Genomic DNA, 54,621 nt, shown 5'->3' with positions numbered 1-54,621 from the left:
CGGCGATGACGGCGTTCGCCAGCTCCGTCTCCCGCCGATACAGGCCGAACACCGCCTCGGCCGTCACGTCAGGGGCGACCCGCCAGGCGGCGTCCCCGGTTTCGAGATCGACCGATTCGCCGCCGACGACGGCGCGGAACCAGAATCGCTCGACGTCGAGGGCGAGGTGCCGGACCAACCCCAGACACGTCCAGCCCGACGGCAGCACCGGCCGTCGCAGCGCGTCCTCCGGAAGGCCGTCCAGGATCCCGAGCACGTGATCGCGCTGGCTGTTCAGGGCTGCGAGGAGCGTCTCAGTCTCCATGATCATTACCGGTCCCTCCACCGTTGAGGTGGCGCCGATCCTAGCGACAGCACGCGAGATCCGGCCGCCTCATTCGGACGCTCGGGGGCGCGGCGGGCCGCCGATCATATGAGGCCCGGTGGTCTCGGGGCCGGATACGGGGGAAAGCCCCGCCGCGATGAGCTGGCCGCGCAGCGCTGCCACGGTGCGTTCGAGGGCGCGGATCTGGGCCTGGAACTGGCGGATCTGCTCGCGCATCGCGGCGGAGCCGGTCTGCTCGCTGGCCAGGTCGGCGCTGACCCGGGTGGCTTGATCCTGCAAGCGGCCCACCTGCCGCTCCATCTGGGTCAGCGCGTCTTCGTAGATCGTTTTGGCGCGGAGGAAGGCGTCGGCGTCGACCTTGGAGCGTTCGAGCTCGGCATGGCGTTCGGCCTGCAGCAGCGCGGTCTGTTGCGTCTTCTTGTTCGCGTCGGTGGCGGAGCGGAAGGCGAGGTAGGCCACGCCCAGCGGGACGATGCCGACGGAGAACTGGATGAGGAGGTTACTCAGGCTGGACACTGCCACCTCCGATGGGCCGGATCACGCCGGTATAGGTGACTCCGTCATCGCTGTGCCAGGCGTTGACGGTCAGGGCGATGGCGAACTCGGTGCCGTCGCGGTGCAGGCCGACCAGCGGGATGATCCGCCCGGCCAGGTCCGAGCGACCGGTGGAGCGCACCCGGGCGAGTCCGGCGGAGTGCTGGGCGCGGAAGCGGGACGGCATCAGCATCGTCAGCGATCGTCCGACCGCCTCGTCAATGGTCCAGCCGAACAGGTTCGCGGCTTGCGGGTTCCACGACTGGATGACCCCGGCTTCGTCGGCGACGATCACGGCCTCCGGCTCGGCCTCGCCACCCGGGAAGCGGCTCACCTCGACGGCCTCGGGCCAGGTGGCGATCAGCGCGATCCAGCCGCCGAAGGCCAGCCAGACCGCGCCGCCGACCCACCCCCGCGGGTTGACGCCGGTGAAGGTGGAGAACAGGTACACCAGGCCATACAACAGGAGCAGGGCGGTGGCGACGGCGAAGGCCACGCGATCTGAGCGCATGAACATCTGCACCAGGCACAGAGCGCCGGTGGCACACCAGACCAGGGCCCACACGCTCAGGGGAGCGATGGAGGCCAGCATGGCGTATCCGGGGGCCACCCGCTGGTCGGCCGGTACATACGCCAGGGAAGCGCCGATGGCCAGGCTCAGCAGCCCGACGAACGCCAGAGAGGCGCCGCGCCGCCCAATGCGGTGCAGCACGCGGATGATCGTACGGCGAAAAGGAGGGGCGCCGACATCGACTCTGTTACTCACGGTTGCTAGATTAATACATATAGTGATGGATCGAGGGGTTATCCTGGCGATCCCCTGACCCCGGATACGCTCTCCGCTACCCCGGCATCCGGGCGCGCAGGGCCCGGACGAACCAGTCGAGCACCGGCGCCAGGCTCTCCGGGGCCGGCCAACCGTTGATCACCGCGAGCAGCCGGAGATATCTCTCCCGGCGAGGATCGTTCACGCTCTCCAACCGCGCCAACAGCCGCCGCCGGAGATCGGCATCGTCGGGGCAGCCGAAAACGTCCGCGTATCGAGCCGTGACCGCCGCGACGACCGCGTCGGCCTGGGTCGAGGCCGGGTCGAGGCCGGCCGCCACGGCCGGGCCGGCCTCCTCGCGGACCATCGCGGCGGAGTCGCGGCGCAGGACCGTGGTGTCGCCCTGGGCCCGCTCGGCCGCGTACTGCTCGGCCATGCGCCGCAGGCCGGCCCGGAAGTCCGGGTCCTGGGACAGTTCGGCCAGCTCCACCCATGCCTCGACCTGCTCGGCCTCGGGATTGTCGGGCAACTCGGGGGTCATCGAGCGCATGGCCCCGGCGAACGCGGGGTTGTCCGCCAGGCCACCGAAGGCGGTGTCGAGGAAATCGCCGATCAGCCGCCGGCGTTCGTCCTCGGAGAGTTTGGCCAGTTGGTGCATGAGATCCATCTCCTCAGGTGTGGACCCGCGCCTGGCCACCGCCGTCAGCACCGCGCGCCGCAGCCGAAGGGTGCGGATCTGCACATCCAGCGCGTCGGCGTGCGCCGCGGCGACCTCGGTGAGCGAGACCTCCCGGTCCACGACCTTCCGGATCGTGGGCAGGTCCAGCCCCAGGTCGCGCAGCGTCCGTACGAGCTCCAGGCGGGCGAGGGCGTCGATGCCGTAGCGGCGGTAGCCGGCCGGGCTGCGGTCGGCAGGCGGCACGATCCCCTGATCGGAGTAGAACCGGATGGTCTTGACCGTCAGCCCGGTCCGCCGGGCCAACTCGCCGATCGAGTAGAGCGTGTCGCCGTCCATGCCCTCACCTTCGCGTCTCCCCTTACTGGAGACTCAAGCCCGGCGGCTACTCCCAGACGACGACGTTGCGGCGCACCGGGGCCGATCCCGAATCCGTCGCGAACAGCTCGGGCGAGTGCTCCCGGATGCGTTCGACGTCGTTGAAGACGGCTCTCAGGTGGGTGCGCATGGCCGTGCGGGCCAGCGCGACGTCGCCGGCGAGCACCGCGTCGAGGATCTGGACGTGCTGGGCGGCGAAGTCCGTCGCCGGAGTCTCGTGGAGGCCGAGCCGGCGGGCGCGGTCGAGATGCCCCTTGGCCGAGGCCACGGTCGTCCAGGCGCTGCCATGCCCGCTCAGCCGCAGCAGGCCTTGGTGGAACGCCTCATCGAGCTCGAAGAACCCCTCGAGATCGAGGCCCGGCCGCTGCTGCTCCCTGAGGTTGCGCCGGAGTGCGTCGACCAGTTGGGAGTCGAGCTCGGCCGGCAGATCCTCGAGGGAGGCCATCTCCACGGCCTCGCGGAGGAACTGCGCGTCGGCCACCCTGGCCGGGTCGACACGCGAGACGAACGACCCGACCTGGGGAAAAATCTGGACCAGGCCCTCTTCGGACAGCAGGATCAGACTCTCCCGGACCGGTGTGCGGCTCACCTTGAGCGAGGCCGCCAGCTCGTTCTCGGACAGGGCCGTCCCCGGCGGGAGCTCGAGGGTCAGGACCTTGCGGCGCAGGGCCTCGTAGACAGTGCGTCGGCTGGTCCGCCGCTGATTCGATCCGGCCACACGCTCACCCTACCGGGGCAGGATGCCTGAGCGAGCAGACCTTCGGCGGGCGCACAACCGCTATTGCGCATCTGTGCGACAGATGCTTGTATATCAGTACTGCTCGACTAGTGGCCGCCTCCTGACGCAGCCTGCCGACCACGATGAAGACTGTCCGAAGGAGTGGGACCTGTGAGCAAGATCGAGCGTGCCGAGGTGTTCGTCGCCTCCCCGGGGCGGACCTTCGTCACCTTGCGCATCACGACGTCTGACGGCGTGACCGGCCTCGGCGACGCCACCCTGAACGGTCGTGAGCTCGCCGTCGCGAGCTACCTGCAGGAGCACCTCGTGCCCCTGCTGATCGGCAAGGATCCGGCGCGCATCGAGGACATGTGGCAGTACCTCTACCGTGGCGCGTACTGGCGCCGCGGCCCCGTCACGATGACGGCGATCTCCGCCGTGGACACGGCCCTGTGGGACATCAAGGGCAAGGTCGCCGGCCTGCCGGTCTACCAACTGCTCGGCGGCCGATCCCGCGACGGCGTCATGGTCTACTCGCACGCCAGCGGCGCGGACGTCCCCGCCCTGCTCGACGATGTCGAGCGGTTTCTCGATCTCGGCTACAAGGCCGTACGCGCCCAGGCCGCCGTCCCGAACGTCGGCGGCACCTACGGAGTCCGCAAGGGCAAGGTGTACGAGCCGGCCGCGACCTCGCTGCCCGACGAGCAGCCCTGGGACACCGAGGCCTACCTCGGGTTCGCGCCGACCTACCTCGAAGCCGTCCGCGAGCGCTTCGGTTTCGGCTTCCACCTCCTGCACGACATCCACCACCGGCTCACTCCCATCGAGGCGGCCCGCTTCGGCAAGCGGGTCGAGGACTGCCGGCTGTTCTGGATGGAGGACCCGACCCCGGCCGAGAACCAGGAGTCGTTCCGGCTCATCCGGCAGCACACGACGACGCCGATCGCGGTGGGCGAAGCGCTGACCTCCATCTGGGACGTCCAGCACCTCATCACCGAGCAGCTCATCGACTACGTACGCACCACGGTCGTCCACGCCGGCGGGATCACGCACCTGCGCCGGATCTTCGACCTGGCCGCGCTCTACCAGGTCCGCACCGGTTCACACGGGGCGACGGACCTCTCGCCGATCACCCTCGCCGCCGCGGTGCACGTCGACATCTCGGTGCCGAACTTCGGCATCCAGGAGTACATGGGCCACGCGGACGAGACCGCGGAGGTCTTCCGCAGCGGAGTGACGCTGTCCGACGGCATGCTGTACCCGTCAGAGGAGCCCGGCCTCGACGTCGAGTACGACGAGAAGGCGGCCGCGCGCTTCCCCTACGAGGCTCGCTACCTGCCTGTCGCCCGGCGCCTCGACGGTTCGGTGCATGACTGGTGAAGACCTTCACGACGCCCTCGCTGAGCCTCGCCACGCTCGACCGGATCGCTCCTGAGCTGCGCCCGGCCGTCGATCCCCGGCAGTTGCGCCCGCGGATCCTGCACTTCGGCCTCGGCGCGTTCCACCGGGCCCACCAGGCGGTCTACACCGAGAACGCGGCAGCCCGCGGCGGCGAGCCGTGGGGCATCGTCGCCGTGGCCCCGAACTCGACGCGGGTGGTCAAGGCGATGCGCGCCCAGGACTGCCTGTACTCGGTGACCGAACGCCACCCGGCGGCCACCACCACCCGCGCGGTCGGGTCGATCATCGACGCCCTGGGGATGCGCCCGGACGCCGGGCGGGTCGACGACCTGCTCACCGACCCCGACGTCACCGTGCTGACCCTGACGATCACCGAGAGCGGCTACTACCGCCGCCCCGGCACCGGCGAGCTCGACACCGGAGCACCGGAGATCGCCGCGGACCTCGCGGCGAGGGAGGCGGCGGACATCACCACGGTCGTCGGCCGGCTCGCCGCGGGGCTCGCCGCGCGGATGCGGGTCAACGGCGCCCCGATCAGCGTCGTGTCCTGCGACAACATGGCCGCCAACGGCGCCGCGCTCGGCACGGTGGTACGCGGCTTCGTCGAAGCCTCGTCGTGGCCGGACCGGCAGGCCGTGCTCGACCGGCTGGCCACGGCGGTCGCCTTCCCCGCCACGATCGTCGACCGCATCGTGCCCGCGACGACCGATGCGGACCGGGAGGCGGCGCGTATCGCGCTCGGCGTGCGTGACGAGGTGCCGGTCGTCGGCGAGCCGTACCGGCAGTGGGTGCTGGAGGACTCCTTCGCCGGCCCGCGTCCGCCGTGGGAGCTCGACGGCGCCCTGTTCGTTCCCGACGTCGGGCCGTACCAGCTCACGAAGCTGCGGCTGCTCAACGGGTCCCACTCGGCCATGGCCTACCTCGGAGCGGCGGCCGGCTGCGCGACGATCGCCGACGTCATGGCGACCGGCTGGGGTGAACGGCTGGTCCGGGCCCTGGGCGCGGAGATCGCACCGACACTGCCCGCCGACGGGCCGGACTCGGCCACGTACACTGACGACCTGGTCGAGCGGTTCCGCAACCCCGGGATGCGGCACCTGCTCCGGCAGATCGGCTCCGACGGCTCCCGGAAGATCCCGGAACGCTGGTTCGGCGCCCTCCGCTCGCTGCGCGCCGCCTCCGCCGGCACTCCGACGCTCGAGCTCGCGCTCGCCGCCTGGGCGAACGCGACCCGGCCCGCCGACGGCGGGCAGCCGTTCGGCACGACGGACCCCGCCGCCGCGGAACTGGCGGCCTGCTGGCACGAGACGTCCGACCACGAAGACACCATCCGCCGGCTGCTCAGCGTGCTGGGCGCGGCGGACCTGGCCGGGGACGGCGCGCTCGTCTCCGGCACCGCCGCCCGGCTCCCCGCACTGCGGGCCGGCCGCGTCGAGATCTGACCTACCTCGGAGTTCGCGATGAAAGACAGCACACAGACGGAGCCCGCGGGCCCCGTGACAAGAACAACCCGTGACCTCGTCAGGGCGGCCATGTCCGGCTGGCTCGGCACGGCGATGGAGTTCATGGACTTCCAGCTGTACTCGCTGGCGGCCGCCATCGTCTTCAACAAGATCTTCTTCCCGGACGTCAGCCCGGCGATCGGGCTGATCGCCGCCATGGCCACCTACGGCGTCGGATACGTCGCCCGGCTGGCCGGCGCCATCTACTTCGGCCGGATGGGCGACCGGATCGGCCGCAAGAAGGTCCTGATCATCACCATCCTGCTGATGGGCGCGTCGACCACGCTGATCGGCGTACTGCCGACCTACGCGGTGATCGGCATCCTGGCCCCGATCCTGCTGGTCGTCCTGCGGCTCGTCCAGGGCTTCGGGGCCGGCGCCGAGATCGCCGGAGCCACGGTCATGCTCGCCGAGTACGCCCCCGTGAAGCGGCGCGGCCTGGTCGCGTCGCTGGTGTCGCTCGGCACCAACACCGGCACGCTGGCGGCGTCGGGCCTGTGGGCGATCCTGCTCGCCGTCCTCAGTGAGGAGCAACTGCTCTCGTGGGGGTGGCGGCTGCCGTTCCTGCTGAGCTTCGTGCTCATGGTCTTCGCGGTCTGGGTACGCCGGAATCTCAAGGAGAGCCCGGTCTTCGAGGAGCGGCCCGACGTCGTGGACGGCGTCGCGATGTCCCGTACCCAGGCCGAGGCCGTCTTCCAGGAGGAGAACAAGAGCGTTCTCGAGGCCGGGCTCCGGCAGCGCAAGGGCAAGGCGTTCTTCCTGGCCCTGGGGCTGAGGTTCGGCCAGGCCGGCAACTCGGGCCTGGTCCAGACCTTCCTCGTCGGCTATCTCGCCACCACGCTGCTCGTCGACCGGTCGATCCCGACCAGCGCCATCGTCTACGGCTCCTTGCTGGGGTTCGTCACCGTGCCGCTGGTCGGCCTGCTCGGCGACCGGTTCGGCCGCCGCCCCATGTACATCGCGGTGACCCTGCTGACCGCCGCCTTCGCGTTCCCGATGATGCTGCTGATCACCTCCGGCAGCACGGCCGCGCTGATGCTGGGCATGATCTTCGGGCTGAACATCGGCGTCCTGAGCCTGTTCTCGCTGGAGAGCGTCACGATGGCCGAGCTGTTCGGCTCCCGGACCCGCTTCACCCAGCTCGCCCTCGCCAAGGAGATCGGCGGCATCCTGGCCACCGCCATCGGCCCGGTCGTCGCGGCGACCCTCACCGCCGTCACCGGTAGCTGGTGGCCCATCGCGGCGATGCTCGTCGTCTACTCGCTCATCACCCTGCTGTCCACGATCCTCGCCCCGGAGACCCGCAGGCGCGACCTGGTCCTTCTGGAGGACGCGGTATGAAGTCCGTCGTCGTGCACGGCCCCGGCGACCTCCGGATCGACGAACGCCCCGATCCGGCACCGGGGGAGGGAGAGGTCCTCCTCACCATGGAATGGGGCGGGATCTGCGGCTCCGACATCACGTACTGGAAGCACGGGGCCTCCGGGACCGCAGTACTCAAGCACCCGCTGGTGCTCGGGCACGAGGTCGCCGGCCGGATCGCCGGCGTCGGCACGGGTGTCAGCGGTCTCGCGGTGGGCCAGCCGGTCACCGTGCACCCGGCGGAGCTGATCGGTGACGGCCGCCTGCCCGACCGGCTCGCCGGCCGCACGAACCTCTACCCCCGCGTCCGCTACTTCGGGTCGGCCGCCTTCGACCCCCACACCGACGGCGGTTTCAGCGAATACCGCGTGGTCCGCGCGGCCCAGATCCGGCCACTGCCCGAAGGCATCAGCACCGAGCACGGCGCCCTCGCCGAGCCCCTGGCCGTGGCGATGCACGCCGTGTCCCGCGCCGGGGACCTGCGCGGGAAGACGGTGCTGGTCAACGGCACCGGCTCGATCGGCTCACTGGTCGTGGCCGCCGCGAAACACCACGGGGCGGCCACGGTCATCGCCTCGGACATCGCCAAGACGTCACTCGCCGTCGCCCGCGCCATGGGCGCGGACGAGACCCTCGACATCAGCGGGGACGCGACACTCCCCCAGGATGTCGAGCTGGTCTTTGAGGCCACGGGCATCCCGGCCGTGCTCGGCTCCGTCCTGCGGGCGACGGCCCGCGGCGGCACCCTGGTCCAGGTCGGCAGCCTGCCCGGCACGCCCGCCCTCTCAGCCCTCGGCGACCTCGTGACCAGGGAGATCACCTGGATCGGCTCGTACCGCTTCGCCGAGGAGATCGACGACGCCCTGGACGCGATGCGGGACGGCCTCGACGTCTCCCCGATCATCAGCCACCGCTTCGCCCTCGACCAGGCCGCCGAGGCACTCGCCGTCGCCGCCGATCCGGCGAGCGGCAGCAGCAAGGTGATGCTGCGGCTGGGCGGATAAGGAAGCCGGTCATGGCTCGCCGGATCGGCGGTGGCGGCGCGCTGGTCGCCGTGGCCGCACCGGCGTCGACCAGCCGCCGGCGAGCTCATCGGCGATTCAGGCCGGACAGCTGCCAGGCCAGACGGTGCCGAACGGCGGGGATCTTACCCGCCAGCCTCAGGACCAGATTGCGCAGCAGCCGCTTCCCGGACGCGGCCGTGGCCAGCGCGGTGAGCGTGCCGGCCAGGGCGACCACCTTCTCGGCCTGCGGCCGCTGACCGGTGGCGTAGCCGTCGAGCAGGTCGGGCGAGGCGCCCCGCAGCACGCGGGAGAGGGCCTCGCCCAGGGTGACGGCGTCGTCGATGCCGAGGTTCATGCCCTGGCCGCCGGCGGGAGAGTGGACGTGCGCGGCATCGCCGGCCAGCAGGATGCGGTCCTTGCGGTAGCTGACGGCGATGCGGTGGTGCACGCGGAAGCGAGATCCCCAGATGACCTCGTGCACGACGGCGGGTTCGGCCTCGGGCCCGCGTTCGTCCAGCAACTGCTGGACGAACGCGACATCGGGCCGCTGGGGCGCCTCCTCCACCGTGGCGACGATCCGGTAGGACCCGCCGGGCAGCGGCGCGACGACCACCAGCCCCGCGGGCGAGAAGTAGAGGATGACCTCGTTCTGCGGAACACCACCGGAAAGGCGCACGTCGGCGAGCGCGAACGACTCCGCATAGGCGCCGCCGTCGAAGGCGATCCCGGCGCTCTCCCTGACCATGCTGTGCATCCCGTCGGCGCCGATCAGGTAGGCGGCACGGATCCGCCGCCCGTCGTCGAGGGTGGCGGTGACGCCTTCGGCGTCCTGCTCGATGCCGGTCACCGTGGCGGGGCGCAGCACCTTGCCGCCGAGCTCCTCCAGCCTGGCCAGGAGGAACGCCTCGGTGTCCGCCTGGGAGATCATCAAGGTGTAGGGGAAGGGCGTGTCCAGGCCGTCGAAGGGCACCGGGACGAGCACGCGGTCCCGGTCGCGGATGGTGAAGCGCGGGGTGTGGACTCCGTGCGCGGTCATCGCCGACGCCACGCCGTACGGCTTGAGCAGTTCCAGGGTACGCGGGTGCACGACGGCGGCTCTGGACGTGTTGAGGCTCTCGGCCTGCGCGTCCACGATCGTGACCGTGTGACCCTGCTGCGTCAGGACGATCGCCGCGGTCAGCCCGACGGGCCCGGCCCCAACGATCAGTACGTCCGAATCCATCGCTCCTCCTTGGTCAACGCTTGTTGGCATCAAGCTAACCCCGGGCGGATTGGATGTCAACAAGCGTTGGCCTACACTTGTTGACATGAGGAGATCTTCGGAGCAGACCAAGGCGCTCATCCTGGCCGCGGCCCGCGAGCGCTTCGCCGCGGACGGCTATGAGCGGGCGACGATCCGGGCCATCGCCACCGACGCGCGGATCGACCCCGCGATGGTCATGCGGTACTTCGGCAGCAAGGAGAAGCTGTTCGCCGTGGCGGCCGAATTCGACCTGCGCCTGCCCGACCTGACCGGCATCGACCGTGAGCAGGTGGGCTCCGCCCTGGTGCGCCACTTCCTCGACCGCTGGGAGGCCGACGACGCGCTGCAGGCGCTCCTGCGTACCGCCGTCACCAACGAGGCCGTGGCCGAACGCATGCGCGCCATCTTCGCCGAGCAGCTCGCCCCGCTGGTCGTCAGGCTGACCGGCGATCCCGAGCAGACGCCGACCCGCGCCGCGCTGGTCGGCGCCCAGATTCTGGGCATCGCGCTGGTGCGGTACATCCTCGCCTTCCCGCCCGCGCGGCTGATGTCCAACGAGGAGACGGTCGCCTGGCTCGGCCCGACGATCCAGCGCTATCTCACCGGCCCCGCCCCGGCGTACCAGCAGGGATGACTCCGGCCGGACTCGACGGCCGGCGGGCTTTCACAGGTGGGCTTTCACAGACGGGCTTTCACAGGTGGGTGACGAACCAGTCCGTGGCCAGGCGGGCCACCTGCTCCAGCGTGCCGGGCTCCACGAACAGGTGTGACGCGCCCGGCACGATCTCCAGCCGGACCTCGCCGGGCAATCGCTGCCGCGCCCAGCGGTTGAGGTCGATGACCACCGAGTCGTCGCCGCCGACGATGAGCAGGGTGGGTTGGCGCACCCCGGCGAGGAGGTCACCGGCCAGATCGGGCCGCCCTCCGCGGGAGACGACGGTACGCACCGCATCGGGCCGCTCCACCGCGGCGACCAGGGCCGCGGCGGCGCCGGTGCTCGCGCCGAAGAGCCCGATGCCGAGGCCCGCGGTCCTGGAGTCGGCCCCGGCCCAGTCGGTCAGCGCGGCCACGCGGCCGGCGAGCAGGCCGATGTCGAACCTGAGCTCACCGGTCACGGCATCGCGCCGTTCCTCCGCCGCGGTCAGCAGGTCGGCCAGCACGGTGACCAGGCCCGCGGCCTGAAGCTGCGCCGCGACGTAGCGGTTGCGCGGGCTGTGCCGGCCGCTGCCGCTGCCATGCGCGAACAGCACCACCCCACGCAGCTCACCGGGCACGGCGACGTCGGCGTCCAGCGCCACGTCACCGACCGGGATCCGCACCCCGACTTCCGCGACGTCCATGGTCTCCCTTTCCCGCGGACGACCTCCTCCCCCTCCCCTTCCCTCCCTTGGACAATCAGTCGCGGCGCCAACCGGAGGCGGAAATGTCAGTGGCCCTCGCTACGGTGCCGACATGGCAGCGAGCACCATCGATTACCGCCGTCCGGGTGTCTTCACGCGTCTTGATGCCGATCAGTCACCACTCACCGAACGCCTCCCGACCACCCCAGTGGACATCTGCAAGATCACACAAGGCCTCATCGTCCACCCGAACGATGCCGCCTCCCTGCCGATCCCCCCGGAACGCCTGGCCGAGAAGAACCTCCGCGGCACAAGCGACATCATCCGATCGCTCACCAGCCTCGACCCCGCCCCGCTGGATGTCCCACGTCCCGCACACCTGCGAGTGGTGGGCACGTGCCGTCACTTCGCTCTTGTCAGCTGCGCTCTTCTCCGCCTCCAGGGCATCCCCGCTCGCGCCCGGTGCGGCTTCGCCACATACTTCATTCCCGGCAAGAGCGTCGACCATTGGATCACGGAATACTGGCGCACCGACGAACGGCGTTGGGTGCGCATCGACAGCGAGATCCTCGGCCAGAACCTGGTCGCCGCCCCCGAAGACCTGGCCACCGGAGAGTTCCTGACCGGTGGCGAAGCTTGGCGCCTCTATCGCGAAGGCTCCGTTGATCCTGACTCGTTCGGCGTCGCGGGAGTCGCGCACGCGTGGGGAGCGGCCGAAATCCGGGGCAACGCGATCCGCGACCTGGCCGCCCTTCAGAAGATCGAAATGCTGCCCTGGGACGAATGGGGCCGCATGGAGGCTTCCTACCAAGGCGCCACCGGTCCCGATTACGACTCGCTCATGGACATGATCGCCACGACCTGCGCCGACGACAACCCCGAGGCCATAGCCAAGCTCTACGAGAGCGAAGACCTCGAGGTCCCGACGCACATGATCTTCACAAGCTGACCATGCTGCATGCCGACGCCGACTTCGAGACCATCTCCCGCCGGGTCAGCGGTGGCCGGAGGCGCAGCTGACGCAGGTCTTGGTGGCCGGGAGGATCGTCAGGCGCTCGATGGCGATGCGTTGCCCGCATCTCGCGCAGATCCCGTAGGTGCCATCGCGTAGCCGTTCGAAGGCGAGGTCCAGTTCGGCGAGGTGGCTCACGGCCTGGTCGAGGAGGGCTTGGACGTGGGCCCGTTCGAAGGCGGTGGACGTTCCTTCGGGGTCGTGCTCGTCGTCGGAGGCGGTCAGCGCCGACGATTTGACGATCTCCTCCCGGTCGCGGCCCAGGATGGCGACGCGGGCCGTGGTCCTCTGACGGTCGGCGTCGAGCAGTTCTCGTATGGTCGCCTGCTCTGAGGGGGAAAGCGCGGCGCGTTCGGTCATCACACTTCCTCACCTTCCCCTCAGCCCGCGCTCATGCCTCTCGGGAAACTTCGTCTCCGTTGTTGACGATATTTCTCGCTCGGTCTATCGTCGTCTCTGCCGGAGACAAGGTTCCAAGGCTTACGGCTCGGCCGTGGTAGGCATGGGGTCCCCAGGAGGCCGTACCGACAAGTTGGTGCATCATGATCGAGCACTACCTCGGCGGAGTCGGCATCGCCGAGGCGCTGGGGGTGAGCCGGCACGCGGTGCACAAGTGGCGCTCCCGCTATCCGAGCGATTCGAGTCACCCGTTTCCCGAGCCCGACGTCGAGATCGACGGAGTTCCCGGCTGGCGGGCCGACCGGCTGGACGAGATCGTGCAGTGGCGCAACGGCCTGCCTGGCCGCGGCGCGGGCGGAGGCCGTCCTTCCGCCGCACGTCAGGAGTACCTCAAGCACGCCGGGCTGCGTGGCCTGGAGCGGGGCGAGGCGCTGCGCGCGCTCCGCACGTTCACCGAAGAGTTTCCCGAGATGACCGAGCCGGAAGTCTGCGCCTGGCTCATCGAGAAATGGCGCAGCTAGCACTTCCCGGCAAACCACCACAAGACCGGAAGGCGATGACGCATGCCCGAAATCAGCGGGGACACCGCACCAGGCTTCGAAGGAGTGCGTACGGCATTCGCCGCCAATCTGGCCGGTGACCAGGAAGTGGGCGCGGCGGTCAGCGTCTACCTCCACGGTCGCAAGGTCGTCGACCTGTGGGGCGGAATCGCCGATCCCGAGACCGGCCGCCGCTGGGAGCGCGACACCCTGCAGGTCGTCTATTCCACCACCAAGGGCGTCACCGCCGCCTGCGCGCACCTGCTGGCCCAGCGCGGCGAACTCGACCTCGACGCGCCCGTAGCCGAGTACTGGCCGGAGTTCGCGGCGAACGGAAAAGACCGCATCCCCGTCCGCTGGCTGCTCACCCACCAGGCCGGACTGCCCACGATCGACCACCCGATCACCCCGGCTCAGGCAATCGCCTGGGAGCCGATGGTGACCGCACTGGCCGCCCAGCGCCCGTCCTGGGAGCCGGGCACCGAACATGGCTACCACGGGATTACCTACGGCTGGCTGGTCGGAGAGGTCGTTCGCCGGGTGACCGGCCGCAGCATCGGCACGTTCCTCGCCGAAGAGATCGCCGCGCCGATAGACCTGGACCTGTGGATCGGGCTGCCGGAAGCCGAGCGGCATCGGGTCAGCCGGATCATCGCCGACGCGCCCGACTTGGCGTCCATGGCCGCCCTCGACCTGGACGCCCTTCCCGAATCCGTGCGCGAGGTGATGAGAGCCTTCGCCGACCCGACGTCGTTGACCGTGCGGTCATTGTTGACCGTCATCACGCCGCCGCTGGACCACAACAACCCCGACGAGCAGTCCGCTGAGATGCCCTCCAGCAACGGCATCTGCACGGCCCGCGCACTGGCCCGCTTCTACGCCGCGCTCATCGGCGAGGTCGACGGGCATCGCATTCTCTCCGCCGAGACCTTGGCCGCGGCGACCGCGGAGCAGGTCAGTGGTATCGACCGCATCCTGCGGGTGCCCGTCCGGATCGGCACCGGTTTCGGGCTGCCGACACCCGACGTCTTCTGGTACAGCCCGACCGCCTTCGGGTTCCCCGGCTACGGCGGATCGCTCGGCTTCGCCGACCCGGCGAGCGGCCTGGCGTTCGGATATGTCATGAACCACGTTCAAGAAGGCGTACCGGACCGGAGAGCCGCATCCCTCCTCGAGGCGGTCCACCGCGCCATGACCCAGCCCTCCCTCTAGGCTTGCGGGCGTTCCGCATCACTTCTCGCTGGTTCTGGAGGCCGCTGTGGCGATGCCCAAGAAGGGGTCACGGCTCATCACCGTCGACGGCACTGCCTTCCGCTGGCGGGTCAGTCACAAGCCCACGTACCGCGAAGGCACCGGCTCCAGTCCTCTCACCTTCGCCGTTGAGCGAGCCCAGGAACCGGGCAGCGTTCTCATGGTGACCCTCTCCTGCGCCCGGCCGGACAACTGGAACGGAGAGCGAACGATCGCGGTCCGTCCTGTCCTCGTCGCGGGATGCGTCCGGCGAGCCGTCGAACAAGGATGGAACTCCGGCCGGCCAGGCTCGACATTCACCCTCACCGTCACCGAGGACGAGCTGGCCGTGCTCCTGGGCGAACCGCCTCAGTATCTGATCCCCTTCCTCTGGGGCATGATCCCGGAAGGTGGCGGCATCAGAGATCTGCCTCGAGGCAGGCAGATCTGGCCCCGCGACGAACCGAGCACCGACCAGCAGTCTGCTGAGCCGACGGCTAGTCGACGCAGCCCGGAATAGTGTTCAGCGGATTGCAGTTGTCGGGGATGTTGTCACGGATAGTCGAGTTCTGGATGACGACATTGGTGTTGCCGGTGGAGATTCCACCGCCTGCTGATCCCTTGTTCCGCGTGACCAGGACGCGATCGAGCGTGGTGGTTCCCAGGTTGGAGATGCCTCCGCCCAGGCTGCCGGATACGTTGTTGTCCAAGGTGCTGTTGATGAGGTGCGACACGCCGGTCGCCTGGGTGTTCAGCCCACCGCCGTTGACCGGTGCGCTGTTCCCGGCCAGGACGCTCTTGGAGAGCGTCAGCGTCCCCGAGTTGATTATCGCGCCGCCTCCGACGCCCATTGTCGAGTTCGCGTTGAGCCGGCTGAGGAAGATCGTCGCTGTGGCGTCCGCATTATTAGCGAACGCGCCGCCGTTTCCTGCGCGGTTGCCGGCAAGGGTGGTCCGGTCCAGAACCACGGTGCCCGCGTTGAGGATTCCACCGCCGAGGCCCGTCGTCCTTCCGCCCAGGATGGAGATCCTCTGGACATGGAGCGTCGCCCCGGATGCGACCTCCAGGACACGGAAGAGGCCAGGTGCGGTCGGATCCCGCCTGATCTTCGTGCTCGGCCCGCCCACCAGGGTGATGTCGCCCGTGATGACCGGCAACGCGTCCCCGGGGTCGTTCGCGGTGGCGTAGTTGTAGTCGCAGTACGGCGCGAGAAGGAGCCTGGCGGCTCCGATCCCGTTGACTGTGCGGATCGCCGTGACGAGCGCGTCCGGGTCGCACGCGACGGTCACGTCCTTCACCGGGGCAGACCTCGCGTGTGCCGGCAGCGGCATCGCACCCAGCGCGAGCACAGCGGCCCCCGTGCCACCGATGAATTTAGCAAGAAAGCCCATCGGGCCGCCCCTATATGAAAATGGACATTTGTCCTGTCGGTAACGACTGACCTGTCGGCATCGCCGCCAACAGGGAAACATGCCTGGGCCTGGTGAATGTTCGGGGCGCATCTCTGTTCGGAACAGTTGACCAAGATTTGCGGGCGCCTTTTCATGGCGCTCCGGGCGCTACCAGGCCCGCGTGAAGTGCACTTCCCAGGAGCCCTTGTCGCCGGTTTCGAGTTCGGCCAGTCTCCGGACCGGCCGGCCCGCCCCGTCGAGTACGTCGACCGTCCCGTCCCCGTACACCAGGAGATGGTCCTCGTTGAACCAGCCCCACAGCGTGGTGCCCGTGGGCAGCGGCACCCGGGTCTGGCGCTCGCCGGTGGCGGTGTCGAGCAGGCAGGCGGCGGCGGGCTTGCCCGGACAGATCGCGGCGAGCCGGCGGCCCGAAGGGGAGAACCACTCGTCGGTGTTGACGGCCGCGGCGGCGTCCGGATACGTGCGCAGGACGGTGCCGTTGAGGGAGTAAGCACGGAGCTGTGTCTTGCCGGCGATCCGGACGACCCCGGAGCCGTCCGGGAGCCACAGGTAGGGCTGGGTGCCGGTGCCCGGCGTGTCGATCCGGGTAAGCGTGCCACGCCGCGCGGCGACGTCCACGACGACCGGCCCCACGGCCTCCTTGTCCGAGTACGCCGTCAGCAGCAGCCGCCTGCCGTCCCCGGACCATTGCGGAGACTTGACGTGGAGCGAGGGAGCCACGGTGGGCACGGAGAACCGCCGTCCCGTCGTACGTTCGGTGAACTGCGCCTCATTGGCGTCCTCCCCCGCGAACCGCGGAAAGGCGTAGACGCCGGCGAACATGGTGCCATCCGGTGACAGGACCGTGTTCCGGTACTCGGCGAGTTGCTGGAACCTGTTGGTGCCGCGTTCGCGAACATATGCCGGACTGCCGAGCTTCCCCTTCTCTTGGTAGAGGTACGAGGTCAGCCGAATCGGTCCGCTCCAGCGTGTCGCCGTCCACGAACTCCATCACGATGTACGGCAGGCCGTCCGCCACACCGCTGTCGATGATCTGTACGGTGTGGTAGGCGTCGGGCAGCCGTACCTTCTGGATCTCCTGGACCTGCGCCAAGACCGCCGCGGATCGAGCCCGGAACATCTTGATCGTGACACGCTCTCCCGTGTCGCTTCTGGCCAGGTAGACGCTGTCGTCGGCCAGCAGTCCGTCGATGCTGTACTCGCCCCGTCTTCGGGGGTCCCCCGGGCGCAGCGAAGCCACCTCAGGCATGCACACCTCCGGTCGAGACAACCGTAGATCAATCATGACGCGGCTGCGGCATTTCCTCTTCTCGGTCGAGGTGGATGGGGTGCTAACGAGCTCCGTATCATTCATGATCGTGGTTCTCTTGGTGGTCCTGGGCATCCCGACGGCAGTCGTATGCGGCTCGATATTCTTCGCGATGCTGTCGGCCCCCCGTGGCCGGCGGACTCGTATGAGCCTGTATCCCCTGGTCTGGGGAGCGGTCGTGGCGACGTTCGGCATCGCGGTGATGGCGCTTACCGCGTGGTCCACGCAAGAGGACAAGCACTATGACGACTTCGATTCGGCGATGACCGCCCTGGCAGGCATATTCGGTGGAGCACTGCTGATTTTCGGCTTGGGTCCCTTCGTCCCATGGCTGCTGGAAGTGCTCCGGCGCCACGCCGTATTTCTGCCGCGAGCGCTTCGGACGGCCGTCCGTCATGTGTGTGGCGCACCCGCCCGAACCGCCGCGGGAGTGGCGACGACAATGGCCGCGGCCGCCGTCGCGACAGCGCTGATGATCATCGCACCTGCCATGACGGCGCAGGGCGGGGCGAACTACTATCCCGATGCCCGGCCAGGCGCACTCGTCGTGGAGGGCTTCTCCGCAGATCAGACGGCCACCGTGCGGGCGGCCATCCAGCACGAGTTACCCGGCGTATCCATCGCAGAGAATAGTTCTGCTCGCGGACCGGGCACTTTCGATGTGGCGACCGGCTACAGCAGCTGGTCTGCTCCCTACGTTGGCGACCAGGCGTTGCTGCGCTACCTCACGGGCAATCCTTCGACGCCTTATGACAAGGGCACAGCCGTGGTGGTCTCGACAGACGACGAAGAAACCGCCTCAGCGGAGATCCGATACTCCTTCTCCCTGACCGAGGGCTCTACCGCCATCAAGGCCATTCCGATGATCACTGTCAGACCCCCTGATCCCCGTTTCGGAAGGCTCTTTGTGCCCCGCGAGGTGGTGCAAGACCTTGGTGTCCAGCTACAGCTCCATCAGTTCATCATCGACCCTTCGCATTATCGCGTTTCGACGACCGAGCAGGAGCGACTCGACCGCCGACTGGGCGAAATCGCCGTCACTTACGTCGAGCGGGGATATCAGGCACCGACTTACTGGCTGTACGTCGTTGCGGTAATGATTCTCATCGCCCTCGCCGGCGCACTGGCCGCAACCCGTTCGGCCGGCGCGGCGCGCATTCTGCTACGGATCAGCGGCGGCTCAGTCGCAGCGCTGCGGTTCCTCGCCGCCTGCCGAGCGGCCGTCAGTGCGGCATGTGGCACGGCGATCGGCGCGACCGCCGGGTGCGTCATCGGCCTGTTCCTGGTGTGGCCCATGACCACCTCGATCGACTGGGATCCGCCCCCGCGAGTACCTTTCGAAACCCCATGGACGGCGATCGCCATGCTGATCGCCTGCCTGCCCGTACTCGCCGCCGTGATCGCGGCCCTCGTCTCCCCCACCTGGCTCATTCGGCCGGCTCACGGTCCCCTGGCTTCTCCCGAGCCGCAGAAGGTCATTCCCATTTAGCAGGGTGTCCGATCGGTGGGGACGTTGCTCATGCGAGTCCGGCTTTGAGATTCTCGGTCATGGGACGACGGCCGCCGAGGCAGGCGGGGACGGAAGTGAGCGCCGCCACCACGAGCACGGTTGCCGCCACCAGGGCGAGCTGCTACCAGATCGAGTGGCGCTCCACGATGGCTAAATCTGGATAGACCCGGGCATGGCTGACGGGCTCCTCCTAAGATCGCGCCCATGAGGAAGGACGACACCGCCGACATCGCCAGATGGCTGTGGCACGAGGTGGATCCCGGCGACTGGTCCGGCGAGGCGCTGCGGCCGCTGGGCGAGGGGCGTGGCCGGTTGGTGCCGGTACAGGAGCATGAGCGGCGGTACGCCGGCGACCGCGAGTTCCGCGGTCTCGTCGTCCCCATTTCTTTGGTGGGAGAACCGTTCGCCGCGTTCCGGCGGCACGCCGAGGCAGTGGAGAACGCGATCGGCGCTGCTAACAGCGTTGGCAGCCATGGCCCGATAGGTCCCTGGTACGAGCGGTCACCGGATTGGGGAGCCCCTTTCCTGCGCTGGCGGCGGTCAGGCACCGAATCCCTTGAATTACGCGCCACTGAGACCGGCGCGGAGCTCTCCCTGCAGCCGACGGAGCCGTATGAGGAATGGCGGGAGGCCGCGTTCGAGTGGGGAGAGCCGTCGCATTTGCCGGGTGGTTTCGTCATCGAGTATCTGGACGCCGCCAATGAGGGGCTCAGCACGCCGGGTGGGTGGCGGGTGCCTCGGTGGGCGGTGCTGCCACCTTTGCTGTCGGCGTTCGTCCGCACGCTGCCCGCCGAGACGTGCGCGATCGGCAGGAACGTGAGCGTCACCGTGTTCGGGGGAAATCGCCAGGTTCTCGCCATCCATTCCGCCGAGCGACTGACCATCGTGGGCTGGTTCAAGTACTTCTCGCCGGGCGAGGAACTGGGCTGGTCGCAGCGGGTCGAACGGACCGTGCGATCGTGGACGTTGGACGCGGGCGGTCCTGGCGAAGTGGATGGCGACTGGCTGGCACGGCACCTCGTCGAGATTCTCAAGACGGAGAAAGTGTCCTCTATGGCGAAGCTGGGAAAGCACGTCCACAGCCTGGAGAACGCCCACACGGTGCTCCTCGGCCTGGGGTTCTAGCGCGCCCTTCATGGTGGGCGCCAGCGTCGAGATCAACCCCGTCGACGGCGCGCACCAATCCTTCCCCCTTGCCGTACTCCTTTCGCAACCCGCAGGCGCTCACTATGGGCGTGTCGGCGGCGCTGCTCACGACCCACCCCTTCGGTGAGTCCAGTTCCTCTCACATGCCTCGAGCCAGCGCAGGTCCGCCTGAAGCCGGAGCACGATGCCCTCCAGCAACAGCGCCGCGTTCGAGCGGTCCGGCTCGGCCATGGCGGCGCGCTGGGCGTCACGCAGTCGGCGCAGCAGTTCGCGGCGCTGGGTGTCGACGATGGTGATCGGGTCGGCCAGCCCGGCCGACGCGGCCGCGATCAGCTTGAGATGGAACTCCGCGAGATCACCTCTTGGCCAGTCCACCTCGGCGATCCACTCGGCGACTCGCTGTTGACCGCTGGGGGTGAGCGCGTACACCTTGCGATCCGACCGGTCGGCGCCCTCGGCGGACTTCTCGACCGCTAGCAGCCCGGCCTTTTCCAGCCGGGTCAGCGTGACGTAGACGTGCCCGGCGTTCATCGCGTCACCGAGAGGGCCGAGCGCGTCGCGCAGCCGCGCGCGCAGCTGGTAGCCGTGCGAGGGCTCCTTGGCCAACATCGCCAGCACCACTTCTTGCTGCATTGGGCCCTCCTCTAACCGTTAACTATTATATTTAACGGTTATCCCCGTCGCGGGCAAGCCAGCGCGGGACGGCATGACCGCCATCCTTGCCGTCAACAGGTACGAGAACGCCCTGAAGCGATCAGCGCTTCAGGGCGTTTGTGCGGGAGCATCACTTTAAGCGAGGGAAAGACGCGGCGAAGTACGGCTGGTAGACGCGGGCGCGGATCATCTCACATGACTGCTTGATCCGCCCCGGGAGACCGCGGCGAGGAAACCGCCGACGAACGCATCGCCGAGCCCGATGGTCGTGGGCGCGGCAACGTCAAGGTCGAAGCCGGGCAGGCAACGGACAACCCCGCCCATTCGGCCTTCCAGAGCCGCCGCGAACTCCACCGCCTCCGTTCGCCTCGGCCGGTTCCGCATGAGTTCGTAGTGGTGGTCTGTGTACTCATCGCCGTGGCAGTAGCGGGTGCTGGCGATCAGGATGCCCTCGTTCAGTGGCTCCGCGTACTCGCCGGCCCTCTCGCCGAATGCCGCCGACCAATACTTGGTGTGCACAACCAGGGTCGTCACGGGGATGAGAGCTTGCTGCGCTTCGAGGGCGTGTGCCACCTCCGTCACGGAGAGCAGGTTGACGGGGTAGCCCAGGTGCGACTGCATCTCGTCTTCGTTCAGTCCGTAAATGTCGATGACTTCCAGAAGAGCGTCGCGGACCCGTTGGCTGAGGCCCGGCTCGTGGAATCCGGCATCCTCGTAGTAGACGACTGCCTCGGCTGGAAGTTGTCGCATGTGGCTTCTCAGCGTGGACAGACGCCGGTCAAGCGTCTGCTGGTCCCGTACCGCGTTGAATCCCGAGATCAGAAACACCCGTGCGTCGCGGAACAACGAGCCCAGTTCGTTACTCAGCAGCATGGACTCGTTCGCCGGGTCGTTGACGTAGATCAATCTGTTCGGAAATGGCGCACGGATGTCGATGTCACCTGCTCGAACCCGCATGCCCTGGTCGTACTGCACGATCAGGTGCGGATAAAGGGTGTCCTGGTCGCCGCTGCAGATGTAGTCGCAGCTTGCCGGCAGCAGGCGGCGGACGATGTCGTTGAGACTGACCAGGTGCAGGGTGGATGGTACGCCGAGCCGGCTCATCTCCATCGCCGCGCGAACGGAGGTTCCACCCAGAGTCGTTCGCGTGGGGAACCGCCCTGCGAATGTGCTCAGGCATTCGGAGGAGGCGACGAAGTGCTCGCCTCCTCCGCCCTTTTTGAGATAAGTGAGAATGGAAATGACAAGCTCGCGCTCGTTGGTCACGGTGACCGATGAAGTCAGCTCGGCATTGTGGATCTGGTACTCGTCGACAAGCCGCTCCAGGATCGACGAGGACAGCTTGAGTTCGTAGTCGACGCATCCCCCCAAGCCCAGGACTACCTGACTGGTCATATCAGTACAGAGATGCCTTGCCGGCCGCTTCGAAGAGGTCGATCTTCTGCGCGGCCACCACCTTCATCGCATCGATGCACGGCGGCTGGATGGAGTTCGGCTCACGCAGGCTCTCATCGGCCAGGACTTCGCGCATCTTCATGTGGTAGGCCAGCTTGATGTCACTGGAGATATTAATCTTGTTGATACCGAGCTTGACCGATTCGGCGATCTCGTCATCAGGATTGCCCGAGCCGCCGTGTAGCACGAGAGGGATCTTGACCCGGTCCTTGATCTCCTTCAGCAGGTCGAGCTTGAGCTCCGGCTTCAGGGTCTTCGGGTAGATGCCGTGATAGGTGCCGATGGCCACGGCGAGACTGTCCACCCCCGTTGCCTGCACGAAGGTCACGGCGTCCGCCGGGTCGGTGTAGATGATCGCGTCGCTACCGTCTTCGGCCTCGTTGTCGGTCTTGCCGATCGTCCCCAGCTCCGCCTCGACCGACAGGCCGACCGCGTGCGCGGTGTCAGCGACCTTCTTGGAGATCGCGATGTTGTCCTCGAAGGACTTCATCGAGGCATCGATCATCACCGAGGTGAAGCCGATTTGGATCGCGGTCAGCATCTCCCGATAGGTCGCGCCGTGGTCCCAGTGAATCGCGATCGGCACGGACGAGCGGTGGGCTCGCTGGGCCATCGCGACGATCACGTCCGGCCCGATGTGCCGTACCTCGTCGGGATGGATCCCGATGATAAGCGGCGCGTTCTTCTCTTCGCTGATGTCCACGATGCCGTTGAACATGGCGTAGTCGCTGATGTTGAAGGCGGGCACGGCGAAGTATTTTTCGTTCGCGACGGCCAAGAGCACCTTGCCGGTCGTAAGCATTGCTGTATTTCTCCTTCTGAGTAATAGATTATCGCTCGGGACGGGGATGAGGTGTCAGGCCTTGACCGCGCCGGAGGTGAGGCCGCCGATGAATCGGCGCTGGAAGAGGAGGAACAACACGAGCACCGGGATGGACCCCAGGATGCTCATGGCCATCATCTGATTCCACTCGTAGGAGTGCTGGCCCATCAGGAGCTGGATGCCGATGGGAACGGTTCGCATGTCGTCGGTACGAGTGAGGGTCAGCGCGAACAGGTATTCGTTCCACGAGATCATGAAGGTGTAGACACCGACGGCGACCAGCCCAGGAACCGAAATGGGCACCAGGATCCGCCAGAGAGCCGTCCAGCTCGACGCCCCGTCCACCTTGACGGATTCATCCAATTCCCGGGGCAGGGTGTTGAAGTACGCGGTCATCATGATGATCGCATAGGGCAAGGTGAACACCATGTGCGTGAGAATCAACCCCGCATAAGTATTATACAGGCCGAGCGCCACCACGAGGCCGAAGTAGGGAATGACGAGTGTGATTGGCGGCACAGCCTGAACAGTGACGATCACGGCATTGATGGATCTCTTCATCGGGAAGTTGTAGCGGCTGAATCCATATGCCGCGAGGATCGCCACGAACAATGTCAGTACCGTCACCGACAGCGCGACGATGTAACTGTTGATGAAAAACCTCAACTGGGCACTGTCGCCCAGGATCTTCGCGTAGGCGTCGAACGAGAAGGTCTCGGTGATCAGCCGCGGCGGAACCTGGAAGACTTCCCCATTGGTCTTGAATGACGTCGACAGCATCCACACGACCGGCAGGCCGGCGAAGGCCGCGCCGATGCACAAGCCTGCGAGCACGGCGATCTTCGCGCCGAGGCGCCGCCTTTTGCGGGTGAGCACGGGTGATCACCTCTCCTTTTGCAGGCGAACGTAGAAGAAGGCCAGAATCATCGTGAGCAGCAGCACTATGACGGCGGCGGCGGACGCGGTGGCGAACTCGTAACTGCTGAAGGCTTGCTTGTAGGTGTACGTGCTGAGCATCTCGGTGACATTCAGCGGGCCACCACCGGTGGTCATCCAGATGAGGGCGAACTGCTGAGAGGTCCAGATGAGATCGAGCACGGCCATGCTGAGGAGTACCGGTTTCAGCTGTGGAATCGTCACATTGCGAAACCGGCGGTAAGCGGTCGCGCCGTCCACGGAGGCCGCCTCGTACAGAACGGGCGAGATTCCCTGCAACCCGGCGAGGATGCTGATCATGAAGAAGGGGAAGCCGGCCCAGATGTTGATGAAGGTCAATGCCCAGAGCGCCGTGTTCGGGTCGGAGAGCCAGCTCACCTCCTCGCGCATCACGCCGATCGTGGTCAGGATGTAGTTGACCACCCCGGACGGGTCCAGCATGAGCCGCCAGATGACCGCGATCACGGCGACCGTGAACAGCCAGGGCAGGATGTAGACAATGCGGAAGATGGCTTTCGTCACTCCGCCCAACAACGGCGTGTTGAGCATCGTCGCGAAGGCCAGCCCGAGGCCGAGGTGAGCGACAGTGCTCACGGTGATGAAAATGAACGTGTTCTTCAGCGCGGCCAGGAAGTTGGGATCGGTAAGCACCGTGGTGTAGTTGGCGAGGCCGGCGAAGACCGGATTCTGCTCGACGATCACGTTGTCCTTGAACGAATAGCTGACCACCATCGCGATGGGGATGATCATCAGCACAAAGATCAAGATCAGCGTCGGCGAGAGATAGCCGAACGGGACAACACGCTGCCCGGGGAAAGGCCGCGTCCTTCTCCTCCGGACCGCAGAGGATTCGGGTGCCGATTTTGCGGCTCCCGGGGAGGCCGCGGGATCGAGTTTCGCGGTTTCCATCGATGTCTCCTTGGTTCGGGGCCGCGCCGCACGGTCGGCGCGGCCCACGAAGTACGGAAGGTCAGAGCACCGGCGCCCAGGCCTGTTGCGCCTTGTTGAGGGCGTCGTCGACGCTCTGCTTGCCGGTGAGCACGAGCTGTAGCTGCTCATCAAAGCTGCGCATCAGGTCTTCGGACTTCGGCAAGCCCACGAACTCGTTGGCGGGATAGCCCGCCTTGTAGATGTCGAAGGCCGTCTTGAACAGCGCGTCGCTCTTGCTGAAGTCCGGCTCGGCCGTCTTGTTGCCGGGGAAGCCGTTCGCCAACGTGCTCAGCTCCGCATTCGCCTGCTTGTTCATCAAGAACTGGACCAGCTTGAACGCCTCGGCCTTGTGCTCCGAGGACTCGGCGACGCCGATGCCCCAGGATGCGTACGGGATGCCGCGCTTGCCGGTGTAGCTGTCCTCGGCCGGGATCGGCACCACCGTGAAGTTCAGCTTGGGATCGTTCTTCTTGATCAGCGTGATGTGAGCCAAGGAGTCGATCATCATGCCGACCTGACCGGTGGAGAACTTCTCGACCTTGTCCTGCTCTTTCATGGTCAGCGCTCCGGGCGCGATGACGCCCGCGTCGTTCAGGCTCTTGACGTACTCCACGGTGCTCTTGACGCCCTGGCCGGTCAGGTCGGGCTTCCCGTCCTTGGTGAGCATGCTGCCGCCCGATGCCCACAGCCATGACATCACGTCATTCTGGATGCCGTTGGGAACGGCGGTGTCGAGGGGCAGGGCCCAGCCCTTGACGTTGCCGCCAAGAGCGCTGATCTTCTTGGCCGCGTCCAAGAACTCCGTGCGCGTGCTCGGAGGCGTCTTGACCCCCGCCTTCGAGAGCAGATCCTTGTTGACGAACAGGGGGTAGACGAAGTTGACCACGGGGATCATGTAAGTCTTCCCCTTGATCTGGATCTGGCTCGCGAGCTGGCTGGAGTCGTACTTCGCGGCCGCCATGAGCTCGGACAGGTCAGCGATGGCACCCTGCTTGGCGAAGTCGCTCACCCATGCGCCGTCGAGGCCCACAACATCGGGCAGCGTCCTCGACGCCGCTCCGGACACCAACTGCTGCTTCGTGGAGGCGTACGGACCACTCAACAGCTTGACCTTGATCTTCGGGTTCTGTGCCGTGAATTCCGACATCAGCTTGTCGAACGATCCCGCCGGAAGCTCCGGCGCCCACCACTGCGCGAACTCCAGCGTGACGGTCCCGTCCGCGCTTGTTCCCGCGCTGGATCCCGAGTTGGAACCACACCCCACGGCGGTGGCGCTGAGCACCGCCACCGCCATCACCCCGAGTAGTCGCCTCGTCCGGCCCTGCAACCGGGTGCTGCCTCCGGTCATCGCGACCTCCTTGCTGTACAGGTGTTACCGCTCTTTGCTGGTTTCCGCCACATTAACAACGCATGACGCCACACCACAAGACCTAATAATGCAAAACACAGCTAGAAACCGCACAGTCCGGCACGCAACCGGAAGAGGTGCACTGACAGGGGAGGCTTCCCATGCCAGACTCCCGGAGTAAGCAGCATCTTGCCCGAAAGAGGCAAGGTTATGCGGTAGTCTGCAGTTCTAGGCCTGTATCACTCCTCTGTTGCGCTGATCTTCAGCGCGACTACCGCAGAGATGGGAGGGTCAGTGACCCTTGACGAAGACGACCGGCAGCGCCGTCTACCTGCAGGACGTAAGGCCCAACTGGCGGCATACGTCGCAGAGACCGGGCAGGTCACGGTCAGCGCACTCGCAGAGCGCTTCGGCGTCTCCATCGACACGATCCGGCGGGACTTGGACCAGCTCAGCGCCGACGGCGTCTTGGTCCGCACCTATGGCGGAGCGGTCAGCCAGTCGACCCTTTCCCGGGTCGACCGGGCCGTGGACGTGCGGCTCAAGATGGAAGAACGCGAGAAGGAGAAGATTGCGGTACTTGCCGCGTCGCTGGTCAAAGATGGGTCAATCGTCATGATCAACGGCGGTACGACCACTCTCGCCACGGCCCGGAACCTGCGCAACCATCGGGACCTGACAGTGGTGACGAACAGCCTGCTCGTACCCCCGGCACTGCCGCCCTCAGCCGTCCGCGACGTGTACGTCTTCGGCGGCGCGGTCCGCACTCTCACGCTGGCCACCATCGGCCCCGTCAGCTTCCGGGCGTCCGACGGAGGCGAGCTGGACATCAGCTGCGATCTGGCGTTGATCGGGGTCGGCGCCGTTTCCGCGACCGCCGGATACACGACGAGCAACCTCGCCGAGGCGGCGATGATGCGAGAGATGATCTCTCGGGCGGCGCGCGTGGCGATCCTGGCCGACTCCTCCAAGTTCGGCCGCCGGCTCTTCGCCCAGGTGTCCGAGCTCGGGGGCGCCGACTACCTCGTCACAGACTCCACCCCGCCGCCCGATCTTTTGGACGCGCTGAAGGAGAACGAGGTAGAGCTGATCACGCCGGAAACTCTCGACGGCTCCCCTGACGCCAGTCGTGATCTCCAGTAGTTCGGGTGGTTCGGGTGACGAGCAGGTGGCGGCCTGTCCGGGTGCAGATTCGTGCCATGGCCGGTCATTTCGCGACGGCCGAGAACACCGCCCGCCTAGGTTCTGACCACCGCCTGGAGCTCCAGAAATGACCGGATGACTCGCGCGTGACCCACAACATCACTGGCCGTTCCCCATGGCAGGAGAGCGGCCAGTTAAAGATAGTCGCCGCCCGTTCTGGTTCAAGGCGAGCTGCTCGGCAACCAGCACCGGAGTCCCGCCCTCGGTCTCCAGCAGATCCCGCTCCTGAGCCTCGGGCGGTCGTGCCTCTGCCGGGTAGTCCGCGACTCAGGGGAGCTGCGCCGGATCGGCGCTTCGCAGGGTCGCGTAGAGCGACGCGGCGGTGAAGTCGGTGGCGGCCAGCGCGGGACCGAGCGCCAGCGACACCCGGTTGTGCTCCGGTACGACGACGAGGCCGCCGAGGTGACACCCGCCGAAGCGAACGGCCGCAGAGCCGACTGCTGATATACCAATCCTGATTCGTATATACAGGCGAGGTGGCATCATGACCAAGACCCTGATCGACCTCGACGACGAAGCCCTGGCCGAGGCCGCGAAGTTGCTCGGCACCTCGTCCAAGAAAGACACGGTCAACGCCGCCCTCCGAGAGATCGTTGACCGACGCAGACGGGCAGCGGCCGTGGCTCGCATGCGTGAGATGGTGGCCGAAGGAGAGATCGACTGGGAATGATCTAGGCCCCTCAGGCCCGAATGCAAGATCACAAGACAAAGCTGCCAGCGAGACGCCTCATCTAATACAGCTGGACACGGGTGATGACGCAGTGCGGTTCGGCCGCATCGGCCACGACGACATACTCGGCGACGCCCAAGTGCCCATCCTTACCAAGCGGGACCCTGCGCTGTTGCGGCCACTGAGCAGAAGCGGTATGTCCGGATACATTGCCTCTCGTCTCGTGGCTGATCTGTGAATCCGCCAGGAGTTCCGCGACCCCTCAGAGAAATGACAGGGCTACCCCTTCTCTTCGAGCTCACTCAAGGGGCAGGCCCTGCTGCTCACGGCGAGCAAAGACCTCCGCGAAAGTGACGACAGGCAAGGTGCCCTCCAGCGCTGCACTGCGCATCTGATCGGCCTCGGGATCAGTGTCGAGCATCGCCTCACACCACCAACGGCGCAAAATCGCCTCGGCCTGGCCTAGAGGTGCCATACCGAGTTCGCGGTAGAACTCCATCCGCCGACCACCTTGAAGGGCTGTGGCGATCCCATCGACGGTACGCGGCACCCGGGGCTCCCCAGGAACGTGCGGGTGGACAGGCTGAGCGCCCATACCGCCAGGATAACCGCAGGGGCGACGTCGCATCAGGAAGAGACAGGATGCGTCTGAGTCCCCAACGAGGCCCTTGATAGCGGATCGCCCGTTCACAGGCCTCACCGTTGTTCCCCACAGGTCGGCCAAGGTCTGAAGGCAGTTGGTGGTGTCGCTGTCATCGCGTCGTCGGAGACGCTGCTCAAAGATCTCGCATGGGCTCCAGAACATGATGACGAGCCAAGTGGCGGTCAAGGGCAGCGACGAACTGCCGACCTCCGGTTTCTGTAGCCGACGGTCCACGCCCGGGGAGCGCGAGGGGCCGGGGCCCCCTCGCCGGGGTTTGGGGCGGGAGCCCCAATAGACACAGTCTGAGCGCGGCGAAGACCATGCTTGTAAGCCATGTGCGCGCAGTGCATGGCTCACCCCAGGCGGCTCCTTCCATATCCTGGCGACGAACGTCCGGGTTCATGCGCTGAGCTGCGGTCTCGGCGACTTCGACGACCGGCCGTATAGTTCCCGGTAGACCTCGCGCAGTTCGACGGCTTCGGCTAGGCCGTGCTCCTCGACACCCGCGATGACCTCCTTGGCCCGCCAGTAGTTGGAGGGCACAAGCAGGCCGCTCATGACCGCCTGGAGGGTGATGTGGCCGGCCTCTCCCGGCTCGTCCGTGGCGAGCAAGGCCAAGGCCAGATCCAGACGCGCTGACGCAGCTCGACGGGGGCGCGGACCACCGTCCTCGACGGACTCCAATCGTGCGAGGACCTGCCTCGCGTAGTCCACCGCCGCCGGATCGCCCAGCCATGAGAGCGTCGTCGCGGTGTAGGCCTCGCTCTTGGCGGGGTCGTAGCGAAAGTGATGCTCTGGCCGGTCCGGTATGGGCATGGGCGAGACCATCCGCTGAATCCGGGTGAGCGCTGCCCTGGTCTCGGTTCCCTTCCCCATCCGGGCCCAAGCCCGGCCTTCCTGCCCGGTCGCCTGGATGTAGGCCGAGCTCCCGCGGGGGGCGACGTCTTGCGCTCCCTGGGCGAGGATCATGGCGTGCTGGTACTCGCTCTCGGTGAGGGCCTGCCACGCCTCTGTTTCCAGGCACCACGCCTTGATCTCGGGGTGCTCGGCGTGGTCGGCCAACTGGCCCGCGGTTCGCAGGCGTGCCGCGGCGGCTGGGTATTGGCGCAGGTCGATGTGGCAGGTTGCCGCGAGCAGTGACAGCCAGCCGCCGGCCACGAGCAGACGTCGATGCTCGGCGAGGGTCTTCTTGCCGTCGACGAGCCGCACAACGTACTCCAGGTGCCGCCTCACACGCCCGAGTAGCTGGGCCGGCGGTGTGCGAGGGTAGGCCGACGCCAGATCATCCACGGCGAGCTCCAGTCGTTCCAGGGTTTCCCGGCCGACGTCGCTGGCCCCTCCCTGGCAGGCGAGCTCGATCGCGTCGATCTCGTCGCCAAGGTACGTTTCTTCATCCTCGTCGTTGAAGAGGGCGTGTTCGCTCAACCCGTACACGCGGCAGTACAGCTCGGCGTACTCGTCGTCCGGCCGGTGCTTGCCGCACTCATGATCCCGGATCCTGCGCACCATGCTCTCGGGCTCGGGCAGAACCCTGTCGGCGACCCTGGACAGTCGCACCGCGAGATCCCGTTGAGACCATCCTCGCGTGGTCCGCTCGGTGCGAAGCCGACCGGCCCAGCCCGGAACCTTGCTCATCGCGCACACCTCCGGGAGACGGGCGGACACAGGCGGATAGCCGGGTGCGCCTCCGGTGTCCTCTCCCGGAGTCTTACCACGGGCGACTGTGATGGAAGCGTGCACCAGGACACGAACAACCACCACGCGATGAGCGACGTCGAACCGCACGCGCTCATCCAGACCTCAGAACCGAACGTCCGCCAGGTCATCGCCGAAGCCGCACTCGTACTGAACCTGCGCGGCCGCCAACTCTCGGTGCTCCGCAACACCTATCCGGGCTGGGACATCTACTACGAGAGCAATGCGTCCGGGCAGATGTGGTGGACGGCCGAGCTGCGCCGGACGCTCACCCTGGAGATGGCAACGGCAGGCATCATGCGAACCGTCAGGCAGGAGAACGCCATCGCGCTCGCGTCCACACTGGCCTGGCAATCAGCTCTTCTGCATAACACGCGGTCCAGCACGAGGCCACCGCACACCCCACCCACCGGCGACATCGCATGACCACCGGACCCGAGCGCTGCAACGACTGCGGCCAGGACGTGTTCGAGGTCTACCTGCTCGATCACGGACGCCTCAAAATCGACCTCGACCCCGAACCGGTCGTCGGCGGCGACTACACCTACTGGAACCCCACCTACGGGAACGGCCAGCACTGGCTTGCCACCTACCGGCCGGCCAAGGTATCTCCGCCGCTGAACATGCCCAAGCAGGACGCCAAGCAGTGGGACGGAAAGCATGCCGCGAACGAACGCCCGTGGTTCGTACAGCACGTGTGTGGGCTAACGGCCGCACAAATCGTCCAAGAGCGGCGCCATCGGAAGGGCGCATAGACCGCCCCAGTCGGCGTCGCAGGGAGTGGAGGGCGTCGGGCGGGGATGCCGTCATGAGTAGGCGCGGCGGCGTCCCAGGTTCCACGCGCTCGTCTACTTCAGCAAGGCGCGTTTCAGGCGGGACATGATCGAGTACTGCAGCGCGGTGGACAGCGCCTCCAGGGACCTAAGAGATACCAGTCATCAATAGGGAACTAGTTCGACCTTGCGTTTGGGGCTACAGTTCAGCTCCGAACGCGCGGTCCTACGTTTGGAGCAACGTGGAGAAACATATGGCGGAGGTTGTGAACTGGATTGCACTACCAATGATGGTTGTTGCAATAACCGGTTGTTCTATGGGCGCAAATGAGACACAGTCTGATCGCGTAACATTAGAAGGACGCGATCCTCGGATCTTGGTGCATCATCACTCCGATTTTGGAATGGAAGCACTTCTCACCGGTCGGCTGGTCTTCAACGCAACGAACAAATGCCTTGCCGTGCAGAATACGGCTGAGCCGCCATCACGGAAAACTGTCATTCTTCTCTGGCCACAAGATACCCGGCCTCTTATCCAGAACAACAAGCGAGGCGTGCAATTGGGCAACGGCCTCATTCTTCTCGAAGGCGCCGAGGTGAAAATCGCCGGAGGATACGTCGATTGGAACAACTCGACACCCCCGGGCCTGAAGGTACCGAGTGAGTGTGTCGGTGATGCCGCCGACTCTGCAATCTTCGAAGTAAATCCATTTACACCCGGTGGCTAGGCAGATCTTCATCCTGTTGCAGAAGTCGTGTATTCCAGAGCTTGTCGTGAGCTGGATAGATGAAGTGAATGCGTCGCGCATTCGTGTGGACAGCATGTGTGTCGGTGCTGGCGATTGATTTGAGGTTCGTGTGGGCTGGACCACACGCCGGAGCGCCAGAACAGCTCCTCGGGTACCGATCGCTTAAGGCAGAGCCTTGAAGGATCTGACGACGATCCGCCCAAATGAGTTACGACATTAGGGACGACGTCCGCACGTACGCCATCCCGGACACGACATCCGAGGACGTTGATTCATAGATTTGAAGCATCGCGAAAATGCGATGGAGCGAGGCGGCGCCGGCCTCGACCGGCCGAAGAGCCGCAGCGCGGCCAGCGCCCGCCCGACGCGGCAGGCCGTCGCAAGAGGGTTGCCCTTGTCCACGCGGGAGTCTCTGCGGTAGATGTCCGTTTACATCCCCAACTGGAGATATGAAGGTGATGTGATCGCAGGCGAACTATCTGCCCGGTGATGCACTGATCAAGGTTGGCGGGATGATGGGATACCAGGGTTCGGCGTGTTGTTGGCGCGGTTATCCGATCATCGAGGGCTGAGCCCTGGTGACCTGTCCCGCCTGGCGGAGGTCTCTGAAGCCGAGGTGCAGGAGGTGCGTGACGGCCCTGAGCCCAGTTCTTTGCTGGTCCTGCGGCTTGCCCCGGCGCTTGACTGACACGATGTGGACCTTTTCACGTTTTGCCAGGATGCCTGTACCTGACGAACTCACTCCCTTGCGCAGGGTCGCACTGCCGATCTTCGCTTTTCAGCCAGACGGTCAACTTCCCGGGGAGCGCGAGGGGCCGGGGCCCCTCGCCGGGGTTTGGGGCGGGAGCCCCAATAGACACAGTCTGAGCGCAGCGAAGCCGATGCTTGTAAGCCGGGGGAACTGCCTGAGCGCGGCGAAGACCATGCTTGTGGGCTTGAGCGTGGTGAAGAGTCTGCTTGGGGGATGATTGGCTGTGTTGAGGACCGAATGAGGAGGGCACCGGTGACCCGTCAGATCGTCTCCGTTGTGGGTGGTAAGGATGCCGCCGGCACCGACACCTACGAATCGACCAATCCCGCACGCATCGCCGAGGTCGTCGCCCGGGTTGGCCTGGCCGACGCTCAGACCTTCGCCGACGCCTGCCGCACCGCCAAAGAGGCCCAGCGGGAGTGGGCCAAGGTCCCGGCTCCGGTGAGAGGGCGGGTGATCGCGTCGATCGGGCGGCTGGTCGAGGCCAATGCCGAGGCCTTGGCCCACCTCGTCACCCAGGAGATCGGCAAGCCGTACGCCGAAGCCCTGGGTGAGGTGCGGGAGATCGTTGACACGTGTGACTTCTTCCTCGGCGAGGGGCGCCGCCTCTACGGGCAGACCGTGCCGTCGGAGATGCCGGACAAGAAGCTGTTCACGTTCCGCAACCCGGTCGGGGTGGCGGCGGTGATCACCGCCGGTAACTTCCCGGTCGCGGTGCCGTCCTGGTATCTGGTTCCGGCGCTGCTCTGCGGCAATGCCGTGGTGTGGAAGCCGGCCGAGTACGCGGCGGCGTCCGCCCATGCGATGTACCAGCTGTTCGCCGCCGCGGGGCTGCCCGACGGGGTGCTGAACATCGTGTTCGCCGACGGCGTCCAGACCTTCCGGGGGCTGGAGCAGGCGCTGGAGGAAGGCACGGTGCACAAGGTCGGGTTCACCGGGTCCAGCGAGGTGGGCAGGAAGATCGGGGAGCTCACCGGGCGGCATCTGCAGGCGGCCTGCCTGGAGCTGGGCGGGAAGAACCCGATGGTGATCATGCCGGACGCCGATCTCGATCTGGCCGTCGAGGGGGCGTTGTTCTCCGGGTTCGGTACGGCCGGTCAGCGCTGCACCAGCCTCGGTACGGTCATCGTGCATGAGAGCGTGCACGATGAGTTCGTCGAGCGGTTCGCCCAGGCCGTACAGAACGCCAAGATCGGCGACCCGGAGCAGGACGTGCTGGCGGGCCCGCTGCTCGACCAGAAGTTCGCGGAGAGGTACGAGGAGTACCTGACCTGGATCCAGCCCCACCACCGGGTGGTGTCCGGAAATATCGGAAAAATCACCAGCCAAAGCCCGCGCCGCGACTTCACCGGCGACGACGGACTCTTCTACCACCCTGTCGTGGTCGATGGGGTCAAGGCCACCGACCAGCTGTTCCTGGAGGAGACGTTCGGGCCCATCGTGGGCGTGACGACGTTCGAGACGCTCGACGAGGCCATCGAGCTGGCCAACCTGCCCGGCTACGGCCTTTCCAGCTCGATCTACACCACCGACGCCAGGCACGCGTGGAGGTTCCGCGAGGGGATCTCCGCCGGCATGGTCAGCGTCAACAACTCGACCTCCGGCGCCGAGGCGCACCTGCCCTTCGGCGGCAACGGCAAGTCCGGCAACGGCAGCCGCCAGTCCGGCATCTGGGTGCTCGACCAGTTCACCCGCTGGCAGGCGATGAACTGGGACCACTCCGGCCACCTGCAGAAAGCCCAGATGGACGTCGTGGACATCGCACCGGATATGAGTTTCCGGCTCTAGATCTTTCTACCTTGGAGGAAGAAAGCCACCCTGCCGGGAAGCGCGGGCTTCCCGGCGAGTGATGGTCGTGTCACGATATCGGCGCCTTCGATTACAGGGAGAAGCCGATGTGTGACGATCCGACACCGTTAACCACGGCACGGATAGCCAATACCCAGCGGACGCTCCGGCTGCGGGCCGGCTTCCCCTGCCGCTGGAGTGTGTGGAGCGCCAACGGCAAGGGCTGGTTCCCGCGCGACACCTCACCGGCGCGCGACCTCGACGGCGTGCCGTACTTCCACGGCGACGACCTGGTGCTCGACGTCCCGCGCGAACGGCTGACGATCAGGGCGGCCAGGGGCATGGAGTACGGCTCGGCGGAGACCACGCTCGTGCCCGGCGACGGTGAGACGCTGGTCGAGCTGGCGCCGCAGCGCATCTACGACGCGGCGGCCCGCGGCTGGTACGGCGGTGACCTGCACGTCCACCTCAACCGGCCGCCGCGGTGGGTGGCCGACTCGCAGCACGGCGAGGACCTGCACGTGATCAACCTGCTGCCGGGCGACGAAGGCGACAAGGAGGCCGTCGAGCGCTGGTCGGGCCGCGATCTGCCATGGTCCGACGAGACGCACGTGGCCAGGGTGGACCTCGCCCACCACGCGCTCGGCCCCGAAAAGTGCCACGACACGGTGCGGAAGCTGCGCGAGCGCGGCGCGCTCATCGGCTACGCCAACGCCTTCCACGGCCCGGTCGAGACGCCCGAGCAGCTCATCGGCGCGGGCGATCCGGAGTACGACGCCCGGTTGTCGGTGGTCGACGCGGCGCTCGGCCTGGTCGACAGCTTCTGTTCGGCGATCGGCTCGGACCGCGCCTACCGCCGGCTGATCGGCGCGGGCAACCGCGTCGCCGCCGTCGCCGGTACGGCCCAGCGGCTCGGGCCGATCGGCCGCGAACGCACATACGCGCACGTGAACGGACGGCTGACCGCCGAGTCCTACGCCGACGCGGTACGGCACGGCCGCACGTTCGCCACGACCGGCCCGTTCCTCGAGCTGGCGGTCGAGGGCCACGGCCCCGGCGCCACGCTCGACCTGACTCCCGGCAGCAGGGTGCGGGTCACCGGGCGGGTGATCGGGCCACTGGTGGAGAACGTACGCCTGCTCACCGCCGACGGCGAGCTGGCCGCGGGGCCGCCCGGCGAGGTGACGGCGGAGCTGACGGTGAACTGGCCGACCTACGTGGTGGCGGTCGCCGAGGGCGGCGGCCAGGTACGGGCGCACACGAGCCCGGTCTATCTGGACGTCGAGAGCCGGCGGGTGGCCAGGGAGGAGGACGTGACCTTCTGCCTGCGCTGGCTGGAGCTGCTGGAAGAGCTCGTCAGGGACCGGGTGAGCGCCGACTACCTGGCGGTCATGCAGGAGGCCCGCAGGGTCTACCAGTCCCGCCTGGCGTGAAAACGGAAGAACGCGGGCCCGCATCGGGGGTGCCCGCGTTCCTCCGTTCACTTCATGGCAGGTGTCAGACCTGGCCGGCCTTCTCCAGGGCCGCGCAGCAGGTGTTCACCAGCAGGCGGGTGACCACGTACGGGTCGACGTTGGCGTTGGGGCGGCGGTCCTCGATGTAGCCCTTCTGGTCCACCTCGACCTGCCACGGGATGCGTACGGAGGCGCCGCGGTTGGAGACGCCGTAGCTGTACTTGTTCCACGGGGCGGTCTCGTGGGCGCCGGTCAGGCGGCTCTCGATGCCCACGCCGTACTGGGTGATGTGCTCCATCGGCTTGTCACCCTCGCCGAGGGCCTCACAGGCGGTGATGATGGGCTCGTAACCCTCACGCATGGCCTTGGTGGAGAAGTTGGTGTGCGCGCCGGCGCCGTTCCAGTCGCCACGGGCGGGCTTGGCGTCGAGCGTGGCCTCCACGCCGAACTCCTCGGCCGTGCGGTAGAGCAGCCAGCGGGCGATCCACATGTGGTCGGAGACGTCCAGCGGGCTGGCGGGGCCTACCTGGAACTCCCACTGGCCCGGCATGACCTCGGCGTTGATGCCGGAGATCGCGAGGCCGGCGGCGAGGCAGCGGTCGAGGTGGAGCTCGACGATCTCGCGGCCGAAGATGGCGTCGGCGCCGACACCGCAGTAGTAGGGGCCCTGCGGAGCGGGGAAGCCGCCCTCGGGGAAGCCCAGCGGGCGGCTGCCCTTGAAGAAGGTGTACTCCTGCTCGATGCCGAACCACGACTCCTGGTCGGCGAACTGCTCGGCGATCGGGCGGAGCAGGGCGCGGGTGTTGCTCTTGTGCGGAGCGCCGTCGATCTCCTCGACCTCGCACAGGACCAGCACGCTGGTGCCGCCGCGAATCGGGTCGGGACAGGTGAAGACCGGACGGAGCACGCGGTCGGACGAGTGACCCTCCGCCTGGTTCGTGCTGGAGCCGTCGAAGCCCCAGACCGACGGCTCGGCTCCGTCAGCGAGGATCTTCGTCTTCGAGCGCAGCAGTGCGGTGGGCTCGGTGCCGTCGATCCAGATGTACTCAGCCTTGTAGCTCACGTCGGTCCTTTCAGGGTGTCTCACAGCCACGCCGAGTCTTCCGGCTGACCGTTTCCCGGTTTTTGCCCGAATGTGAACGTCGTGTTAATCAACCCGGGTATCACGGGCGATCCTCCGGCCCATGCCATCATTTGTTACAAAGGGGGATTTTGTGACCATAGATCTCGATGAGGCCCGCAGGCCGCGCGGAACCAAGCACGATCCAGCGGCGCTCACGCCGGCGCAGCGGCAGCTCGGCCGGCATCTGGCCGACGTGCACGACGGCTACCGCCAGGAGATGCGGCAGGTACAGGACGCGCTCGACCAGGTCGCCGCGGGCGCCCTCGACGCCGCCGCGCTCCGGTCGATGATCAATCGGCTGACCATGCGTCAGAACTACTGGACGCTGGGCGCGTTCTGCACGACGTTCTGCCGGTTGCTGACCGTGCATCACACGCTCGAGGACGAGGCCATGTTCCCGGCGATACTCAAGCGGGACGACTCGCTCGAGCCGGTGATCGAGAAGCTCAAGGAGGAGCACGAGGTCATCGCCGCGCTGCTGACCCGGCTCGACGAGGCCTGCGTGGAGCTGGTGGCCGGCGACACCGGCCTCGACCGGGTACGGGCCGAGGCCGAGCGGCTGTCCGCCGTCCTGTCCTCGCACTTCGCCTACGAAGAGGAAGAGCTGGTCGAGCCGATCGGCCGGCTCGACGTGCGCATCTGAGCGGTCCCCTCCGCATCTCAACGGTCCCGTCCTTATCCAGACGGTCCCGTCCGCGTCCAAGCGGTCCCGTGCGTATCTAGGCCCTCCCGTCCGTTCCTCTGCCGTCGTAGCCGAGCAGCCGCATGGCCGTGTCGGGGTCCATCGCGGCGGCAAGCAGTTGCGCCCTGGCGTGGGCTTGGTCGCGTTCGTGTTCCGCCTTGGTCTGCGCCGCTCGTACGGCCTTGATGGCGATGAGCGCCAGGCCGGCGCCCACGATCACCGCCACCACGACGACGAACAGGACGAGCAGCAGCCCGGGCGAGGCCAGTCCGACGACCGGGGCCGCGCCCGTGAGGGCCAGCCCGGTGATGAGCGCGAGGACGACGAGCGCGAGCAGGCTGGCGACGACCACCCACGCCCGGCGCCTGGGCGGCGGCGGCTCCGCCGGGCGGAGCGGTGGCGCCGCCGCGTAAACGGGCGTGGGATCGGGCGCCCACGGTACGAACTCTGGCCGGCCCGGCTCGGCGACCACCGCGGTGGGCCCGGCGACGATCTCGGCCGTCACCACGACCGGCTCGGCGGACACGACAGTCCCCACCGGCTCGGCGACCCCAGGCTGGAAAACTGGCCCGGCGAGCCAACCACCGGACTGATCTGGCTGACCAACGGGCTGACCTGGCTGGCCAACGGGCTGACCAACGGGCTGGCCGTTCGGCCGGCTCGCGGTCTGGCCGTTGGGCTGGTGGGCAGGCTCCTCCACGTGGCCGGGCAGGTCGCGCTCGATCCGGCTGTGCTCCTTGTGCGCCCTGGCCGCGTCGCGGTGGTAGTCCTCCAGCTCCTGATACAGCTCGTCGGAGGAGTAGATCGTGCCGTCGATGAGCGGGCCGGTCGCCCGCTCGATGATCGCCACCACGTCGTCGCCGTTGAGCGTCTTGTGCGTCTCCAGCGCGTGCGCGAGGCAGAGCACCTCCCTGCGATGCTCCTCCAGCAGCCGCTCGGTCTTCTCCAGCAGCCGGACCAGGTTGAACTCGATCCGCTCCCCCAACACGTCGGGCGTCAGCTCGGGCTGCCCCCGGCTCGGCTCCCGATCGGTGATGCCGATGGGCCCGCCACCGCCGCCGCGCCGCGGCATCGCCTTGCCGCCGTGGATCTCCAGCTCCTGCAGCGCGGGCAGTGAGGTGACGCCCGAGCCCATCCCCCAGTACGACTCCATGAGCGCGGTCAGGAGCGTCGCCGAGTGCAGGTCCCCGGAGACGCCGGAGGAGTTGTCCTCGCTGAAGAACATCCGCTCCCCGGCCAGGGAGGCGAGCGAGACCATGATGTCGGCCTCGTACTCGGACTTCCACCGGGTGAACTGGTCCTCGGGCTTGATCGAGGCGACCATGCCGAGGTAGTCGGCGCCCTTCTCGATCGTGGCGATGTCGATCTCCAGGTGGAAGCGGGTGACGTAGGCCACCACAGCGTGACACGCCTCGTGCACGGCCACCGCGTGGCGTTCCCGCTCGATGTACTCGACGTCCTCGGGCGGGCCGAGCTGCTTGAGCCGCTTGGCCCGCAGCACGTCGGACCAGGAGATGACCTCGCGGCCGTCGCGGATCGCGGTGATCAGCGACTCGTTGACCAGGTCCTTGATCGTGGCGCCCGTCGCGTAGGGGGTGATGGTGGCGAGCTTGTCGATCTGCTGCTCGGTCAGCTCGTGGTCGACCTTGTCGAAATAGCCCTGGTACGTGCGGACCCGTCCGGCCTTGGAGGGGTAGCCGACCTTGTAGATGCGGTCGATGCGGCCGGGCCGCAGCAGTGCCTCGTCGAGCGCGTCGGGCCGGTTGGTGGCCATCATGACGAGGATGCGGAACTTGGGCGGCGGCTTGGGCCGCATCCCGAGCAGCCGCCTGATCAGGCGGTTGAAGAACCCGCGCGGCTTCTTGAGCCCGGACAGCTCGGTGAGCAGGGCCTGCAGGGTGCCCGGGTCGCCGCTGTTCATGCCGCCGCCGCCCATGAAGAAGCGGTTGCGGGTCGCCGGCTCCTCCACCTCCCGCCTGGCGCGGAAGGCGAGCACCGAGCGGCTCTCCTCGGACAGGTAGTTGACCCCATGACAGCCGGAGAAGCCGCCGCCCTGCCCCGGTGGGCCCTGCTGGGCGAGCCGGCCGCGCTTGCCGAGCGAGTCGGCCTCGTCGAAGAAGACGATCACCCCGCCGTACCTGAGCGCGAGCTTGCGCAGCTTCCTGAAGAGCGTCTTGACCTTGAGGATGCCGATGCCCATGAACATGTTCGTGAACGCGCCGGGGTCGACGAACACGTACGGCTTGCCGGTCTCGCCGGCCACCGCCTCGGCCATGAGCGTCTTGCCGGTGCCCGGCGGCCCCCACAGCAGCAGGCCGCTGGGCACGTACCCGCCGCGCTTCTCGATCTCGTCGGGGCGTTCGAGGAAGACGATGTTCTCCTGGACGCGCTCGACCACGTGGTCCTGTCCCCAGACGTCGGAGAAGCGGGTCTTGATGTCGTCGGGGAAGTACGTCTCGACACCACCTCTGGACAGGAACCAGAACAGGCCGACGAACTGGATGATGACCACGAAGAACAGGAACACGATCTGGATCAGGAACGGCATCGCCTTCCAGATCAGCGCGGGCGCGCTGAACAGGGCGAGGAGCGGGTTGGTGTCGAGCACCGCGCCGAGTACCAGCGCGATCAGCACCACCCAGAAGATGATCTTCGCGGCGAGGGCGAAGCGATACCTGGTCCAGTCGTCGAACCGCCGGTGGGTCCACCGCTCGAACCCGCCGAAGACGCGCCGGCTCCAGAAGCGGTGGTAGGCCGACCACCGCTCGCTGACGAAGAAGTGCAGTTGCCGCAGGGCCTCGACGCCCAGCAGCCAGAAGATCCACTGGTAGGCGTACGCGATGGCCCGCATGGCCTCGCCGAAGGAGACGATGCCCTGGAAGTCGGCCATCACCTTCCAGGTGAGGATGAAGAAGGCGAGGACCAGCCCGATGAGGAACTTGCTCCGGGCCCAGAACGGCATCTTCTTTCTGGTCAGGGCTTCGGGGTCGGAGGGGCCGCTACCGGGCGCGCGCAGCCCGCTGTGATGCGTGGTCGTGGTCAATGGTGCTCCTTCATCCGGGCAGCCGGAGCAGCTTGAAGGTTTCCTCGATCTTGTCGAACTCAGCCGCGCGCGCTCTGAAGCAGATGGACTGGCAGCCGATGAGCATCACGGAGACCGTGGCTCCCTGCTCGTCGAGGATGGCGGTGTGGTCGAAGGTCTGGACGTCGTCGCCGATCTGGTAGTTGAAGCGGACCCGCACTCCCCTGGCGCCACGGTCGAGTTGAAGGATCTGATCACTGATCAGCTCGAACCCCTTGAACAGCGGCTGCCGCCCCGCCTGAGCCGCCTTGGCTTCGTAGAGCGTGCGGACCTGCCCGGTCACCGGCAGGACGAAGTCGCGCAGCCGGTCCAGCGAGATCGCGTCCCGTTCCTCGTCCGTGAGCTTGTGCACGGTGGCGTAGACGAACGGATCCGTCGAGCTGAGCAGGTGTTCGACGGACGGCTGCGCCGACTGGTCGAAGGCCGTCGACCAGACCTGCTGGCGCCGCAGCCGGGCCGCCTCCGAGTTCGGGTTGTCGCCGGTCAGGTAGAGCTCGATGGCTTCGGTGTCGAGCTGGCTGAAGGAGGACGGCACCTTGAAGTAGGTGGTGCCTTCCCTGTCGCGTACGTAGGTGAAATCAGGCTGCCCGCACGCTGACAGCATGAAGATCGCGGCCATGAGCGCGATCCAAGCCCGTGTTTTTTTCACCTGGGCTTACCTCCGCTTTACGGACCAACGGAGTTGTTCTGCCCGTTTTCATGTGAAATGAGGCCGAGTGCACGGTGTAAAATCTTGACCAAATCTTGGCCGTACATTGGCTTCAGTTGTTACAGATCCGCACAGATCGGGTGCGGGCTCTTGTGCGGACGCCCGTACAACGTTGGCGTCCCCCCATTGGTTCAACCGGCAAAGTAGCGAAAGATAGAAGGATCCCTGCTACCCGGAGCGGACAATGACAGAACCGGCCATGGAGACTGTGGACAGCTTCGGCATGATGGCGGAGCGGATGTTCGCCGACATCTGGTCGCGCGGTGCCCTCTCGGTCAAAGAGCGCCGCCTGCTCCTGCTCGGCCTGCTCGTCGGGCAGGGCATCGACGAGCAGGTGGAGGTCCAGCTCGACACCGCGTTGCGCGCGGGCGACCTGGATGAGAGTGAGCTGCGAGAGGTCGTGGTGTTCCTCACCCACTACGCGGGCTGGACTCGCGGCTCGCGGCTGAACAACCAGGTCGAGGACCTGATCGAACGCGTCAGGCGGGATCGATCCGATAGACGGGACCTTGGAGGCTGAGCGCGTACAGCTCCCCGTCGAGCCCCTCGCCGAACGACGAGAGCTGCTCCACCTGCCCGACCTTGGCGTCCTTGTCCAGCTCGTCGACGGGTGCGGCCTTGACCCACCCCGCGCAGAAGTCGCCGTACAGGAACCGGCCCTGCAGCCAGGGGATCTTGTCCCCTCGGTAGACGTAGCCGGCGATCACCGAGCAGTTGCCGCCCTCGTGGAGCGGATAGGTGATCACCGGGTCGATGAGCTCGCGGCCCTTGCCTCCTCTGAAGGGTTTGTCGCCTTCGCGGAGGTTCCAGCCGTAGTTCTCGCCGCCCTCGGATCCGGCCGGCTGGTAGTCGACCTCCTCCCATCGGTCCTGCCCGACGTCGCCGATCCAGAGGTCGCCGTTGTCGCGGTCGAAGCCGAACCGCCAGGGGTTGCGCAGGCCGTAGGCCCAGATCTCGGTCCGCGCGCCCTTCTTGCCGATGAACGGGTTGTCGCCGGGGATCTTGTACGGCGTGCCGCGCGGGTCGATGCGCAGGATCTTGCCGAGCAGCGTGCCGAGGTTCTGGCCGTTGCGGTGGGGGTCGCCGCCGCTGCCGCCGTCGCCGAGCGCGATGTAGAGGTGGCCGTCGGGGCCGAAGGCCAGTTGCCCGCCGTTGTGGTTGGCGTAGGGCTGGTCCTGGGTCAGCACGTCACGCCTGCGGGTGGCCTGCTTGCCGTCGTACGCCCACTCGGTCACGTGCGTGTCGCCACTCGCGTCGGTCCAGTCGAGGTAGAGCCAGCGGCCCGACGGGTGGAAGGCCACGCCGAGCAGGCCCTGCTCGTTGCCGCCGCTGACCTCGCCCGACAGGTTCACGATCGTGTCGCCGTCGAGGGTCTTCAGCCTGCCGCCCTGCTCGGCGACGTACAGCCGCTGGTCGCCCTTCCGTACGGCGAACGCCACGGGCTTCGCCAGCTCGGCGAGCTTGGTGAAGCGCAGCTTGCCGGGGGTCGGCGCGGGACTTACCTCGCTCACGGCGGGCCCGGGCGAACCCGCAGGGGACGGGCGCGCGGGCTGGGCGGCCGAGCATGCGGTGAGCGTGACGGCTAACACAGCCAGGGTGCGGCGCACGCCGCCTATCCTTCCATGTCATCCCAAACCTGGATATCTAGCGCCTTGCCGGAGGGCACGTGCTGAACTATCGTCTGGACATGTGTCCAGCGATGTCGTGACAGAGTCCACCCGGCGGCGGCTGAACCGGCGGCAGGCCGACACCGTGCGGCGGCTGACCGACGCCGTGGTCGAGGAGGTCCGCGAGAGCGGCTTCGAAGGGCTGACCGTCCGCAACGTGGCCCGCAGGGCGGGCGTCGCCCCGGCGACCGCCTACACCTACTTCTCCTCCAAGAACCATCTGGTCACCGAGGTGTTCTGGCGCCGGCTGAGCGCCCTGCCGCCGATCGAGGCGACCGGCGAGGCGGGCCAGGTGATCACGGCGCTCCGGGAGATCGCCCTGCTGGTCGCCGACGAGCCGCGCCTGGCCGCCGCGTGCACCACCGCCATGCTCGGCACCGATCCCGACGTCCAGGAGCTGCGGCTGCGCATCGGGCTGAGCATCCGCCGGCGGCTGCGCACCGCGCTCGGCCCGGCCGCCGATCGCAAGGTCCTCAACGCTCTGGAGATCGCCTACGCGGGCGCGCTGGTCCAGGCCGGGATGGGCTACATCTCCTACTCCGAGACCGCCGACCGCCTGGCCGAAGTCGCCGAGCTGATCGTGAGGTAGCCCGTGGACCCGCTCTTATACAGCCCCTACGACTACGCCGTCCACGAAGACCCGTACCCGATCTACGCCCGCCTCCGCGAGGAGGCCCCGCTCTACCGCAACGACGAGCTGGATTTCTGGGCCGTCTCCCGGCACACCGACGTGGCCGGCGCGTTCCGCGACCACCAGCGCTTCTCCAACGCCAACGGCGTCTCCCTGGACCCCAGCGCGTGGGGACCGGCCGCGCACCGGACGATGTCCTTCCTGGCCCTGGACCCGCCCTCGCACACCCGGATGCGCTCCCTGGTCGCCAAGGGCTTCACCCCGCGCCGGGTACGCGAGCTCGAAGCCGGCATCCTGCGCCTGACCGAACACCATCTCGCTCCCGCCGTGGCGCGTGGCGACTTCGACTTCGTCGCCGACTTCGCCGGCCGGCTGCCGATGGACGTCGTCTGCGAGCTGATGGGCGTCCCCGAGGCCGACAGGGACGAGCTGCGGCGCCTGGCCGACCTGGTCATGCACCGCGAGGAGGGGCTGTCCGACGTCCCGGTCGCCGGGATGGAGGCGGCGCTGACGCTCATCGGCTACTACCAGGACCTGGTCACCGAGCGGCGGGCCAGACCGGGGAGCGATCTCACCTCCGCGCTGCTGGCCGCCGAGGAGGATGGCGACCGGCTGGCGGAGGAGGAGGTCGTGGCGTTCCTGTTCCTGATGGTGGTGGCGGGCAACGAGACGACCACCAAGCTGCTGGCCAACGCGCTGTACTGGGGCTGGCGCCATCCCGCCGAGCTGGCCAAGCCCATGCGGGATCCGGGCCGGATCACCGACTGGGTGGAGGAGACGCTGCGCTTCGACGCCTCCAGCCAGATACTGGCCCGCACGGTCGCCACGGACACCGAGCTGTACGGCACGACCGTGCCCGCCGGGGACCGCCTGCTGCTGCTCGTCGGCGCGGCCAACCGGGACCCCCGCGTGTTCGACGACCCGGACCGCTACGACCTGGACCGCGACACCTCCCAGCTCATCAGCTTCGGCGGGGGCAGGCACTTCTGCCTGGGCGCGAACCTGGCCAGGCTGGAGGCCCGCATCGCGCTGACCGAGTTCGTCAGGCGGGTCCGCCACTACGACGTGGACGAGGGCGGCACGGCGCGCGTGCACTCGGTCAACGTCCGCGGCTTCGCCGCACTGCCCATCTCCGTTTCCGCCGCCTAGCGATGGAGCCGCCATGCCGCGCTTCGAACCGCACCCGCTACGCCGCCCCGCGCTGGTCACCGGAGCCTCCTCCGGGATCGGCGCCGCCACCGCCGCCCTGCTCGCCGCCAAGGGTCACCCCGTCGCCCTCGGCGCCCGCCGGGTCGACAAATGCCATGAAATCGCCGAGACCCTCAGGAAGGAGGGCGCGGAGACGTTCGCCCACGCGCTGGACGTGGCCGATTCCGACTCGGTCCAGCTCTTCGTCTCGGCCGCGGCCGACGCGCTCGGCGCTCCCGAGATCGTGGTCTGCGGGGCCGGCGACCTGAGCGCGGAACGGGTCCACGAGCTGGACTCCGCGGGCTTCGCCGCCCAGGTCGGGGTGCACCTGGTCGGCGCGCACCGCCTGGTCTCGTACGTCGTGCCCGGCATGGTCGAGCGCGGGCGCGGTGACGTCGTGCTCGTCTCCTCCGATGTCGTACGCTCACCGCGCACCCGGATGGGCGCCTACGTGGCGGCCAAGAACGGCATCGAGGGCATGGCCAGGGTGCTGCAGATGGAGCTGGAGGGCACCGGGGTGCGCGCCTCGATCGTCCGGCCCGGCCCGACGATGACCGGCATGGGCATGAGCTGGGACGCCGAGACCACCGGCGAGGTCCTGGAGGAGTGGGTCAAGTGGGGGCTGGCCCGCCATCCGTACTTCCTGCGGCCGGAGGACGTCGCCGCCGCGATCGCCGTCGTCGTCGAGGCGCCCCGCGGCACCCACCTGACGCTCGTGGAGGTCCAGCCGGAGGCGAAGGTGCGATGAGAGAGCCGACGCTCGTCTCCGGTGGCCCCGACCATCTGGAGGAACTGCGTACCGACCCGATCGCGCTGATGCGGCGGGTGCGTGAGGAATGCGGCGCGGTCGGCGCGTTCCGGCTGGCCGGGCGGACAGTGGTGCTGCTGTCGGGCGCCGAGGCCAACGAGTTCTTCTTCCGCGCCCCGGACGAGGAGCTCGACCAGGCCGAGGCGTACCCGTTCATGACGCCGATCTTCGGGGCGGGCGTCGTCTTCGACGCCACGCCCGAGCAGCGCCGCGAGGCGCTGCACAACCAGGCGCTGAAGGGCTCCTTCCTCAAGGGGCACGCCGCCACGATCGCCGCCGAGGTGGAGCGGATGGTCGCCTCGTGGGAGGAGGAGGGGGAGATCGACCTGCTCGACTGGTTCGCCGAGCTGACCATCTACACCTCCTCGGCGTGCCTGATCGGCAAGCGGTTCCGCGAGCAGCTCGACCGGCGCTTCGCCGAGCTGTACCACGACCTGGAGCAGGGCACCGACGCGCTGGCCTTCGTCGACCCGTACGCCGACATCGACAGCTTCCGACGCCGTGACGCGGCCCGCGCCCAGCTCGTCACGCTGGTCGAGGGCATCATGGCCGCCCGCTCGGGTCCGGCGGGAGCGGACCGGGATCTGCTCGACGTGCTGATGTCGCTGGACAGGTTCTCGGCGGACCAGATCACCGGGATGTTCATCTCGATGATGTTCGCCGGGCACCACACCACCTCGGGCACCGCGGCCTGGACGCTGATCGAGCTGCTGCGCCACCCCGGCGTGCTGCGGGAGGTGGTCGCGGAGCTCGACGGGCTGTACGCCGACGGGTCGGAGGTCAGCTTCCAGGCGCTGCGGGAGATCCCGCTGCTCGAATCGGCGGTGAAGGAGGCGCTGCGGCTGCACCCGCCGCTCATCCTGCTGCTGCGGGTGGCCAAGTCCGAGCAGGAGGTGCTCGGCCACCGGATCCGGGAGGGGACGATGGTCGGCTGCGGCCTGGCCGTCTCCAATCGGATCGCCGCGGACTTCCCCCGGCCGGACGCCTTCGACCCGGCCCGCTATGCCAAGCCGCGCGAGGAGGATCTGGTCAACCGATGGACGTGGGTGCCGTTCGGGGCGGGCCGGCATCGCTGCGTGGGGGCCAATTTCGCGATGATCCAGCTCAAGGCGATCTTCTCGGTGCTGCTGCGCGACTGGGAGTTCGCCCTCGCCCAGGAGTCCGGCTCCTATCGCAACGACCATTCCAAGATGGTGGTCCAGCTCGCCCGGCCCTGCATGGTGCGGTATCGGCGGAGGCGGCGGTGAGAGTCGTCGCCGATCTGGACCTGTGCCAGGGGCACGCGATGTGCGAGCTGGAGGCGCCCGAGGTCTTCGAGGTGCCGCGCAAGGGGAAGGTCCGCGTGCTCGACCCGTCACCGCCCGAGTCGATGCGCGAGCAGGTCGAGGCGGCCATCCGTTACTGCCCCACCCGGGCGCTGTCGACGTCGAAGGAGTGACCACATGCCGGCCTTCCCCCGCGACGAGCTCGAAGAGATGGTGCGCCGATGGCTGGCGGCCAACCGCCGGTGCGAGGAGCTCGGCGACTGGCGCCCGCTGGCCGAGCTGTACACCGAGGACGCGACCTACGGCTGGAACGTCGGCCCGGACCAGGACTTCATGGCCGTGGGCCGGGACGAGATCCGCGACCTGGCCCTCGGTTCGGAGATGGGCGGCCTGGACGGCTGGTCCTACCCGTACCAGAGCATCCTCATCGACGACCGCGGCGGCGAGGTGGTCGGATTCTGGAAGCAGGTCGCCGACGCCCGCCGGCCGGACGGCACACCGTACGAGGTGGCGGGGATCGGCGGCAGCCGGTTCAGGTACGCGGGCGGCTTCCGGTGGTCGTGGCAGCGGGACTGGTTCGACCTGGGCAACGTGACGTCGGTGTTCGTCGAGATGATGAAGGCGGGGGTGCTGTCGGACGGGATGAGGCGCCGCCTGGACCGGGCCGCCTCCGGCGCCGCGATCCCCGGCTACTACCGGCGCGGCCAGGCTCCGGCCTCCATCTGGTGAGTCAGACGGGAATGTGGGGCGTCCCGTCCTTCATGGGCGGGAAGCGGAACGCGGCCGCCGTGGTGCCGCGCGTCATCCTGGTGATCTCGGCCTCCCCCACGGGCTCGGTCTCGTCGTCGATGATGACCTCCCACCTGCAGTGCGGGACGCGGTCGCCGGGGACGCGCGGCGGCCGGTGCACCGGGCGGATCCGGGCGCGCGGGTTGACCGCCTGCGCGGTCCAGTCGAAGGTGCCGTCCTCGATGTGATGGCACATGCCGCGGATCGCGCGCTCGCCGAACGGCTCCACGTCCAGCAGCGCCCCGCAGGTGCGGAGCTGGAAGAACCCGTGGGTCTCCGAGACGAGCTCGTACTCGACGTCCATGTAGTGCTGCGCGAAGCCCGGATCGAGCTGCAGGCACTTGAAGATGGCCGAAACCCCGTCACCCTCGATCCGCATGATCTCGCGGATGCGCTCGGTGTAGATCGGGCTCGCGCCCTGCCACTCCTCGATGGCGATCTCCTCGACGACCCGCTGCCCGTACCGCAGCCCGACCGCGATCAACGACGAGCGGTCGAGCAGGTGAACGATCAAGGCGTACTCCCGGACGAGACGGACCAGTGCCTCCTTCGACAGGTCCTCATAGCGGAAGCCCGGATCGAATTCTCCGGAATAGTCCTTGCGTGCCCTCATACGGTGAACTGTAGTCTGGACATGTGTCCAGAACAACCGATCGCTTGTTCGGCGCCGCTTCGCCGCTCCTGATCGACGGGCGGCTCGTCCCCGGCGACCGCCGCTTCGGCACGCTCAACCCGGCTACCGAGGAGGTCCTGGGCGAGGCCGCCGACGCCTCCCCCGCCGACCTGGACCACGCCGTCGCCGCCGCCCGCCGCGCGTTCGACTCCTCCCCCTGGGCCGCCGACCTCGCGCTGCGCGTACGCTGCCTGCGCCAGCTCAACGACGCGCTCACCCGCCACGCCGAGGAGCTGCGCGAGCTGACGATCGCGGAGGCGGGCGCGCCCAGGTTCCTGACGTACGGCGCGCAGCTCGACGCGCCGGTGGCCGACCTGCGTTGGTTCGCCGACCTCGCGGAGCGCTACGACTGGGAACGGGACCTCGGCCGGGCCGCGCCCATGGGCCTGACCAGCGACCGCCGCGTCGTCCGCGAGCCGGTGGGCGTAGTCGGCGCGATCACCCCGTGGAACTTCCCGCACCAGATCAACCTGGCCAAGCTGGGCCCGGCGCTCGCCGCGGGCAACACGATCGTCCTCAAGGCGGCCCCCGACACGCCGTGGTGCGCGGCGGCGCTCGGCGTGCTCGTCCAGCAGGAGACGGACATCCCGCCGGGTGTCGTCAACGTCATCACCGGCGCCGACCACGCGCTGGGCGCCCGGCTCTGCGCCGATGCCCGGGTGGACCTGCTGTCGTTCACCGGCTCGACCGGCACGGGACGCGCAGTCATGCGCGCCGCCGCGGACGGCCTCAAGCGGGTCTTCCTGGAGCTCGGCGGCAAGTCGGCGTTCATCGTGCTCGCCGACGCCGACCTCCGCGCCGCCTGCTCCTACGCGGCCTTCGCCGCGCTCACCCACGCCGGGCAGGGCTGCGCGCTCACCACCCGCCTGCTCGTCCCGCGCGAGAGGTACGGCGAGGCCGTGAGCCTGACCGCGGCCACCATGAGGAAGCTGGGCACCGGAGACCCGGGCGACGAGCGCACGGTGTGCGGGCCGGTCATCTCCGCCCGCCAGCGCGACCGGATCGAGGGCTACCTGAAGCTGGCGGTCGAGGAGGGCGGCGAGTTCGCCACCGGGGGCGGGCGCCCGGCCGGGCGGGACCGGGGCTTCTGGATCGAGCCGACCCTGATCACCGGGCTCACCAACGAGACCAGGACGGCAAGGGAGGAGATCTTCGGCCCGGTGCTGGTGATCCTGCCGCACGACGGCGACGACGATGCGGTCCGGCTGGCCAACGACTCGCCGTACGGGCTGTCCGGCGCGGTCCACGGCGGCGACCCGGAGCGGGCGCGGGCCGTGGCGCGGCGGCTGCGGACCGGCACGGTGAGCGTGAACGGCGGCGTCTGGTACGGCGCCGACGTGCCGTTCGGCGGCTACAAGCAGTCGGGGATCGGCAGGGAGATGGGTGTGGCCGGTTTCGAGGAGTACCTGGAGACCAAGTCGATCGCGGAAGGGGTGTCATGAGGCGCTTCGAGGGAAAAGTCGCCATCGTCACCGGAGCCGCCCAGGGCATCGGCCGGGCCTACGCGCGGGCCCTGGCCGCCGAGGGCGCGAGCGTCGTGGTCGCCGACGTCAGCGAGCAGGGCGCCGCCGTCGCCGACGAGATCAAGGGCCTGTACGTACACACCGACGTGGCCGACCCGGACTCCGTCCAGCGGATGACCGACGCGGCGGCGGAGCGGTACGGCGGCATCGACTACCTGGTGAACAACGCCGCGATCTTCGGCACGATGCGGCTGGACTTCCTGCTGACCGTGGACTGGGACTACTACCGGCGGTTCATGGCGGTGAACCTGGACGGCGCCCTCCTCTGCGCCCGCGCCGCGCATCCGCACCTGGTCAGGCGCGGCGGCGGGGCGATCGTCAACCAGTCCTCCACCGCGGCCTGGCAGTACTCCGGCTTCTACGGCCTGGCCAAGGCCGGGATCAACGGCCTCACCCAGCAGCTCGCCCACGAGCTGGGCGGCATGGGCATCAGGGTGAACGCCATCGCGCCCGGCCCGATCGACACCGAGGCCAATCGCGCGGTCGTACCCACGGGCATGGTCGACCGGATCATCCGCGACAAGCTGGCGCTCAAGCGGGTGGGGACCCCGCAGGACCTGGTCGGCATGTGCCTGTTCCTGCTGTCCGAGGAGGCCGCCTGGGTCACCGGGCAGATCCTCAACGTCGACGGCGGCGAGGTGTTCCGATCATGACCTATGGCTTCGCCGGACTCGGCCAGATGGGCGCCCCCATGGCCAGGCACCTGATCGGCCTCGGCCTCACCGTCTACGACACCCGGCCGGAGGCCATGGCGCCGCTGGTGGAGGCGGGCGCGCGGGCCGCGGCGGACGTCGGCGAACTGGCCGCCGCCAGCCGGTTCGTCTCCGTCATGGTGCGCGACGACGACCAGGTGCACGAGGTCGTGTCCGGACTGCTGCCCGCCGCCGAGCCGGGCACCGTCATCGCCGTCCACTCCACGATCCGGCCCGGCACGGCCGTGGAGCTCGCCGGGCTGGCGGCGCCGTACGGGATCGAGGTCGTCGACGCGCCGGTCAGCGGCGGCTTCATGGGAGCGGAGGCGGGCACGCTCGCGGTCATGGTCGGCGGCGGTGACGGCGCGTTCGCCCGCTGCGAGCGGCCGTTCGCGACCTGGGCGGACCTCGTCCTGCACGTGGGGCCGGTCGGCGCGGGCACCCGCGCCAAGCTGGCCCGCAACCTGCTGCACTTCGTCGCCTTCGCCGCCGCCGCCGAGGCGCAGCGGCTGGCGGAGGCGTCCGGGGTCTCGCTGCGCAAGCTCGGCCGGGTGGTCAGGCATTCGGACGCCATCACGGGCGGGCCCGGTGCGATCATGCTCCGCGCCACCACCGCTCCGCTCGGCGAGGACGATCCGCTGTACGGGATCATGCGCCACGTCCTGGCACTCGGCGAGAAGGACCTGGACCTGGCGCTGGAGCTGGCCCGCGACCTCGATGTGGACACGCCCCTGGCCGAGCTGGCCCGCGACCGCCTGGCCGACGCTCTCGGCCTGCTCGGGAAGGAGGTCCCATGACCGACGAACGCCGGGAGCGCGGGCTGGAGATGATGCGCCAGGTCTACGGCTGGGAGATCGGCGACGCGCCGGGCGACTTCTTCGGCATCACCGTGGACCACCTCTTCGCCGAGATCTGGACCAGGCCCGGCCTGTCCATGCGCGACCGGCGGCTTCTTCTCATCGGCGCGCTGGCGAGCAGGGGCCTCAACGACGTGCTCGACATCCAGCTACCGGCCGCGCTGGGCAACGGCGAGCTGTCCCCGGACGAGCTCCGCGAGATCGCCATCTTCCTGACCCACTACATCGGCTGGCCCCTCGGCGCGCGCCTCAGCGTCCAGATCGACACCCTCATCGCGAAGTCACGACGACCGGCCTCGGACTGACCCGTCGCCCCGTGTGCCGAGCGCGCCCCCGCGCCGCCGGCATTTCTCAGAACCTCACGCTGCACGTCACTCTCGTGGAGAGGCTGAATATGTCGGCCGGCGCATAGTAAATGGCGAACACGTGGGTCCGGACGCCGTGGCCGCCCTTGCCCAGGGTGCGGGTCAACTGGTATTCCCATTCGTAAGGCTGGTTGTACTGGCTCTGCGGGATGCACTTGGGCGGCGGGATCGCCGCCGGCGGCAGCTTGGGCGCCGCGGATGCCGCCTGGGCCGGAGCCGTCAGAGCGATACCGGCGACGGCGAACGCCGAAGCCAGTATTGCCATCTTCTTGCCGATTATCATATTGGTGCCTTCCTGTTTTCGTGCGGCAATTCTTGCCGTCGCACCGATTGCGGACCAGGGCGCTGACAGGGCATTGGCCGGGCATCTGGACCGGTGGCGCGGCAGCGGGAGCGGCTGGACGCCGAGGCGCTCGGTCGTACGATGGCGGCATGAGCCGTAAGGCCGTCGCCATTCTGGCCGTCGCCGCCACCCTCGTGCTGGCCGCGATGGTGGTCGTGATTTTCCGCGGTCGCACCCCCGACGAGGCCGCGACAGGGGTCCGAAATACGCGCGCTCCGCAGGACGTCGCGTCCTACTGGACCAAGGAGCGCATGAATGAGGCCAGTCCGGGGTGACAAAATCGGTCACCCGCCCGAGGAGACCGGCAAAACCCCATTTCCTCAGACGCGCGCGCGGCCTTATTGTCATTCCTCGTGCGAAAACTTCTGATCATGACGCTGACCATCGCGTCGATGCTCTCCTTATCAGGTACGGCCACCGCCACGACGACGGCGCCCCCCGTCAAACACCCCAAGCTGATCGCCAACCCGCTCTACGAGGCCGGCGCGCTGCCCGCCACGACCTGCGAGGAGCCGCCGGTCAAGCGCAACGACCGTAAGTCGGGCCGCGCCTACGTCAACGCCGTGATCGCCTGCCTCGAGTCCACCTGGGAGCAGCACCTCACCACCGCCGGCCTGCCCTTCAGCAAGGTCAAGGTGCGGTACGTGAGCAAGCTCCCCAAGACGTACTGCGGCACCAGGGAGACGGACAAGGAAGACTCCACGGCCCGCTACTGCGGCGACACCGGCGAGCTGGTCTTCCAGCTCGGCAAGGATTGGCTCGACGACCCTTCCGACCTGTGGCTGTTCAACACCGTCACCTACATGTACGGCTTCCATGTGTTGAAGCTGGTCGGAATCGACGACGCCTTCGCCGCGGTGCCGTCCAGTGGCAAAGCTGAGGGCCGCGAGCTGACCCGGCGCGAGAGTCTCCAGAACGACTGCTTCACCGCCGCGTTCCTCAAGAGCGTCTGGCCGCTGAAGGGCAGGACGACCAAGGACTGGACGTATCTGCTGAGCATGCTCGAGGGTGACGCTCCCGGCGAGGTGCGCTGGTACGGCAAGAGGGCCAACATCGTCGCCTGGTACAAGCGCGGCTTCGCCACCGGCGACCCCGGCTCGTGCAACACCTGGACGGCCCCCTCCTCAAAGGTGGCCTAAGACCGCGTGTGGCGTTGATCACCTCGTATGTGTGCACTCCTACACAGAACAGGGCGACGGATCTTCGTAGTGTCCCTGCTGCCGGGTAAACCGGTGCACTCAAACGGGGAGGAACCCATGCGTAAGACCCTTGCAGCAACCCTCTTGGCCGGCTCCATGGCCGTCAGCGCGATCGCCCTCGCCCCCGGCGCACAGGCCGCCGCCCAGACGGGGACGACTGTCACCGCGGCGTCCCAGACCGTCGGTTCCGTTCACAACTGGGGCAAGTTCTTCTCCAGTGACCGCAAGGCGTACACCTTCGGCGAGACGGGCAAGCGCAACGGCATCGTCGTCACCAAGTGGCACGGCGTCGACAAGGTGGGCGGCAAGCGCGCCTGGGTGTGGTTCGAGTTCTACAAGAACGGCTCCTGGCACAAGTTCAACCGCTCCTGGGACGGCAAGGTCGTCGGCAGTTGGAGCGGGCGCGGGATCAAGAAGGTCTACACCTTCACCTGCTGGGCCGGCAAGCTCGACAACTGCGGCCGCAAGTACCGCATTTACTAAGCGCTTCTATTCCCTAAGCGCTTCTTCCTGAGAAACCGCATGACGTCCGGCGGCTGCCCCACGGCGGCCGCCGGATTCTGTCGCTCAAGCGCTGAGGGCTCGCGCGACCGTGAGACTGTCCTCGTAAATGTGGCAGCGGGTGATGAGTCCGCCCTCGACGGTGAGATGCAACGCGAACGGTGAGCTATAGGCGGCGCCGTTGGCCCGCACCGTCTGCACGATCTCCCCGAGAACGACAGCGTCCGCCTCATCGACCAGGATCCGCGCCACCGTCGTGCCGTTCAGCTCGGGCACGTGATGAGCGGCCAGCGACCGGTAATGGTCGGCCACATCGGCCCGGCTCGACCGCGGCCGGATCCACGGTACGGCCGGATGCCCCTCAGCCGGCCAGTCGAGCCCCCAGTCGATGGGCTCGGCGAACAACTCGGCGATACGGTCGTGATCGCCCTCGCCGATGCGGCGCAGCAGTGCTTCCACGATGTCACGGGTGCCTTGGGCGTCAGAAGTCATACCGCGACCCTTTCGGACCCGACGCGGCCTGTCGATTACCTCCCAGGTAGGCGAATCCCCTACGGCCCGCGTACCCCAGTGCTAGGTCGAGCTGAAGGAGTGCAAGCACCGCATCGAGGACGCCGTTCGCAACGCGAAGGCGGCCGTCGAGGAGGGCATCGTCCCCGGCGGTGGCGTGGCGCTGCTGCAGGCGGGCGCCAAGGCGTTCGACAAGCTCGAGCTCACCGGCGACGAGGCCACCGGTGCCGCGATCGTCCGCAAGGCGCTCGAGGAGCCGCTGAAGCAGATCGCCGTCAACGCCGGCCTTGAGGGCGGCGTCGTGGTGGAGAAGGTCCGCAACCTGACTCCGGGTGA

Annotated in this window: 60 protein-coding genes and 2 pseudogenes (1 of these 62 only partly in view); 34 read left to right on the top strand and 28 right to left on the bottom strand. The window is 67.8% G+C overall.

What is annotated here, in order from left to right; genetic code table 11:
• The 5 genes from KLK06_RS48960 to KLK06_RS48940 all read right to left on the bottom strand — a co-directional run.
• Positions 1-310, bottom strand: the 5' portion of a protein-coding gene (locus KLK06_RS48960; protein WP_250907223.1) for a DinB family protein. Its footprint begins 176 nt before the window's first position; 310 of the gene's 486 nt are visible here — the first part of the coding sequence; the start codon lies at positions 308-310; its stop codon lies beyond the left edge, outside the window.
• A gap of 63 nt (positions 311-373) precedes the next feature.
• Positions 374-841, bottom strand: a complete 468-nt coding sequence (locus KLK06_RS48955; protein WP_214642634.1) for a hypothetical protein — start codon at positions 839-841, stop codon at positions 374-376.
• A complete protein-coding gene (locus KLK06_RS48950) occupies positions 825-1,571 on the bottom strand; it encodes a PAS domain S-box protein (protein WP_214642633.1) in 747 nt (248 codons plus the stop codon). The genes KLK06_RS48955 and KLK06_RS48950 overlap by 17 nt, the downstream gene beginning before the upstream one ends.
• 130 nt (positions 1,572-1,701) lie before the next feature.
• On the bottom strand, positions 1,702-2,640 hold the full coding sequence (locus tag KLK06_RS48945; protein WP_214642632.1) for a MerR family transcriptional regulator: 939 nt from the start codon (positions 2,638-2,640) through the stop codon (positions 1,702-1,704).
• Positions 2,641-2,686: 46 nt separating this feature from the next.
• Complete coding sequence (locus tag KLK06_RS48940; protein WP_214642631.1) at positions 2,687-3,397, bottom strand: GntR family transcriptional regulator; 711 nt, start codon at positions 3,395-3,397, stop codon at positions 2,687-2,689.
• Positions 3,398-3,568: 171 nt separating this feature from the next.
• On the opposite strand from KLK06_RS48940, the gene manD reads away from it, so the two are divergent.
• Genes manD through KLK06_RS48920 form a run of 4 tightly spaced genes read left to right on the top strand, consistent with a single transcriptional unit; the run spans position 3,569 to position 8,666 of the window.
• Positions 3,569-4,777, top strand: coding sequence for a D-mannonate dehydratase ManD (gene manD / locus KLK06_RS48935; RefSeq protein WP_214642630.1), 1,209 nt, complete (start codon positions 3,569-3,571; stop codon positions 4,775-4,777).
• The gene (locus KLK06_RS48930; protein WP_214642629.1) at positions 4,774-6,240 is read left to right on the top strand and encodes a mannitol dehydrogenase family protein; all 1,467 of its coding nucleotides are present in this window, start codon (positions 4,774-4,776) and stop codon (positions 6,238-6,240) included. The genes manD and KLK06_RS48930 overlap by 4 nt, the downstream gene beginning before the upstream one ends.
• A gap of 54 nt (positions 6,241-6,294) precedes the next feature.
• Complete coding sequence (locus tag KLK06_RS48925) at positions 6,295-7,641, top strand: MFS transporter (RefSeq protein WP_308168781.1); 1,347 nt, start codon at positions 6,295-6,297, stop codon at positions 7,639-7,641.
• Positions 7,638-8,666: an L-idonate 5-dehydrogenase gene (locus tag KLK06_RS48920; RefSeq protein WP_214642627.1), complete on the top strand. Its 1,029-nt coding sequence runs from the start codon at positions 7,638-7,640 to the stop codon at positions 8,664-8,666. The genes KLK06_RS48925 and KLK06_RS48920 overlap by 4 nt, the downstream gene beginning before the upstream one ends.
• A gap of 85 nt (positions 8,667-8,751) precedes the next feature.
• Here KLK06_RS48920 and KLK06_RS48915 read toward each other — a convergent pair whose 3' ends face one another.
• Positions 8,752-9,888, bottom strand: coding sequence for an NAD(P)/FAD-dependent oxidoreductase (locus KLK06_RS48915; protein ID WP_214642626.1), 1,137 nt, complete (start codon positions 9,886-9,888; stop codon positions 8,752-8,754).
• Positions 9,889-9,973: 85 nt separating this feature from the next.
• Between KLK06_RS48915 and KLK06_RS48910 the strand changes: the two genes are divergently transcribed.
• Complete coding sequence (locus tag KLK06_RS48910; RefSeq protein WP_214642625.1) at positions 9,974-10,543, top strand: TetR family transcriptional regulator; 570 nt, start codon at positions 9,974-9,976, stop codon at positions 10,541-10,543.
• Positions 10,544-10,601: 58 nt separating this feature from the next.
• Here KLK06_RS48910 and KLK06_RS48905 read toward each other — a convergent pair whose 3' ends face one another.
• Positions 10,602-11,249, bottom strand: coding sequence for a dienelactone hydrolase family protein (locus KLK06_RS48905; protein ID WP_214642624.1), 648 nt, complete (start codon positions 11,247-11,249; stop codon positions 10,602-10,604).
• Positions 11,250-11,361: 112 nt separating this feature from the next.
• Here KLK06_RS48905 and KLK06_RS48900 point away from each other — a divergent pair, with 112 nt between their 5' ends.
• Positions 11,362-12,198, top strand: coding sequence for a transglutaminase-like domain-containing protein (locus KLK06_RS48900; protein ID WP_214642623.1), 837 nt, complete (start codon positions 11,362-11,364; stop codon positions 12,196-12,198).
• Positions 12,199-12,243: 45 nt separating this feature from the next.
• Here the strand turns inward: KLK06_RS48900 and KLK06_RS48895 are convergent, their stop codons facing one another.
• Positions 12,244-12,621 (bottom strand): TraR/DksA C4-type zinc finger protein, encoded by a 378-nt coding sequence (locus KLK06_RS48895; RefSeq protein ID WP_214642622.1) that lies wholly within the window; start codon positions 12,619-12,621, stop codon positions 12,244-12,246.
• A 182-nt stretch (positions 12,622-12,803) separates the two neighbouring features.
• Here KLK06_RS48895 and KLK06_RS48890 point away from each other — a divergent pair, with 182 nt between their 5' ends.
• The 3 genes from KLK06_RS48890 to KLK06_RS48880 are packed head-to-tail and all read left to right on the top strand — an operon-like array spanning position 12,804 to position 14,949.
• Entirely contained in the window at positions 12,804-13,181 is a 378-nt protein-coding gene (locus tag KLK06_RS48890; protein WP_214642621.1) for a hypothetical protein, read from the top strand.
• Between the two features lie 42 nt (positions 13,182-13,223).
• Positions 13,224-14,411, top strand: coding sequence for a serine hydrolase domain-containing protein (locus KLK06_RS48885; RefSeq protein ID WP_214642620.1), 1,188 nt, complete (start codon positions 13,224-13,226; stop codon positions 14,409-14,411).
• Between the two features lie 46 nt (positions 14,412-14,457).
• Positions 14,458-14,949 carry a hypothetical protein gene (locus KLK06_RS48880; RefSeq protein WP_214642619.1) on the top strand — a complete coding sequence of 164 codons (492 nt, stop codon included), beginning with the start codon at positions 14,458-14,460 and terminating at the stop codon, positions 14,947-14,949.
• Here the strand turns inward: KLK06_RS48880 and KLK06_RS48875 are convergent.
• The 3 genes from KLK06_RS48875 to KLK06_RS48865 all read right to left on the bottom strand — a co-directional run bounded on the left by KLK06_RS48875 (position 14,927) and on the right by KLK06_RS48865 (position 17,090).
• Positions 14,927-15,727 (bottom strand): hypothetical protein, encoded by an 801-nt coding sequence (locus KLK06_RS48875; protein WP_214642618.1) that lies wholly within the window; start codon positions 15,725-15,727, stop codon positions 14,927-14,929. The genes KLK06_RS48880 and KLK06_RS48875 overlap by 23 nt on opposite strands.
• A 261-nt stretch (positions 15,728-15,988) precedes the next feature.
• Positions 15,989-16,663 (bottom strand): hypothetical protein, encoded by a 675-nt coding sequence (locus KLK06_RS48870; protein WP_214642617.1) that lies wholly within the window; start codon positions 16,661-16,663, stop codon positions 15,989-15,991.
• Positions 16,611-17,090: a hypothetical protein gene (locus KLK06_RS48865; protein ID WP_214642616.1), complete on the bottom strand. Its 480-nt coding sequence runs from the start codon at positions 17,088-17,090 to the stop codon at positions 16,611-16,613. Before KLK06_RS48865 ends, KLK06_RS48870 begins: the two co-directional genes overlap by 53 nt.
• Before the next feature lie 34 nt (positions 17,091-17,124).
• Between KLK06_RS48865 and KLK06_RS48860 the strand changes: the two genes are divergently transcribed.
• Positions 17,125-18,639 carry a hypothetical protein gene (locus tag KLK06_RS48860; RefSeq protein ID WP_214642615.1) on the top strand — a complete coding sequence of 505 codons (1,515 nt, stop codon included), beginning with the start codon at positions 17,125-17,127 and terminating at the stop codon, positions 18,637-18,639.
• Between the two features lie 225 nt (positions 18,640-18,864).
• Positions 18,865-19,785 carry a hypothetical protein gene (locus KLK06_RS48855; protein WP_214642614.1) on the top strand — a complete coding sequence of 307 codons (921 nt, stop codon included), beginning with the start codon at positions 18,865-18,867 and terminating at the stop codon, positions 19,783-19,785.
• 126 nt (positions 19,786-19,911) lie between these two features.
• Here KLK06_RS48855 and KLK06_RS48850 read toward each other — a convergent pair whose 3' ends face one another.
• The 6 genes from KLK06_RS48850 to KLK06_RS48825 form a co-directional block, all read right to left on the bottom strand.
• On the bottom strand, positions 19,912-20,439 hold the full coding sequence (locus tag KLK06_RS48850) for a PadR family transcriptional regulator (RefSeq protein WP_214642613.1): 528 nt from the start codon (positions 20,437-20,439) through the stop codon (positions 19,912-19,914).
• Positions 20,440-20,646: 207 nt separating this feature from the next.
• A complete protein-coding gene (locus KLK06_RS48845) occupies positions 20,647-21,855 on the bottom strand; it encodes an ADP-dependent glucokinase/phosphofructokinase (protein ID WP_214642612.1) in 1,209 nt (402 codons plus the stop codon).
• A 1-nt stretch (position 21,856) separates the two neighbouring features.
• The gene (locus KLK06_RS48840) at positions 21,857-22,717 is read right to left on the bottom strand and encodes a ketose-bisphosphate aldolase (protein ID WP_214642611.1); all 861 of its coding nucleotides are present in this window, start codon (positions 22,715-22,717) and stop codon (positions 21,857-21,859) included.
• A gap of 54 nt (positions 22,718-22,771) precedes the next feature.
• Complete coding sequence (locus KLK06_RS60860; protein ID WP_214642610.1) at positions 22,772-23,614, bottom strand: carbohydrate ABC transporter permease; 843 nt, start codon at positions 23,612-23,614, stop codon at positions 22,772-22,774.
• 6 nt (positions 23,615-23,620) lie between these two features.
• The gene (locus KLK06_RS48830) at positions 23,621-24,583 is read right to left on the bottom strand and encodes a carbohydrate ABC transporter permease (RefSeq protein WP_214642609.1); all 963 of its coding nucleotides are present in this window, start codon (positions 24,581-24,583) and stop codon (positions 23,621-23,623) included.
• A 61-nt stretch (positions 24,584-24,644) separates the two neighbouring features.
• Positions 24,645-25,952 (bottom strand): sugar ABC transporter substrate-binding protein, encoded by a 1,308-nt coding sequence (locus KLK06_RS48825; RefSeq protein WP_214642608.1) that lies wholly within the window; start codon positions 25,950-25,952, stop codon positions 24,645-24,647.
• Between the two features lie 294 nt (positions 25,953-26,246).
• Between KLK06_RS48825 and KLK06_RS48820 the strand changes: the two genes are divergently transcribed.
• A complete protein-coding gene (locus tag KLK06_RS48820; protein ID WP_214642607.1) occupies positions 26,247-27,095 on the top strand; it encodes a DeoR/GlpR family DNA-binding transcription regulator in 849 nt (282 codons plus the stop codon).
• Between the two features lie 159 nt (positions 27,096-27,254).
• Here the strand turns inward: KLK06_RS48820 and KLK06_RS63375 are convergent.
• Together KLK06_RS63375 and KLK06_RS48810 are read right to left on the bottom strand one after the other, a co-directional pair.
• A pseudogene (locus tag KLK06_RS63375) lies at positions 27,255-27,395 on the bottom strand (hypothetical protein); the annotation flags it as partial.
• 27 nt (positions 27,396-27,422) lie between these two features.
• Positions 27,423-27,641 carry a hypothetical protein gene (locus tag KLK06_RS48810; protein WP_214642606.1) on the bottom strand — a complete coding sequence of 73 codons (219 nt, stop codon included), beginning with the start codon at positions 27,639-27,641 and terminating at the stop codon, positions 27,423-27,425.
• Here KLK06_RS48810 and KLK06_RS48805 point away from each other — a divergent pair.
• The gene (locus tag KLK06_RS48805; RefSeq protein ID WP_214642605.1) at positions 27,640-27,825 is read left to right on the top strand and encodes a type II toxin-antitoxin system VapB family antitoxin; all 186 of its coding nucleotides are present in this window, start codon (positions 27,640-27,642) and stop codon (positions 27,823-27,825) included. The genes KLK06_RS48810 and KLK06_RS48805 overlap by 2 nt on opposite strands.
• Before the next feature lie 298 nt (positions 27,826-28,123).
• Here the strand turns inward: KLK06_RS48805 and KLK06_RS48800 are convergent, their stop codons facing one another.
• The gene (locus KLK06_RS48800) at positions 28,124-28,324 is read right to left on the bottom strand and encodes a hypothetical protein (protein WP_214642604.1); all 201 of its coding nucleotides are present in this window, start codon (positions 28,322-28,324) and stop codon (positions 28,124-28,126) included.
• Between the two features lie 543 nt (positions 28,325-28,867).
• Positions 28,868-30,103: a helix-turn-helix transcriptional regulator gene (locus tag KLK06_RS48795; RefSeq protein WP_214642603.1), complete on the bottom strand. Its 1,236-nt coding sequence runs from the start codon at positions 30,101-30,103 to the stop codon at positions 28,868-28,870.
• Between the two features lie 99 nt (positions 30,104-30,202).
• Here KLK06_RS48795 and KLK06_RS48790 point away from each other — a divergent pair, with 99 nt between their 5' ends.
• The 5 genes from KLK06_RS48790 (at position 30,203) to KLK06_RS48770 (ending at position 35,657) form a co-directional block, all read left to right on the top strand.
• On the top strand, positions 30,203-30,589 hold the full coding sequence (locus KLK06_RS48790) for a hypothetical protein (protein ID WP_214642602.1): 387 nt from the start codon (positions 30,203-30,205) through the stop codon (positions 30,587-30,589).
• Positions 30,586-30,918: a hypothetical protein gene (locus KLK06_RS48785; protein WP_214642601.1), complete on the top strand. Its 333-nt coding sequence runs from the start codon at positions 30,586-30,588 to the stop codon at positions 30,916-30,918. The genes KLK06_RS48790 and KLK06_RS48785 overlap by 4 nt, the downstream gene beginning before the upstream one ends.
• Before the next feature lie 272 nt (positions 30,919-31,190).
• Positions 31,191-31,664 (top strand): hypothetical protein, encoded by a 474-nt coding sequence (locus KLK06_RS48780; RefSeq protein WP_214642600.1) that lies wholly within the window; start codon positions 31,191-31,193, stop codon positions 31,662-31,664.
• 1,024 nt (positions 31,665-32,688) lie between these two features.
• The gene (locus tag KLK06_RS48775; protein ID WP_214642599.1) at positions 32,689-34,224 is read left to right on the top strand and encodes an aldehyde dehydrogenase family protein; all 1,536 of its coding nucleotides are present in this window, start codon (positions 32,689-32,691) and stop codon (positions 34,222-34,224) included.
• A 107-nt stretch (positions 34,225-34,331) separates the two neighbouring features.
• Complete coding sequence (locus tag KLK06_RS48770) at positions 34,332-35,657, top strand: CehA/McbA family metallohydrolase (RefSeq protein WP_214642598.1); 1,326 nt, start codon at positions 34,332-34,334, stop codon at positions 35,655-35,657.
• 64 nt (positions 35,658-35,721) lie between these two features.
• Here the strand turns inward: KLK06_RS48770 and glnII are convergent, their stop codons facing one another.
• Complete coding sequence (glnII, locus tag KLK06_RS48765) at positions 35,722-36,741, bottom strand: glutamine synthetase (RefSeq protein WP_214642597.1); 1,020 nt, start codon at positions 36,739-36,741, stop codon at positions 35,722-35,724.
• 151 nt (positions 36,742-36,892) lie between these two features.
• Here glnII and KLK06_RS48760 point away from each other — a divergent pair, with 151 nt between their 5' ends.
• Positions 36,893-37,444, top strand: coding sequence for a hemerythrin domain-containing protein (locus KLK06_RS48760; protein WP_214642596.1), 552 nt, complete (start codon positions 36,893-36,895; stop codon positions 37,442-37,444).
• A 76-nt stretch (positions 37,445-37,520) separates the two neighbouring features.
• On the opposite strand, the gene KLK06_RS48755 is transcribed toward KLK06_RS48760, so the two are convergent.
• Both KLK06_RS48755 and KLK06_RS48750 read right to left on the bottom strand, forming a co-directional pair.
• Positions 37,521-40,526 (bottom strand): AAA family ATPase, encoded by a 3,006-nt coding sequence (locus KLK06_RS48755; protein WP_214642595.1) that lies wholly within the window; start codon positions 40,524-40,526, stop codon positions 37,521-37,523.
• A gap of 10 nt (positions 40,527-40,536) precedes the next feature.
• Positions 40,537-41,184 carry a hypothetical protein gene (locus tag KLK06_RS48750; RefSeq protein WP_214642594.1) on the bottom strand — a complete coding sequence of 216 codons (648 nt, stop codon included), beginning with the start codon at positions 41,182-41,184 and terminating at the stop codon, positions 40,537-40,539.
• Positions 41,185-41,473: 289 nt separating this feature from the next.
• Between KLK06_RS48750 and KLK06_RS48745 the strand changes: the two genes are divergently transcribed.
• Positions 41,474-41,794, top strand: coding sequence for a carboxymuconolactone decarboxylase family protein (locus KLK06_RS48745; protein WP_250907220.1), 321 nt, complete (start codon positions 41,474-41,476; stop codon positions 41,792-41,794).
• On the opposite strand, the gene KLK06_RS48740 is transcribed toward KLK06_RS48745, so the two are convergent.
• Entirely contained in the window at positions 41,754-42,881 is a 1,128-nt protein-coding gene (locus tag KLK06_RS48740) for a PQQ-dependent sugar dehydrogenase (RefSeq protein WP_308168780.1), read from the bottom strand. The two genes, KLK06_RS48745 and KLK06_RS48740, sit on opposite strands and share 41 nt — an antisense overlap.
• An 82-nt stretch (positions 42,882-42,963) precedes the next feature.
• On the opposite strand from KLK06_RS48740, the gene KLK06_RS48735 reads away from it, so the two are divergent.
• From KLK06_RS48735 to KLK06_RS48715, 6 genes are read left to right on the top strand one after another with little or no spacing between them, the layout of a single operon-like run.
• Positions 42,964-43,530, top strand: coding sequence for a TetR/AcrR family transcriptional regulator (locus KLK06_RS48735; protein WP_214642592.1), 567 nt, complete (start codon positions 42,964-42,966; stop codon positions 43,528-43,530).
• 3 nt (positions 43,531-43,533) lie between these two features.
• Complete coding sequence (locus KLK06_RS62730; RefSeq protein WP_214642591.1) at positions 43,534-44,721, top strand: cytochrome P450; 1,188 nt, start codon at positions 43,534-43,536, stop codon at positions 44,719-44,721.
• A gap of 13 nt (positions 44,722-44,734) precedes the next feature.
• Positions 44,735-45,508, top strand: a complete 774-nt coding sequence (locus KLK06_RS48725; RefSeq protein ID WP_214642590.1) for an SDR family oxidoreductase — start codon at positions 44,735-44,737, stop codon at positions 45,506-45,508.
• A complete protein-coding gene (locus tag KLK06_RS60850; protein WP_250907218.1) occupies positions 45,505-46,815 on the top strand; it encodes a cytochrome P450 in 1,311 nt (436 codons plus the stop codon). The genes KLK06_RS48725 and KLK06_RS60850 overlap by 4 nt, the downstream gene beginning before the upstream one ends.
• Positions 46,812-47,006, top strand: coding sequence for a ferredoxin (locus tag KLK06_RS62725; protein WP_219539621.1), 195 nt, complete (start codon positions 46,812-46,814; stop codon positions 47,004-47,006). Before KLK06_RS60850 ends, KLK06_RS62725 begins: the two co-directional genes overlap by 4 nt.
• A 4-nt stretch (positions 47,007-47,010) precedes the next feature.
• Positions 47,011-47,562, top strand: a complete 552-nt coding sequence (locus KLK06_RS48715) for a nuclear transport factor 2 family protein (protein WP_214642588.1) — start codon at positions 47,011-47,013, stop codon at positions 47,560-47,562.
• A gap of 1 nt (position 47,563) precedes the next feature.
• Here the strand turns inward: KLK06_RS48715 and KLK06_RS48710 are convergent, their stop codons facing one another.
• The gene (locus KLK06_RS48710) at positions 47,564-48,235 is read right to left on the bottom strand and encodes a hypothetical protein (RefSeq protein WP_214642587.1); all 672 of its coding nucleotides are present in this window, start codon (positions 48,233-48,235) and stop codon (positions 47,564-47,566) included.
• 23 nt (positions 48,236-48,258) lie between these two features.
• Between KLK06_RS48710 and KLK06_RS48705 the strand changes: the two genes are divergently transcribed.
• From KLK06_RS48705 to KLK06_RS48690, 4 genes are read left to right on the top strand one after another with little or no spacing between them, the layout of a single operon-like run.
• Complete coding sequence (locus KLK06_RS48705; RefSeq protein ID WP_214642586.1) at positions 48,259-49,737, top strand: aldehyde dehydrogenase; 1,479 nt, start codon at positions 48,259-48,261, stop codon at positions 49,735-49,737.
• Positions 49,734-50,471, top strand: coding sequence for an SDR family oxidoreductase (locus KLK06_RS48700; protein ID WP_214642585.1), 738 nt, complete (start codon positions 49,734-49,736; stop codon positions 50,469-50,471). Before KLK06_RS48705 ends, KLK06_RS48700 begins: the two co-directional genes overlap by 4 nt.
• Positions 50,468-51,307: an NAD(P)-dependent oxidoreductase gene (locus KLK06_RS48695; RefSeq protein WP_214642584.1), complete on the top strand. Its 840-nt coding sequence runs from the start codon at positions 50,468-50,470 to the stop codon at positions 51,305-51,307. The genes KLK06_RS48700 and KLK06_RS48695 overlap by 4 nt, the downstream gene beginning before the upstream one ends.
• Positions 51,304-51,672 carry a carboxymuconolactone decarboxylase family protein gene (locus tag KLK06_RS48690; protein WP_214642583.1) on the top strand — a complete coding sequence of 123 codons (369 nt, stop codon included), beginning with the start codon at positions 51,304-51,306 and terminating at the stop codon, positions 51,670-51,672. The genes KLK06_RS48695 and KLK06_RS48690 overlap by 4 nt, the downstream gene beginning before the upstream one ends.
• Before the next feature lie 46 nt (positions 51,673-51,718).
• On the opposite strand, the gene KLK06_RS48685 is transcribed toward KLK06_RS48690, so the two are convergent.
• The gene (locus tag KLK06_RS48685; protein ID WP_214642582.1) at positions 51,719-52,015 is read right to left on the bottom strand and encodes a hypothetical protein; all 297 of its coding nucleotides are present in this window, start codon (positions 52,013-52,015) and stop codon (positions 51,719-51,721) included.
• A 149-nt stretch (positions 52,016-52,164) separates the two neighbouring features.
• Between KLK06_RS48685 and KLK06_RS48680 the strand changes: the two genes are divergently transcribed.
• The 3 genes from KLK06_RS48680 (at position 52,165) to KLK06_RS48670 (ending at position 53,757) form a co-directional block, all read left to right on the top strand.
• Positions 52,165-52,350 (top strand): hypothetical protein, encoded by a 186-nt coding sequence (locus KLK06_RS48680; protein ID WP_214642581.1) that lies wholly within the window; start codon positions 52,165-52,167, stop codon positions 52,348-52,350.
• 96 nt (positions 52,351-52,446) lie between these two features.
• Positions 52,447-53,214, top strand: a complete 768-nt coding sequence (locus KLK06_RS48675) for a hypothetical protein (protein ID WP_214642580.1) — start codon at positions 52,447-52,449, stop codon at positions 53,212-53,214.
• 117 nt (positions 53,215-53,331) lie between these two features.
• Positions 53,332-53,757, top strand: a complete 426-nt coding sequence (locus tag KLK06_RS48670) for a hypothetical protein (RefSeq protein ID WP_250907217.1) — start codon at positions 53,332-53,334, stop codon at positions 53,755-53,757.
• A gap of 84 nt (positions 53,758-53,841) precedes the next feature.
• On the opposite strand, the gene KLK06_RS48665 is transcribed toward KLK06_RS48670, so the two are convergent.
• On the bottom strand, positions 53,842-54,267 hold the full coding sequence (locus tag KLK06_RS48665) for a nuclear transport factor 2 family protein (RefSeq protein WP_214642578.1): 426 nt from the start codon (positions 54,265-54,267) through the stop codon (positions 53,842-53,844).
• Between the two features lie 85 nt (positions 54,268-54,352).
• On the opposite strand from KLK06_RS48665, the pseudogene KLK06_RS48660 reads away from it, so the two are divergent.
• A pseudogene (locus KLK06_RS48660) lies at positions 54,353-54,621 on the top strand (TCP-1/cpn60 chaperonin family protein); the annotation flags it as partial.

Source organism: Nonomuraea sp. NEAU-A123, assembly GCF_018603905.1.
GTDB lineage: Bacteria > Actinomycetota > Actinomycetes > Streptosporangiales > Streptosporangiaceae > Nonomuraea.
This window is presented reverse-complemented; position numbering and strand designations above follow the sequence as displayed.

Excerpts from the sequence above, each read along its gene's own strand:
- KLK06_RS48945 (WP_214642632.1), bottom strand. The coding sequence starts at position 2,640 with ATGGACGGCGACACGCTCTACTCGATCGGCGAGTTGGCCCGGCGGACC.
- KLK06_RS48920 (WP_214642627.1), top strand. The coding sequence starts at position 7,638 with ATGAAGTCCGTCGTCGTGCACGGCCCCGGCGACCTCCGGATCGACGAA.
- KLK06_RS48915 (WP_214642626.1), bottom strand. The coding sequence starts at position 9,888 with ATGGATTCGGACGTACTGATCGTTGGGGCCGGGCCCGTCGGGCTGACC.
- KLK06_RS48910 (WP_214642625.1), top strand. The coding sequence starts at position 9,974 with ATGAGGAGATCTTCGGAGCAGACCAAGGCGCTCATCCTGGCCGCGGCC.
- KLK06_RS48905 (WP_214642624.1), bottom strand. The coding sequence starts at position 11,249 with ATGGACGTCGCGGAAGTCGGGGTGCGGATCCCGGTCGGTGACGTGGCG.
- KLK06_RS48900 (WP_214642623.1), top strand. The coding sequence starts at position 11,362 with ATGGCAGCGAGCACCATCGATTACCGCCGTCCGGGTGTCTTCACGCGT.
- KLK06_RS48895 (WP_214642622.1), bottom strand. The coding sequence starts at position 12,621 with ATGACCGAACGCGCCGCGCTTTCCCCCTCAGAGCAGGCGACCATACGA.
- KLK06_RS48890 (WP_214642621.1), top strand. The coding sequence starts at position 12,804 with ATGATCGAGCACTACCTCGGCGGAGTCGGCATCGCCGAGGCGCTGGGG.
- KLK06_RS48885 (WP_214642620.1), top strand. The coding sequence starts at position 13,224 with ATGCCCGAAATCAGCGGGGACACCGCACCAGGCTTCGAAGGAGTGCGT.
- KLK06_RS48870 (WP_214642617.1), bottom strand. The coding sequence starts at position 16,663 with ATGTTCGCCGGCGTCTACGCCTTTCCGCGGTTCGCGGGGGAGGACGCC.
- KLK06_RS48865 (WP_214642616.1), bottom strand. The coding sequence starts at position 17,090 with ATGCCTGAGGTGGCTTCGCTGCGCCCGGGGGACCCCCGAAGACGGGGC.
- KLK06_RS48860 (WP_214642615.1), top strand. The coding sequence starts at position 17,125 with ATGACGCGGCTGCGGCATTTCCTCTTCTCGGTCGAGGTGGATGGGGTG.
- KLK06_RS48855 (WP_214642614.1), top strand. The coding sequence starts at position 18,865 with ATGAGGAAGGACGACACCGCCGACATCGCCAGATGGCTGTGGCACGAG.
- KLK06_RS48850 (WP_214642613.1), bottom strand. The coding sequence starts at position 20,439 with ATGCAGCAAGAAGTGGTGCTGGCGATGTTGGCCAAGGAGCCCTCGCAC.
- KLK06_RS48845 (WP_214642612.1), bottom strand. The coding sequence starts at position 21,855 with ATGACCAGTCAGGTAGTCCTGGGCTTGGGGGGATGCGTCGACTACGAA.
- KLK06_RS48840 (WP_214642611.1), bottom strand. The coding sequence starts at position 22,717 with ATGCTTACGACCGGCAAGGTGCTCTTGGCCGTCGCGAACGAAAAATAC.
- KLK06_RS48830 (WP_214642609.1), bottom strand. The coding sequence starts at position 24,583 with ATGGAAACCGCGAAACTCGATCCCGCGGCCTCCCCGGGAGCCGCAAAA.
- KLK06_RS48825 (WP_214642608.1), bottom strand. The coding sequence starts at position 25,952 with ATGACCGGAGGCAGCACCCGGTTGCAGGGCCGGACGAGGCGACTACTC.
- KLK06_RS48805 (WP_214642605.1), top strand. The coding sequence starts at position 27,640 with ATGACCAAGACCCTGATCGACCTCGACGACGAAGCCCTGGCCGAGGCC.
- KLK06_RS48810 (WP_214642606.1), bottom strand. The coding sequence starts at position 27,641 with ATGATGCCACCTCGCCTGTATATACGAATCAGGATTGGTATATCAGCA.
- KLK06_RS48800 (WP_214642604.1), bottom strand. The coding sequence starts at position 28,324 with ATGGAGTTCTACCGCGAACTCGGTATGGCACCTCTAGGCCAGGCCGAG.
- KLK06_RS48795 (WP_214642603.1), bottom strand. The coding sequence starts at position 30,103 with ATGAGCAAGGTTCCGGGCTGGGCCGGTCGGCTTCGCACCGAGCGGACC.
- KLK06_RS48785 (WP_214642601.1), top strand. The coding sequence starts at position 30,586 with ATGACCACCGGACCCGAGCGCTGCAACGACTGCGGCCAGGACGTGTTC.
- KLK06_RS48780 (WP_214642600.1), top strand. The coding sequence starts at position 31,191 with ATGGCGGAGGTTGTGAACTGGATTGCACTACCAATGATGGTTGTTGCA.
- KLK06_RS48770 (WP_214642598.1), top strand. The coding sequence starts at position 34,332 with ATGTGTGACGATCCGACACCGTTAACCACGGCACGGATAGCCAATACC.
- KLK06_RS48750 (WP_214642594.1), bottom strand. The coding sequence starts at position 41,184 with ATGGCCGCGATCTTCATGCTGTCAGCGTGCGGGCAGCCTGATTTCACC.
- KLK06_RS48745 (WP_250907220.1), top strand. The coding sequence starts at position 41,474 with ATGGAGACTGTGGACAGCTTCGGCATGATGGCGGAGCGGATGTTCGCC.
- KLK06_RS48725 (WP_214642590.1), top strand. The coding sequence starts at position 44,735 with ATGCCGCGCTTCGAACCGCACCCGCTACGCCGCCCCGCGCTGGTCACC.
- KLK06_RS60850 (WP_250907218.1), top strand. The coding sequence starts at position 45,505 with ATGAGAGAGCCGACGCTCGTCTCCGGTGGCCCCGACCATCTGGAGGAA.
- KLK06_RS48715 (WP_214642588.1), top strand. The coding sequence starts at position 47,011 with ATGCCGGCCTTCCCCCGCGACGAGCTCGAAGAGATGGTGCGCCGATGG.
- KLK06_RS48710 (WP_214642587.1), bottom strand. The coding sequence starts at position 48,235 with ATGAGGGCACGCAAGGACTATTCCGGAGAATTCGATCCGGGCTTCCGC.
- KLK06_RS48700 (WP_214642585.1), top strand. The coding sequence starts at position 49,734 with ATGAGGCGCTTCGAGGGAAAAGTCGCCATCGTCACCGGAGCCGCCCAG.
- KLK06_RS48695 (WP_214642584.1), top strand. The coding sequence starts at position 50,468 with ATGACCTATGGCTTCGCCGGACTCGGCCAGATGGGCGCCCCCATGGCC.
- KLK06_RS48690 (WP_214642583.1), top strand. The coding sequence starts at position 51,304 with ATGACCGACGAACGCCGGGAGCGCGGGCTGGAGATGATGCGCCAGGTC.
- KLK06_RS48685 (WP_214642582.1), bottom strand. The coding sequence starts at position 52,015 with ATGATAATCGGCAAGAAGATGGCAATACTGGCTTCGGCGTTCGCCGTC.
- KLK06_RS48680 (WP_214642581.1), top strand. The coding sequence starts at position 52,165 with ATGAGCCGTAAGGCCGTCGCCATTCTGGCCGTCGCCGCCACCCTCGTG.
- KLK06_RS48675 (WP_214642580.1), top strand. The coding sequence starts at position 52,447 with ATGACGCTGACCATCGCGTCGATGCTCTCCTTATCAGGTACGGCCACC.
- KLK06_RS48670 (WP_250907217.1), top strand. The coding sequence starts at position 53,332 with ATGCGTAAGACCCTTGCAGCAACCCTCTTGGCCGGCTCCATGGCCGTC.
- KLK06_RS48665 (WP_214642578.1), bottom strand. The coding sequence starts at position 54,267 with ATGACTTCTGACGCCCAAGGCACCCGTGACATCGTGGAAGCACTGCTG.